Here is a 55402-nt window from a genome sequence, read left to right as displayed (position 1 = left end):
CGGCGGTGCCGCCGCGGGCCTGGCCGTCTTCTGGCTGCTGCTGCGCAAGGGCGTGCGCGGCTGGTACGTGTACGTCCCGCTCGGCCTCGTCATCTGGGGGCTGATGTACAACAGCGGCGTCCACGCCACCATCGCCGGCGTCGCGATGGGCCTGATGCTGCGCTGCCACCGGCACGAGGGCGAGGCGCACTCCCCCGGCGAGCGCATCGAGCACCTCGTACGGCCCCTGTCGGCCGGGCTGGCCGTTCCGGTGTTCGCCCTGTTCAGCGCGGGCGTGTCCATCTCCGGCGGCGCGCTCGGCTCCGTGTTCACCAGGCCGGAGACCCTCGGCGTGGTCCTCGGACTGGTCGTCGGCAAGGCGCTCGGCATCTTCGGCGGTACCTGGCTGACGGCCCGCTTCACCCGGGCGTCGCTCAGCGAGGAGCTGGAGTGGGCGGACGTGTTCGCGGTGGCGACCCTCGCCGGCATCGGCTTCACCGTCTCCCTGCTGATCGGCGAACTCGCCTTCGAGGGCGACGCCACCATGACCGACGAGGTCAAGGCCGCCGTGCTGCTGGGCTCGCTCATCGCCGCGACCCTGGCGGCCGTCCTGCTGAAGATACGCAACGCCAAGTACCGCAAGCTGTGCGAGGCCGAGGACCGCGACGAGGACCTCGACGGCATCCCGGACATCTACGAGGAGGACGACCCGGCGTACCACGTGCGCATGGCGGAGATCCACGAGCACCGGGCCGCCGAACACCGCAGGATCGCCGAGGAGAAGGCCGCCGAGCGACGCGGGCTTGCCGAAGTGCCGGGCGGGGCAGGCGATGACCGCGACGGTCCGGCATGATCTGACGAGACGGTACAAAAGACGGGACCGTACTCAGTCAGGGCACGGAACGACCGACGACGGAACCGCAGCAGAAGAGGGAGACCGCGATGAGCGCACCCGACGGCAGCCCGGTCGGCGCCGAACGCAGCATCGGCCAGCTGTTCGCCTCGGCGACGGCGGACATGTCGGCGCTGGTGCACGACGAGATCGCGCTGGCGAAGGCGCAGCTCAAGCAGGACGTCAAGCGCGGCGCGGCGAGCGGCGGCGCGTTCACGCTGGCGGGCGCGGTGCTGGTGTTCTCCCTGCCGATGCTGAACTTCGCGCTGGCGTACGGCATCCGGACCTGGAGCGGCTGGAACCTCGCGATCTGCTTCCTGCTGTCCTTCGCGGCGAACGTGCTGGTCGCGCTCGGCCTCGCGCTGATCGGCGTGGTGTTCGCGAAGAAGGCCAAGAAGAGCAAGGGACCGCAGAAGGTCGCCGCCTCCATGAAGGAAAGCGCGGGCGTGCTGCAGAAGGCCAAGCCGCACCCGCGACCGGAGCTGCCGCAGGACCGGGTCCCCGAGGCCATCGAGGCTGTGGCACGCTCGTCCTCATGACGGGCTCCTCCACCCCTTCGGGGTCATCCCCTTCGGCGCAACCTGCCTCGGCGCAACCTGCCTCGGTCGTCCGGGCGGAGGTCCCCGGCGGGGCGAAGGTCGCGCATCGCGACGTCGCCGCCAACGGCGCCCGCTTCCATATGGCGGAGCTCGGCGACGGCCCGCTGGTGCTGCTGCTGCACGGCTTCCCGCAGTTCTGGTGGACCTGGCGGCACCAGCTCGTCGCGCTCGCCGACGCCGGTTTCCGGGCCGTCGCCATGGACCTGCGGGGCGTCGGCGGCAGCGACCGCACGCCGCGCGGTTACGACCCCGCCAACCTCGCACTCGACATCACCGGCGTGATCCGCTCCCTCGGCGAGCCGGACGCCGCGCTCGTCGGGCACGACCTGGGCGGGTACCTCGCGTGGACGGCGGCCGCGATGCGCCCCAAGCTGGTGCGGCGGCTCGCGGTCGCGTCCATGCCGCATCCCCGGCGCTGGCGGGCGGCGATGCTCAGGGACGCCCGGCAGACCCGGGCGGGGTCCCACATCTGGGGCTTCCAGCGGCCCTGGATCCCCGAGCGGCAGCTCACCGCCGACGACGGCGCGCTCGTCGCCGAGCTGATCCGGGACTGGTCCGGGCCGCGCCTGCCGGACGAGGAGGCCCTGGAGACGTACCGTCGCGCCATGTGCATCCCGTCCACGGCGCACTGCTCCATCGAACCGTACCGCTGGATGGTGCGCTCCCTGGCCCGCCCGGACGGCATCCAGTTCAACCGCCGTATGAAGCGGCCCGTGCGCGTGCCGACGCTGCATCTGCACGGCTCCCTGGACCCCGTGATGCGCACCCGCAGCGCGGCCGGCTCCGGCGAGTACGTCGAAGCCCCGTACCGCTGGCGGCTGTTCGACGGACTCGGCCACTTCCCGCACGAGGAGGACCCGGTCGCGTTCTCGTCGGAACTGATCAACTGGCTGAAGGATCCCGAACCGGATCGGTGACCGTCCGAGCACGCCCGGTCTCACGACGCGAACACCTGTCCGACGAACGGCCAATTGCCTGGCGCATAGGCCAATTGGGTGCTACCGGAGCGGTTATCGACCATGGGGCAGGGGCACACGTCGGGGTATGGGCTGGACGCACGACTACAGTGACGCAAGCCGCAATCGCCGCTCGGCGGGCGGCGCGGGCTCCCACCAACGAGGCGGTGCACCGCAGATGGCGGGCACGGACCTGAGGGTGGGGATCCCGCGGATCCTCCGCCGCCGGGCCCGCTGGGTCTCGGTACGTCTACGCCACACGCGCGGCTGACGCGCCACAGCGCGCGGCTGTCGCGGCCGACGCGCTAGAGCGCGCAGCTGTCGCTGCCCACCTGCTGGTTGGCCGTACGCCCCTTGGTGATGTCCTCCTGGATCTCGTCCACGGTAAGCGCGTACCCCGTCTCGGCGTCGTCGAGGGACTTCGCGAAGACCACGCCGTAGACCCTGCCCTCCGGAGTGAGCAGCGGGCCGCCGGAGTTGCCCTGGCGGACGACCGCGTACAGCGAGTAGACGTCGCGGCGCACGGTGCCGCGGTGGTAGATGTCGGGGCCGTTGGCCGTGATGCGCCCGCGTACGCGCGCGGCCCGCACGTCGTACGCCCCGTTCTCCGGGAAACCGGCGACGATGGCGCTGTCGCCGCTGCTCGCGTCCTTCGACGTGAACCGCAGCGCGGGCGCGTCCAGGTCGGGCACGTCGAGCACGGCGATGTCGCGCCGCCAGTCGTACAGCACCACCGTGGCGTCGTACTTGCGGCCCTCGCCGCCTATCTGCACGGTCGGCTCGTCGACACCGCCGACCACGTGCGCGTTGGTCATCACCCGGCGGTCGGCGAACACGAAACCGGTGCCCTCCAGGACCTTGCCGCAGCTCTGCGCGGTGCCCATGACCTTGACGATGGAGCGCTGCGCGCGCGTGGCGACCGCGCTGTTGGCCAGGGCCGGGTCCGGGGGCTGGACGTCGGTGATGGGCTCGTTGGAGAACGGGCTGAAGACCTGCGGGAAGCCGTTCTGCGCGAGGACGGAGGAGAAGTCCGCGAACCAGGTGTCGGCCTGGTCGGGCAGGGCCCGGGAGACACCCTGCAGCACCTTGGAGTTGCGGACCTCCTTGCCGAGCGTCGGCAGCGTCGTACCGGCCAGGGCCGAGCCGATCAGCCAGGCGACCAGCAGCATCGCGACGACGTTGACCAGGGCGCCGCCGGTGGCGTCGAGGGCGCGGGCCGGGGACCACGTGATGTACCGGCGCAGCTTGTTGCCGAGGTGGGTGGTCAGCGCCTGGCCGACGGAGGCGCAGACGATCACGACGACGACCGCGACCACCGCGGCGGTCGTGCTGACCTCCGCGTTGTCGGTGAGGGCGTCCCAGATCACGGGCAGCACATAGACGGCGGCCAGGCCGCCGCCCAGGAAGCCGATCACCGACAGGATGCCGACGACGAAGCCCTGGCGATAGCCCACGACCGCGAACCACACGGCAGCGACCAGCAGCAAGATGTCCAGCACGTTCACGAAGGCCACCCTGTCATGACCGCCAGTCGAGCGGGACCTGCTTCCCGCGGTCCCAGGGCCGCTCCCAGCCCGCGAAGTGCAGCAGCCGGTCGATGATTCCGGCCGTGAAGCCCCAGACCAGGGCCGATTCGACCAGGAATGCCGGACCCCGGTGGCCGCTGGGGTGGACGGTCGTGGCCCTGTTGGCGGGATCCGTGAGATCCGCCACGGGAACCGTGAAGACCCGGGCTGTCTCGTTCGGATCGACGACGCCGACCGGGCTCGGCTCGCGCCACCAGCCCAGCACCGGGGTGACGACGAACCCGCTGACCGGGATGTACAGCTTGGGCAGCACGCCGAAGAGCTGGACGCCGGACGGGTCGAGGCCCGTCTCCTCCTCGGCCTCGCGCAGGGCGGCCCGCAGCGGCCCGTCGGTCCGCGGGTCGCCGTCCTCGGGGTCGAGGGCGCCGCCGGGGAAGGACGGCTGTCCGGCATGCGACCGCAGGGAACTCGCCCGCTCCATGAGCAGCAGCTCCGGCCCGCGCTCGCCCTCCCCGAACAGGATCAGGACGGCGGACTGTCGCCCGGCGCCGTTCTCGGGCGGCAGGAAGCGGCTCAGCTGCCCCGGCCTGACCGTCTCCACGGCGTGCACCACCGGGTCCAGCCAGGCGGGCAGCCCGTCCTTGCTGAGCGCCACCGGCCCGCCCTGGGTATTGCTCGCTCGCGTCATGGGCACCCCCGTCGTCCTGCTGGATCCAACGGCCGACGGCCGCGTGATCGTTCCCGGGTGCGGCCCTGAAGCCCCTCCGGGCAGCGCCCCCGACGTCCTGCCGGGGAGCGTCCCTGAGGGCCTTCGGGAGGGCGGCCCCGTGACCCCTCGAGGGGCCGTCCCGACCGCCCCGTCACGCGGCCCCCAGCGGCGGGGCCGGCCTGCCGCCCGCGTCCAGGTACGCCTGCGGCGGCTTGAGCCGCTGGCCAGGGAGTCCCCCCTTCTCGTACTTCAGCAGCTTCTTCGCCTTCTCCGGGTCCGTCTCGCCCTCTCCGTACGCCGGGCAGAGCGGCGCGATCGGGCAGGCCCCGCAGGCCGGCTTGCGGGCATGGCAGATGCGGCGGCCGTGCCAGATCACGTGGTGCGAGAGATCCGTCCAGTCGCTCTTCGGGAACAGCGCCCCGACGGCTGCCTCGATCTTGTCGGGGTCGGTCTCGTCGGTCCACTGCCAGCGGCGCACCAGGCGCTGGAAGTGCGTGTCCACGGTGATGCCCGGGCGGCCGAAGGCGTTGCCGAGCACCACGAAGGCGGTCTTGCGGCCGACGCCGGGCAGTTTGACGAGGTCCTCGAGCCGGCCGGGGACCTCGCCGCCGAACTCCTCCACGAGGGCCTTGGACAGCCCTATGACCGACTTGGTCTTGGCCCGGAAGAAGCCGCAGGGGCGGAGGATCTCCTCCACCTCCTCCGGGTTGGCGGCGGCCAGGTCCTCGGGCGTGGGGTACTTGGCGAAGAGGGCGGGCGTCGTCTGGTTGACGCGCAGGTCGGTGGTCTGCGCGGACAGGACCGTGGCGACGACCAGCTGGAAGGGGTTCTCGAAGTCCAGTTCGGGGTGGGCGTACGGGTAGACCTCGGCGAGCTCGCGGTTGATCCGGCGGGCCCGGCGGACCAGGGCGGTGCGTGACTCGTCCCTCGACGGCTTGACGACGGTCGTGGCGGGAGCGGCGCCCTTCACCGCGGCGGTGGCCTTCTTCGGGGCGACGACGACCTTCTTGGGAGCCGGGGCCTTCTTCACAGCCGCCTTGGCCGCCGTGACCGCCTTCGTCCCGGCTGCGCTCCCCGCCGTGTCCTTCGCCGCGACGGCCATCGTCGCCGTGGTCTTCTTCGTCGTCTTCGTCGTAGTCGTCTTCGTCGCCGCGGGCTTCTTCGCGGTCGTCCCCTTCGCAGCCGCTTTCTTGGCCGCTGCCTTCTTCTCGGTCGTCCGCTGCGCCGCCACCTTCTCCCGTGCCGCCGCACTTTCCGCGGTCTGCTTCTCGCCTGCAGCCGTTTTCCTCACAGAAGCCGCCTTCTTCTTCACCGGCGCCTTCTTTGTCGCTTTCGCCGTTTTCCTACCGCCATCAGGGCTCTGTTCGCCCATAGCGGAATCGCGACGTACAACCACCCGCGCAGCCCCCTCGGCCTGTGCTCTCACCGGCGATTTGGACACCCGGCCAGCCTACGACCCGGCACCGACATCCGCCCCGGGCCCTGAAGATCGGCCCCCAATTGGACCCCTGCCGCGTACCCCGGGACACCTGTGCGGCATCCTTGTGACAGATCACACTGTTTGGACCGTCCGGCAAAATGGGCACCACGGTCCCCTGGTACACGGGGGAGCAAGATCCCCTGAGCAGGTCGACAAGGAGAGAACTCGTGGACGACGTTCTGCGGCGCAACCCGCTCTTCGCGGCGCTCGACGACGAGCAGGCCGCGGAGCTCCGCGCCTCCATGAGTGAGGTGACCCTCGCGCGCGGCGACTCGCTGTTCCACGAGGGCGACCCCGGAGATCGCCTGTACGTGGTCACGGAAGGCAAGGTCAAGCTCCACCGCACGTCCCCCGACGGCCGCGAGAACATGCTGGCCGTCGTCGGTCCCGGCGAGCTGATCGGCGAACTGTCGCTGTTCGACCCGGGCCCGCGCACCGCGACCGCCACCGCGCTGACCGAGGTCAAGCTCCTCGGCCTCGGCCACGGCGACCTCCAGCCCTGGCTGAACGCCCGTCCCGAGGTGGCCGCGGCGCTGCTGCGCGCCGTCGCCCGGCGCCTGCGCAAGACCAACGACGCCATGTCCGACCTGGTCTTCTCGGACGTCCCGGGCCGCGTGGCCCGCGCCCTGCTGGACCTCTCGCGCCGCTTCGGCGTGCAGTCCGAGGAGGGCATCCACGTCGTCCACGACCTGACGCAGGAGGAGCTGGCCCAGCTGGTCGGCGCGTCCCGCGAGACGGTCAACAAGGCCCTCGCCGACTTCGCCCAGCGCGGCTGGCTGCGCCTGGAGGCGCGCGCCGTGATCCTGCTGGACGTCGAGCGCCTGGCCAAGCGCTCGCGCTGACACCGTCCCACGCCGTACACGGCGGCCCCGTCTCCTCCCGAGACGGGGCCGCCGCCGTAACGGCACCAGCTCCGGCACAGCCACCCGCAGCCGCCCAGCACCCGCATCGGCATCGGCATCGGCATCGGCTGCCCGAACGAGCCCGGTTCCGGCCGAAGGCCAAGCCCGGGCCCGCTAGATGAGCCCGTGCTCCTCCAGATAGTCCAGCTGTGCCCGTACCGACAGCTCAGCCGCCGGCCACAGGGAGCGGTCCACGTCCGCGTACACGTGGGCGACGACCTCGGCCGGCGTCCGGTAGCCGTCCTCGACGGCCGTCTCGACCTGGGCGAGGCGGTGCGCGCGGTGGGCGAGGTAGTACTCGACGGCGCCCTGGGCGTCCTCCAGGACCGGTCCGTGACCCGGCAGGACGGTCTGGACGCCGTCGTCGACCGTGAGCGACCTGAGCCGCCGCAGCGAGTCCAGGTAGTCGCCCAGACGGCCGTCGGGGTGTGCCACGACGCTCGTACCGCGCCCGAGGACCGTGTCTCCGGTCAGCACCGCCCGGTCGGCAGGCAGGTGGAAGGAGAGGGAGTCGGCGGTGTGCCCGGGGGTCGGTACGACCCTCACTTCCAGACCGCCGACCGTGATCACGTCTCCTGCGGCCAGGCCCTCGTCGCCCAGCCGCAGCGCCGGGTCCAGGGCACGCACGCGCGTGCCGGTCAGCTCGGCGAAGCGGGCGGCGCCTTCGGCGTGGTCCGGGTGACCGTGCGTCAGCAGCGTCAGGGCGACGCGCTTGCCGGCCTGCTCGGCCGTGTCGACGACGGCGCGCAGGTGCCCCTCGTCCAGCGGCCCGGGGTCGACGACGACCGCGAGCCCGGAGCCGGGCTCGGACAGGATCCAGGTGTTGGTGCCGTCCAGGGTCATCGCCGAGGGGTTGGGCGCCAGGACGTTGACGGCCCGTGGAGTGGCGGGTCCCGAGAGGACTCCTCCTCGGGGCCGGCCGGGCAGGGCTGCTGCGTCCGTCATGCGGGGGCTCCACCGGTGGGAATGTGTTTGGTGAACTCGTCGTGGCCGGGCCAGGAGAGCACGATCTCGCCGTTCTCCAGGCGGGCTGTGGCCAGGACCGGTGTGAGGTCGCGCTCGGGTGCCGCGGCGAGCGCGTCCGCCGCCGTGGCGTACGGGATCAGCTGGCGCAGCGTCGCGATGGTCGGCGGCATCATCAGCAGCTCGCCCTTGTCGTAGCCGGCCGCTGCCTCGCCCGGCGCGATCCACACGGTGCGGTCGGCCTCCGTGGAGGCGTTGCGGGTGCGCTGCCCCTGCGGCAGGGCGGCCACGAAGAACCAGGTGTCGTAGCGGCGGGGCTCGAACTCGGGGGTGATCCAGCGCGTCCAGGCCCCCAGCAGGTCCGAACGCAGGACCAGGCCCCGGCGATCCAGGAACTCGGCGAAGGACGTCTCCCGGGCGACCAGGGCCGCGCGGTCCGCCTCCCAGTCGTCGCCCGTGGTGTCGCCGACCACCGAGTCGGGCGCGGGGCCGGCCAGCAGGACGCCCGCCTCCTCGTACGTCTCCCGTACGGCCGCGCAGACGATCGCCTGGGCCGCCGTCTCGTCGACGCCGAGCCTGTTCGCCCACCACGCGCGCGTGGGGCCCGCCCAGCGGACGTGGTGGTCGTCGTCGCGGGGGTCGACGCCGCCGCCCGGATACGCGTACGCGCCCCCGGCGAAGGCCATGGAGGCGCGTCTGCGCAGCATGTGGACGGCGGTGCCGGCGTCGGTGTCCTTCAGGAGCATGACGGTGGCCGCGCGCCTCGGGGTGACCGGGGTGAGGGTGCCTGCCGCGAGCGCGCGGATGCGGTCCGGCCACTCCGGGGGATACCACTGACCATTCGCCATGGCCGGAGGCTATCCCGTGGTGCGTGGATGTTCGAGAGGGGCCAGGGGGCTACGCGAGCTCCACCTGGATCTCGACCTCCACCGGCGCGTCCAGCGGCAGCACGGCCACGCCCACGGCGCTGCGCGCGTGCACGCCCTTGTCGCCGAGGACCGCGCCCAGCAGCTCGCTGGCGCCGTTGAGGACGCCCGGCTGGCCCGTGAAGTCGGTGGCGGAGGCCACGAAGCCGACCACCTTCACCACGCGCGCGATGCGGTCCAGATCGCCGGCGACGGACTTGACGGCGGCCAGGGCGTTCAGCGCGCAGGTACGCGCCAGCTCCTTGGCCTCCTCCGGCGTGACCTCCGCGCCGACCTTGCCGGTGACCGGGAGCTTGCCGTCCACCATCGGCAGCTGGCCGGCGGTGTAGACGTACGGCCCGGACTGGACGGCCGGCTGGTAGGCGGCGAGCGGCGGAACGACCTCGGGCAGGGTCAGGCCGAGCTCGGCCAGCTTCGCCTCGACGGCGCTCATCACTGCTTCTCCCGCTTCAGGTAGGCCACGAGCTGCTCGGGGTTGTTCGGCCCGGGCACGACCTGGACGAGCTCCCAGCCGTCCTCGCCCCAGGTGTCCAGGATCTGCTTCGTGGCGTGGACGAGCAGCGGCACGGTTGCGTATTCCCACTTGGTCATGCGGCCGACTCTAGCCGCTGCCGGACCGGGGTCAGGCGGCCACCGGGGCCCCGTTGTCCACAGCCTCCCGCTCGGCCCGCGGCGGGACTGGTTACGCTCGAAGACGTGAGCAGGCTCCAGGTCGTCAGTGGCAAGGGCGGTACCGGCAAGAGCACGGTGGCCGCGGCCCTAGCGCTGGCCCTGGCCACGGAGGGGAAGCGGACGCTTCTCGTCGAGGTCGAGGGCCGCCAGGGCATCGCGCAGCTCTTCGAAACGGAGGCGCTGCCTTATGAGGAGCGGAAGATCGCCGTCGCTCCCGGGGGCGGGGAGGTGTACGCCCTCGCCATCGATCCCGAACTGGCCCTACTGGACTACCTCCAGATGTTCTACAAGCTGGGGGGTGCCGGACGGGCCCTGAAGAAGATCGGCGCGATCGACTTCGCCACCACCATCGCGCCGGGTCTGAGAGACGTCCTGCTGACCGGCAAGGCGTGCGAGGCGGTGCGCCGCAAGGACAGAAGCGGGCGGTTCGCGTACGACTACGTCGTCATGGACGCGCCGCCGACCGGCCGCATCACCCGCTTCCTCAACGTCAACGACGAGGTCGCCGGGCTCGCCAAGATCGGCCCGATACACAATCAGGCGCAGGCCGTGATGCGCGTGCTGAAGTCGGCGGAGACGGCCGTGCACCTGGTGGCGCTGCTGGAGGAGATGCCCGTCCAGGAGACCGTGGACGGCATCGCGGAGCTGCGGGCGGCGCGGCTGCCGGTGGGCCGGATCATCGTGAACATGGTGCGGCCCGAGGTGTTGGACGCCGACGACCTGGAACTCGTACGGACGGTCCCGCGTTCCTCTGTTGCCCGGGCGCTGTCGGTGGCCGGGCTGGGCGGGGCGCGGCGCGGTGGGCACGCCGAGCGGCTGGTGGACCCGCTGCTCACGCAGGCCGAGGAGTACGCCGAGCGGTACGCGCTGGAGCAGGAGCAGCGTGCGGTGCTGGGGGAACTGGGCCTGCCGCGGCACGAACTGCCGTTGCTCGCCGAGGGCATGGACCTGGCGGGGCTGTACGAACTGGCCCGCGAGCTGCGCGAGCAGGGCGTGTCATGAGCCGGACCTGTCAGGGGGCGGGGCCCGTCACGAGTCGTCGAGCAAAACCTGGCACGAGTCGGAAGCAGGGGATGTCATGAGCCGTCCGGACCCGGCGCACACGCACGACCCGGCCCGCCCTCACCTGACCCCCACGCGCGTGCTCGACCTCGATCCGCTCATCGAGGACCCGAAGACCCGGATCGTGGTGTGCTGCGGCGCGGGCGGGGTCGGCAAGACGACCACGGCGGCGGCCCTGGGGCTGCGTGCGGCCGAGCGGGGCCGCAAGGTCGTGGTCCTCACCATCGACCCGGCGCGCCGGCTCGCCCAGTCCATGGGCATCGACTCGCTGGACAACACCCCGCGGCGGGTGAAGGGCATCGACGACTCCGCGGGCGGTGAACTGCACGCGATGATGCTCGACATGAAGCGCACCTTCGACGAGATCGTCGAGGCGCACGCGGACCCCGAGCGGGCGGCCGCGATCCTGGGCAACCCCTTCTACCAGTCGCTCTCGGCGGGCTTCGCGGGCACGCAGGAGTACATGGCGATGGAGAAGCTGGGGCAGCTGCGGTCCCGCGACGAGTGGGACCTGATCGTGGTCGACACGCCGCCGTCCCGCTCGGCGCTGGACTTCCTCGACGCGCCCAAGCGGCTCGGCTCGTTCCTGGACGGGCGGCTGATCCGGCTGCTGACGGCGCCGGCGAAGCTGGGCGGCCGCGCAGGCATGAAGTTCCTGAACGTCGGCATGTCGATGATGACCGGCACCCTCGGCAAGCTGCTGGGCGGTCAGCTGTTGAAGGACGTCCAGACGTTCGTGGCCGCGATGGACACGACCTTCGGCGGGTTCCGTACGCGCGCGGACGCCACGTACAAGCTGCTGCAGGCGCCCGGCACGGCGTTCCTGGTGGTGGCGGCGCCGGAGCGGGACGCGCTGCGCGAGGCCGCCTACTTCGTGGAGCGCCTGGCCGCCGAGAACATGCCGCTCGCCGGTCTGGTGCTCAACCGCGTCCACGGCAGCGGCGCCGGCCGGCTGTCGGCCGAGCGGGCGCTCGCCGCCGCGGAAAATCTTGAGGACTCCCGCATTGTGGATCAGGAGGGCGGGAAAGCTGGACTTCGTAACTCCCCCGACACGTACGACAGTTCAGACTCTCCCGTGTCCGGCACCCCGGATCCTGACGATGGCTCCCCCGCCGCGACGGACCTGGCTGAGGCTGCCGAGGCGAACACCGATGCCGCGGACGGGGAGCGGTCCGTCGACCGCCTCGCCGCAGGCCTGCTGAGGCTGCACGCCGAACGGATGCAGTTGCTCGCCCGCGAGCAGCGCACGCGTGACCGCTTCACGGCCCTGCACCCGGAGGTGGCAGTGGCGGAAGTGGCCGCGCTCCCCGGCGACGTCCACGACCTCGCCGGACTGCGGGACATCGGGCACCGGCTCGCCGAACACCGGTCGGAGCTGCCCCCGACGCACGCCTGAGCGCAGGCACGCCTGCGAAGGGAACCGGTCCGCGTGAGTCTGAAGCGAGCGAGCCTGATGCGGGGAGGGACCCGGCCAGGGCCCCTCAGCTCACCGCGGCGTAGTTCTCGTACACCTCGTCGTCGTTGAGGGGCACGACACCGGCCCCCCGCTCGTACTCCAGGCGCGCGGTCTCCAGCAGTCGGCGCCAGGAGGTCACCGTGGGCCGCCGGCGCAGCAGTGCGCGGCGCTCACGCTCCGTCATGCCTCCCCACACGCCGAACTCGACGCGGTTGTCCAGCGCGTCGGCCAGGCACTCCGTGCGCACCGGGCATCCGGTGCACACCGCCTTGGCCCTGTTCTGCGCTGCTCCCTGAACGAACAGTTCATCCGGATCGGTAGTGCGGCAGGCCGCCTGCGCACTCCAGTCGGTTACCCAGCCCATACCGGCGCCGTCCTCTCCCGAATCGAGGCTCCCCCACGGCGGCAGCGGCATATTCACCGCCGCCAGTTGAGGACGTTACGGAAGGTGGGCACAGCGCAACACCCCCAGCGGGCCCAATCTTGAATGGTCCGAACGGACTATGGGTAAGCGGCAGATCACCCGGGGGAGTGAGCTGGCGACATGCGCGGCATTCCCGACAAATGAGGACAGTTCTCTTGCGTCACAACGGGCGCCGGATGACACACAAGGCGAATTCGGACACGCCCCCATCGAAAAAAGTTGGGGACCACCCGCAACGATTCGGGGTCACCGGACGTATTGATACGTGGCCTCACCGCTGTGACAGTCGAGAGCAGCTTAGGCCAAGGCCTGTCGGCCTGTCCGGCGAACGGGAAGGTCGCCGAGGGACTTTGCCATGCCGTCATCAGGGGTGGCGTTCGTCCCAAGGCCAGCCGCTCCCTCGGAACGTTCACCGTCACGGATTAGGCTGCCCCCATGCCAAAGAAGCGCTCGGGCGGCGGCCTGTCCCCCACGCAGCAGGCCGCGAAGTTCCTCGGTGTCAGTGTCCTCGCGGGAGCCGTGCTGGCCGGCATCGCGCTGCCGGCCGTCGGGGCGCTGGGGCTGGCCGCGAAGGGATCGGTCGAGAGTTTCGACGAGCTCCCGGCCAACATGAAGACCCCGCCGCTGAGTCAGCGGACCACGATCCTCGACGCCGACGGCGGCACGATCGCCACCGTCTACTCGCGCGACCGCACGGTGGTCGCCCTCAAGCACATCTCGCCGTACATGCAGAAGGCGATCGTCGCCATCGAGGACGCCCGCTTCTACCAGCACGGCGCGGTCGACCTGAAGGGCGTCCTGCGCGCCCTCAACCGCAACGCGCAGAGCGGCGGCGTCGCCGAGGGCGCGTCCACGCTGACGCAGCAGTACGTGAAGAACGTCTTCGTCGAGGAGGCCGGCGACGACCCGACGAAGGTCGCGCAGGCCACCCAGCAGACCCTGGGCCGCAAGATCCGCGAGCTGAAGTACGCGATCCAGGTCGAGGAGGAGCTCGGCAAGAAGAAGATCCTCGAGAACTACCTGAACATCACGTTCTTCGGCCAGCAGGCCTACGGTGTCGAGGCCGCCGCCCAGCGCTACTTCTCCAAGTCGGCCAAGGACCTCAACCTCCAGGAGTCGGCCCTGCTGGCCGGCATCGTCCAGTCGCCCAGCCGGTACGACCCGGTCAACGACGAGGCGGAGGCCACCAAGCGGCGCAACGTCGTGCTGCAGCGCATGGCCGACGTGGGCGACATCTCCCAGGCCGAGGCCGACAGGGCGAAGCGCACACCGCTCGGCCTGGAGGTCAGCAAGCCCAAGAACGGCTGCATCACGGCGGTCAAGGGCGCCGGCTTCTTCTGCGACTACGTCCGCGAGGTCTTCCTGAACGACCCGGTCTTCGGCAAGACCAAAGAGGCCCGGGCCAAGGTCTGGAACCAGGGCGGTCTGACCGTCCGCACCACCCTCGATCCACAGGCCCAGAAGTCGGTGCAGGCCTCGATCAAGGAGCACGTCTACAAGAGCGACGACGTGGCCACGGCCGCCACCCTCGTCGAGCCCGGCACCGGCAAGATCCTCGCCATGGGCCAGTCGCGTCCCTACGGCTTCAAGAAGAACGAGACGCAGATCAATCTCTCCGTCGATCAGGGGATGGGCGGCGGCATGGGCTACCAGCCCGGTTCGACGTTCAAGCCGATCGTGGCCGCAGCCGCCCTGGAGGACGGCATGCCGGCGACGAAGGTCTACTCCTCGCCCTACAAGATGGCCTACCCGAGCCCGGTCCAGGCCTGTAACGGCAAAACCTGGCGGAACGACCCGAACAGCCCGGCCGAGCTGGAGAACGAGAACGAGTCGGAGGTCGGCCCGTACGACATGAAGGAGGCGACCGCCAAGTCGGTCAACACCTACTACGTGCAGATGATCAGCGACATCGGCATCTGCCCGGTGACGACGATGGCGAAGAAGATGGGCGTCGAGCGGGCCGACGGCAAGAAGATGCCGCAGGTGCCGTCCATCGCCCTCGGCACGCAGGAGATGTCCCCGCTGACCATGGCGAACGCGTACGCGACCTTCGCCTCGCGCGGCATGTACTGCACCCCGGTCGCCATCGAGTCGGTCAGCCAGCGGGTCGGTGACAAGACGAAGTCACTGGAGGTCCCCAAGTCGACCTGCTCGCGGGCGATGTCCGAGACCACCGCCGACACCATCAACACGCTGCTCCAGGGCGTCGTCGAGGACGGTACGGGTACCAAGGCGGGCCTCGGCTCCAGCCGCCCCAGCGCCGGCAAGACCGGTACGACGGACTTCCGCTACGCGGCCTGGTTCGTGGGCTACACGCCGAACATGGCCGGCGCGGTGTGGGTCGGTGACCCGGCGCACAAGCGGCGGATGGTCGACATCACCATCGGCGGCCGGTCGTACGGCAAGGTCTTCGGTGGGGAGGTTCCCGGCCCGATCTGGCGGGACATGATGTCCGGCGCGCTGGAGGGCAAGCCGGCTCCCGACTTCAATGTCGTCCACATCCCCGACCCGCCGAGCCGCGACCGCGGGGAGGACGAGGGTGACGACGACGGGGACAACGGCGACAGGGGCAACGGCAACGGCGGCGTCATCGGCGGCCTGGTCGGGGGCACCGACGGCGGCGAGAACGGCGGCGCCTTCCCGACGCCCTCCTTCTCTGTCCCGGAGGACTTCTTCCAGGGGCAGGGCAACGGGGGGAACGGGAACGGAGGCGGAGGCGGGGGCGGGGGCGGGCGCGGCTGAGCAGCCGGCCCGCGCCGGGTGATCCCGTCAGCAGATCGGCCCCTTCTCGCGTACGAGTGTGCTGCGTACGGGAGGAGGGGCCGAGTCGTGTGCTGGGGTCTGGGATCGTGTGCCGGCGCCTGTTCGTGTGCCCGGGTGTGGATCGTGTGCTGGGTCTGAATCTGTGGTGGGGCCGGAGTGGTGTGCCGGGGCCTGAATCTGTGGTGGGGCCGGAGTGGTGTGCCGGGGCCTGAATCGAGTGCTGGGGCCGAGTGGTGTGCCGGGCCCCGAGTCGACCGCCGGCCCCGAGTGGTGCCGTCCGGCTGGCCGGCGTGGCGGGGCTGAAGGGAGTCAGCCGGGTGGGGCTCGGCGCTGGTCAGCCGGCCAGCAGCTTCTTCACCGCGGCGGCGACGCGGCCGCCCTCGGCCTGGCCGGCCACCTTCGGGTTCACGATCTTCATGACCGCGCCCATCGCCCGCGGCCCCTCGGCGCCGGCGGCCCTGGCCTCCTCGACGGCCTGGGCGACGATCGCGTTCAGCTCCTCGTCGGACAGCTGCTTGGGCAGGTACTCGGCGAGCACCTCGCCCTCCGCCTTCTCCCGCTCGGCCTGCTCGGCACGACCACCCTGAGCGAACGCCTCGGCCGCCTCACGCCGCTTCTTCGCCTCGCGGGTGATCACCTTCTGGACCTCGTCGTCGGAGAGCTGACGCTTCTCCTTGCCCGCGACCTCCTCCTTGGTGATCGCGGCGAGCGTGAGCCGGAGCGTCGAGGAGCGGAGCTCGTCGCGCTCCTTGATCGCGGCGTTGAGGTCATCCTGCAGCTTCGACTTGAGCGTGGTCATGGGGTTGATTGTCGCAGGTGCGGGCGGAGGGGCGCCTGCCGTTTTGGACGGCCTGCTGTCAAAGGGCGTTGGGGGGGGCGGCCGGACACGGGTGGCGTCCCGGTCTGACACGATGGTCGTATGCGCGCGCGATACGGAGTCCCCCTGGGAATCGCGGCGGCTGGCGCCGCCGGTCTGGTGTACGCGGCGGGTTTCGAGGCCCGCTCCTTCCGGCTGCGACGGGTGACCGTCCCGGTCCTGCCATCCGGAATGCGCCCCCTGCGCGTGCTGCAGGTCTCCGACATCCACATGGTCGGCGGCCAGCGCAAGAAGCAGCGCTGGCTGCGCTCGCTGGCGGGCCTGCGCCCCGACTTCGTGATCAACACGGGCGACAACCTCTCCGACCCGGAGGGCGTACCGGAGGTCCTGGACTCCCTGGGCCCGCTCATGGAGTTCCCGGGCGCCTACGTCTTCGGCTCCAACGACTACTACGGCCCCAAGCTCCGCAACCCCGCCCGCTACCTGATCGAGAAGATCCAGGGCCGCCACGGCCTGAACGGCAACCCGCCGGCCGTCGGCGTGGTCCACAACCCGTGGGAGGACCTGCGCGACGGCTTCGACGCGGCGGGCTGGCTGAACCTGACGAACACCCGGGGCCTGCTGAAGGTCGACGGCGTGTCGATCGAGCTGACGGGCCTGGACGACCCGCACATCAAGCGGGACCGGTACGGGGAGGTCGCGGGTGGCCCCTCGGACACGGCGGACTTCTCGATGGGCGTGGTCCACGCGCCGTACCTGCGGGTCCTGGACGCGTTCACCGCCGACGGCTACCCCCTGGTCCTGGCCGGCCACACGCACGGCGGACAGCTCTGCATCCCCTTCTACGGCGCCCTGGTCACCAACTGCGACCTGGACACGGACCGTGTGAAGGGCCTGTCCACGCACACGGCGGAGGGCCGTACGGCCTACCTCCACGTGTCGGCGGGCTGCGGCACGAACAGGTACACGCCGGTGCGGTTCGCATGCCCGCCGGAGGCGACGTTGCTGACGTTGGTGGGACGGGAGTAGAGCCGGGAGCAGAGCCGGGGGAGAGCTGTGGTGGGGATGAGCCGGGAGCAGAGCTGAGGGCGGTTCCGGGAGTGGAACCGGACGCGGAGGCGGTCGGGGGGGCGGCCGGCGGACCGGGACGCTCACGACCGGCCCGGCTTGCCGCCCGACGGTTCCCCGCGATCGAGGCAACGCCGGCCCGGATCACCCGCCCAGCCCTACCCGCATCGCCCGATTTACACCGTTCTGCCTAACTTGAGGGCATGACCGCCCCGATACCCAGGGACCTGCCGGACCTCCCCGCGATCCCGCGAAGGCTCGCACTCCTGCCGTCACCGGTCCCCGCCACGGCGGTGATGGCCCCCGTCCGCCGCCCCCTCACCGCGGCCTTCCGTCTGCTGATCGCCCTGGCGGCAGCTGCGGGCGTGACGATCGAAGTGCTCCTCGACAGCCCGGCGCGGGCCCTGAGCGACTTCACGGTGCAAAGCGCCGTCCTGCTGGCACCGGTCCTCGCGCTCTCGGCCCGCCGGGCCCGGACGGCCCGCCGACCACTGCCGGGAGTCCTCACGGGCGCGGCGCTGTTGTACGTGGTGACCGCCGCCCTCGTCCACCACCTGCTCCTGACCGACGCGGGAAGCCCCTCCACATCGACGACGAACGCGGTCCTCCCGGACTGGGCGGCCCCACTCGCCGACCACACCCTGCACACGGCCGTCCCGCTCGCGGCCGTGCTGGACTGGCTCCTCCTCACCACCCCCGGCCGCCTGCACCTCCGCCAGGCCGGCACCTGGCTCCTCTACCCCCTGGCCTACCTGGTCTTCTCCCTCGCCCGAGGCGAGCTGCCTTTCCCCGGCACGCCGCCCCGCTACCTCTACCCCTTCCTGGACGTCGCCCAGCACGGCTACAAGAGCGTCCTCGGCAACGCCCTCCTCCTGGGCCTGTCCATCTACGCCCTGGCCATCGTCCTCGTGGCCCTCGACCGCACCCGCCCCGACCCGACCCGGCAGTGCTGGAAAACCGGATTTCGTCTCCAGCCGCCAGTGGGCTAAAGTAAACGACGTCGCCGCGACGAGCGGCGACATCGGGGTGTAGCGCAGCTTGGCAGCGCGCTTCGTTCGGGACGAAGAGGTCGTGGGTTCAAATCCCGCCACCCCGACAGCGAAGTACCAGGTTAGGGCCTGATCCAGTGAGTGGATCAGGCCCTAACGGGTTTCTGGAGATCGTTTCGGAGAAATCTGGAAGACTCCAGAGCTTGCGGATTCCAAGATCAACATGCGGGACCGCCTCAACATCCTTCGGAGCATCGCTCATGGCTGGCCATCGCTCAGCGCTTCCCCACCGCCACGCCCGTGTCCGCCCAGCGGGAGCTCAGCCGCCCCTTGGTGATCTGACCCCAAGATTGGGTGATGGGACCGGCCATTCGACGTGGCTCGCCCCTCTGGCGGGGCTATGGGTGTCGCCGGGCAGACCGTCAGAGAGGATCCTCCCGTGAGTCACCCCTGCCGCAGTTGTCGAAGCCCGAGTTCGTCTTGCTTCCCATCGAGGTCGCATCCGAGGTGCCCACCCAGATCGCTGCCGCTCTCCAGGAGACTGGCGTCCCCGGCGGGTTGATCGGATACGAGTACCGGCCGCTGAGGGAACCGGTGTGTCTCGGGGTGATCGGTGAGCGGAGCTGGTCGCCATCGCGACGAGTGGCCTGTTCGGACGCGTCGCCGTCGACGTGGCCAGTGGTCACGTGGTGCACACCCGAAGATCGAGTCAGTGACGACCCATCACGTGAACAGCGACCTTGACTCCTTCAACCGATGCGTCGCTGCCGTGATCGCACGCTTCCCGTTCTGTGCGGAGGGCGACGAGGAGAGGTGTGGGGAGGTGGCGGAAGAGCTGCGCGATCTCGTCTCCGGCATCGACGAGACAGCTCGCGTGCACAACGGGTTCCGGGAGACCTTCTGCGACGACGTGGCGATCGGGGACCATGCGGACTGGGATGCCTGATCCGGGACCGGTCCCGGTTTCGGTCAGCCGTCCAGGCTCAGGCCAGTGGCCGTGACGCAGCCGTCGACGAGGTCAGGGCCGTACTGGATCCCCTTGAGCCGACATTTCACGGCTCTGGTGATCTCACCGAGGTCCGCGGCGGCGAGGTGGCCCAGGTCGCGCTTTACCAAGGCCCAGATGCCCTCAGTTGGCCTGGGTCAGGGGCCTCGCCGGGAGGTGGAACACTGTCAGCCACGTGGCACTCAGGTCGATGGACTCCTTTCCTCCACGATGGCGCGAACCTGTTGGAGGGTGACGCCGAGCTCCTTGAGGGCGATGACGCGGTTGAGGCGGGTCAACTGGGCGGCCGTGTAGTACCGGTAGCCGGTGGCGGGGTCGACGAGGGCCGGGCGCAGCAGTCCGGTCGCGTCGTAGTGACGCAGCATCCGGACCGAGAAGCGGCCGTGGCGGGCGAAGTCTCCGATGGTGAACATGACGTCTCCGACTTCAGCGCCTGACACGGTGTGAGGGGCAACGGTTGGTCGTCGGCTGTGCGGGCGCGCCCCACCTCATCGTTCCGACTCGGCGCGGTCGTTCCAGTGAACCGTGCGGTCGCACCAGCGGTTCAGGAGGGTGTGGTCGTGGTCTGCGGCCGGCGGGCCCGCGCCCGTGGTGGTGCGGTAGTGGTCGATGACCTGGATCACGGGTTCGCGTCTCGGGTGCCCGGGCGGCGCGCCGGGCCGCTACCCCTGACAGCGGTGGCGGGCCGGACTGCTGCCGCTGTCAGGGCAGGGGCACCCGTCGGAGGAGCGGCGGTCGGTTCCGCCGTACCGCCCCACCGTCGCGGCACCGGTCCCTCCCCTCGTGGGGACCGGTACCGGGCGGTGGGGCGGCGTCGATCCGCGCCGTGCCGTGTGGCCGGTGCGGATCGGGGAAGGGGCGGACAAGGGTGGTCGTGGTGGCGGCCCGGGCGGACGGAGGCGCCGCGGTGCTGCCTGGGGCACGCGACGGGAACTCGTCACGGTCTCGTGGTTCCAGCGGAAGCCGGACCAGAACATGCCGCGTCATGAGTGATGTCTCCGAGCGCTGAGCCGATGGCGCGTCCGGGGCTGAGCGCGGTTGCCGCGCCAGTGCGTCACGATCCTGCCCGCTGCCGTTCACGCCGAGGAGGTTCCGATGTCCGGACCACGACTAATCCGCAGGTCAGCCGTATAAAGTGAGTTTTCCGGTCCGGACGGCCGGGGAGCGAGGGCGGGGAGGTAACGGGTGGAGACCGCGGGTTCCGGCTCAGGGGCACGCACGGCCTTCGCGGAACGCCTCGCGCTGCTGTACAGGGAGGCCGGCAACCCTCCTCTCAAACGCGTGTCCGAGGCGGTCGTCCGGCTCCAGCGGGTCGACGAACGCGGGCGGCCGGTACGGGTGTCCGCCCAGCGGATCAGCGACTGGCGGCGGGCCAAGAACGTGCCCGCTCAGTTCGCCGCCCTCGCGGCGGTGCTGTACGTCCTGATCCCCCAGGCGCGCCGCGCCCGGCCCACGCCCGTCTCCCCGGGCCTGTACGACCTGGGCCAGTGGCAGCGGCTGTGGGAGCGGGCGCTGGCCGACCCGGTCGGCGACCGGCCCGCGGCGGGCGCGGACGACGAGGAGCGGCCGACGGCGGACACGGCGGCCGTCCCCGGGGGCGTGTGCCCGTACCGGGGGCTGGCCTCCTACCGCCAGGAGGACGCCCGGTGGTTCTTCGGGCGGGAGCGGAGCACGGACGCCCTCGTCGCCCAGCTGCGCGCCGTGGAGGCGACGGGCGGGCTGGTCATGCTGGTGGGCGCCTCGGGAGCCGGGAAGTCCTCCCTGCTGAACGCCGGGCTGGTGCCCGCGCTGCGCGACGGCGCGCTGAGCGGCGGGGGCGACGGGGTCAGCGGACACGGCGGTGGCAAGGGAAGCGACGGGGGCAGCGGACACGGCGGTAGCGGCGGGGGCAGCGGACGCGACGGAGTCGGCGAGGGCGGCGGGCCGAGCGAGGTCGTGCAGCTGGTGCCGGGCGGTGATCCGCTCGCCGAACTGACCCGTCGGATACCCGAGCTGGCGGCCGTCGTCTCGGGCGCGGCCGAGCCGGAGGGGGCACCCGGAACACCGGGGTTCGCCCGGGCCGTGCGGGAGGCCTTCGCCGACTGGGCGGGGCGCTCGGCGTCGTCCGCCGGGCGCCCCGTCCTCATCGTGGACCAGTTCGAGGAGACGTTCACCCTCTGCCCCGACGAGGCGGACCGGCGTACGTTCATCCAGGTCCTGCACGCCGCCTGCACCCCGGGCGGGCCCGGCGAGGCCGGCCCCGTGCTCGCCGTCATCGGCATACGCGCCGACTTCTACGAGCAGTGCCTCGCCCATCCGGAACTGGCCGACGCGCTGCAGCACCGGCACATGGTGCTGGGCCCGCTGACCACCGCGGAACTGCGCGAGGCGGTGACCGGCCCCGCCAAGGCCGTGGGGCTGGAACTGGAGCCGGGGCTGGCGGAGCTGATCGTGCGGGAGGTGGGCGCCGACAGTCCGCGCGGGGCGCACGACGCGGGCGTGCTGCCGCTGCTGTCGCACGCCCTGCTCGCCACCTGGCAGCGCCGCAAGGCGGGGAAACTGACGCTGGCCGGCTACCGCGCGGCAGGCGGCATCCAGGGAGCGGTGGCCGCGACCGCCGAACGGGCCTGGTCCCGCCTCGATCCCGCGGCCCGCACCGCCGCGCGGCTGCTCCTGCTGCGGCTGGTCCGGCTCGGCGAGGACACCCAGGCCACCCGCAGGCGCGGCACACGACGCCAGTTGGCGGAGGAGTCGGCGGACCCGGGCAAGACGGAGGAGTCGCTGGAGGCGCTCGTCCGCGCCCGGCTGGTGACGCTCGACGCGGAGACCGTGGAGATCACCCACGAGGCGCTGCTGCACGCCTGGCCCCGGCTGCGCGACTGGATCGACGAGGACCGGCACGGCAACCTGCTGCGCCAGCGGCTGGAGGAGGACGGCCGGGCCTGGGAGGACTCGGGCCGTGACTCCGCGCTGCTGTACCGGGGTTCACGGCTGGAACAGGCTCACACCTGGGCGCGGTCGGCGGGGGACACGTTCCTCACCCGGAGCGCGGCGGAGTTCCTGGCCGCCTCGGTCCGGCTGCGCCGGCGCACGGTGTGGATCAGCCGGAGCGCGGTGGCGGCCCTGGTGGTGCTGGCGCTCCTGGCCGTCGGTTCGGCGGTGCTGGCCTGGCAGCAGCGCAACGACGCGGTGTTCGAGCAGGTGGTGGCCGAAGCCGACCGTTTCCAGTACACCGATCCCTCGCTGTCCGCCCAGATCGACCTGGTCGCCCACCGTCTGCGGCCGGACGACGAAGCCACCCGGAACCGGATCGTCTCCATCGTCAACGCGCCCCTGGCCACCCCGCTGCGCGGCCACACCGGCGCCGTCTACCTCACCTCGTTCAGCCCGGACGGGCGGCTTCTGGCCACGGCCAGTTACGACCGGACCGTACGGCTGTGGGACGTGTCGGACCGGACGCGGCCCAAGCCGCTCGGCGCGCCGCTGACGGGCCCCACGAGTTGGGTGAGCAGCGCGGTGTTCAGTCCGGACGGCCGCACCCTCGCCGCCGCCGGGGACGACGGCACGATCCGCCTGTGGGACGTCCGCGACCCCGGCCGCCCGTCCCCGATCGGCACGCCCCTGGCCGGGCACCAGGGCACCATCTACCTGGTCGCCTTCAGCCCGGACGGGCACACCCTGGCCGCCGCCGGCGAGGACGGCACCGTACGCCTGTGGGACGTGACCGGGCCGGGGCGGCCCGAGGAGCTCGGCGCGCTCACCGGGCACACCGCCGCCGTACGGACCGTCGCCTTCAGCCCCGACGGCCGCCTGCTGGCGGCGGGCGGCGACGACAACACGGTCCGGCTGTGGGACACGGCCGACCCGCGCCGTCCCGAACCGGTCGGCCCGGCGCTGAGCGGCCACACCGACCTCGTGCACTCGGTGGCCTTCGGCCCCGACGGCCGGACGCTGGCCAGCGGCAGCGCGGACGACACCGTCCGGCTGTGGAACGTGGCCGAGCCGGAGCGGGCCGCGCCGATCGGTTCGCCGCTCACCGGCCACACCGGCCCCATCTGGTCCGTGGCCTTCAGCCCCGACGGGCGCACCCTCGCCGCGGCCAGCGCGGACAGCACGGCGAGCCTGTGGAACGTCAGCGATCCGGCCTACCCCTCGCAGGTCGGCGAGCCGCTCGCGGGCGGCAGCGGCGAGATGTACGCCCTCGGCTTCAGCCCCGACGGCCGGACCCTCGCCACCGGCAGCGGCGACAGCAAGGTCCGCCTGTGGTCGATCCCGGCGTCGGACATGATCGGCAGCACCGGGGCGTTCCGCCCGGACGGGCGGGTGCTCGCCACGGCCGCGCGCGACGGCCGCATCCGGCTGTGGAACGTGGCGAACCCCGGCCGGCCCGTGCGGCTGAGCACACCGTTCATGGCCGCGGACGGCGACCAGCGCACCCTGGTGTTCTCCCCCGACGGCCGCACCCTCGCGGTGCTGACGGGGAACCGGTCGGTCCACCTGTGGAACGTCTCGGACCCGGCCCGGCCCCGTTCCCACGGGCAGCCCGTCCCGCTGCGGACCCGGTTCATGGGCCCGGACGCGCTGGCCTTCAGCCCGGACGGGCACACCCTGGCCACCGCCTACGACGACCGCACCGTCCAGCTGTGGGACGTCCGCGACCCGTCTCGCCCCACCCGGCTCGGCGCGCCCCTGACCGGCCACAAGGGCTTCGTCAACGCCCTCCTCTTCAGCCCCGACGGCCGCGCCCTGGCCAGCGGCAGCGCCGACGGCACCATCCGGCTGTGGAAGGTGACCGACCCCCGCCGGGCCGTTCCGCTCGGCCGGCCGCTGACGGGGCATCAAGGGCCCGTCAACGTCCTGGCCTACAGCCGGGACGGCCGTACGCTGGCCAGCGGCAGCGACGACGACACGGTCCGACTGTGGACCCTCCCCGGCCCGACCGGCTCGACCGGTTCGACCGGCTCCGCTCGCCTCGGCGCCACCCTCACCGGCCACACCGAGGCGGTCACGTCCCTGACCTTCAGCCGGGACGGCCGCACCCTGGCGAGCGGCGGCAACGACAACACGATCCGGCTGTGGAACGTCACCGTCCCCTCCGACGCCTCCGCCATCGGCCAGTCGATGAGCCCCAACGCCCGGACGGGCACGTTCCTCTCCTTCAGCCCCCGCAGCGAGATGCTCGGCGTCTCCAGCGGCGTCGGCACCGTGCGGCTGTGGAACCTGGACGTCGACGCGGCCATCCGGCGCATCTGCTCGGCGACACGGGGCGTGCTGACACCGGAGCGGTGGAACGAGTACCTGCCGCGGCTCTCGTACGACCCTCCGTGCGACGAGTGACGGGCAGCCGCCTCGCCGCTGTGCGTGATCCCGGTCACAGCCCCTCGCCGCGCCTGAGCGGTCGGCTCCCTCCGTACCAGCCGCCTTGTTAGTCTTGGCCACAGCCCGATCGCTGGTGCTTCCCCCGTCGCCAGCGGTCGGGCCCTTCCATGTCCGTGGCCCGGCCGCGTCGAGCAGCGCGTCGCGACGCGCCCGCCGACCCCTGGAGAGGTGGTGAGTGCCGCCGTGAGCCGGCGCATCACCGTCGTCACCGCCGTCCACGCCCCGTCGGCCGGGTTCCTGCCCGAGGCGTACAAGTCGCTGCGGGCGCAGGAACTGCCCGCGGGCTGGGAGTGGCGGTGGCTGATCCAGGAGGACGGCCGGACCGACGAGGTCCGCCCCCACGTCCCCGACGACGAGCGGGTGACCTTCCGTCAGGGGCGCCCCGGGGGCCCGGGCACCGCCCGCACGATCGCCTTGGCGCACGCCGACGGCGCCTACGTGAAGGTCCTGGACGCCGACGACCAGCTCACCCCGGGGGCCCTCGCCCGCGACCTGGCGGCCCTCGAAGCCGACCCCTCCGTCGGCTGGGCGACCTCCCGGGTCCTGGACCTGCTGCCCGACGGTTCGACGGCCGGTTTCCCCGGCGACCCGGACGACGGCCCGATCGAGCCCGGCGCGGTCCTCGACTTCTGGGCGGCGAACGGCCACCGCGCCCAGGTCCATCCGGCGACGCTCTTCGTCCGCCGCGATCTGCTGTTGGCGCTCGGCGGCTGGATGGCCCTGCCCGCGTCCGAGGACACCGGCCTGCTGCTGGCGCTGAACTCCGTGAGCCGTGGCTGGTTCTCGGCGGAGGTGGGGCTCCTGTACCGGAAGTGGGAGGGGCAGGCGACGGGGCAGCCCTCGCACGTCGATCCGGCGGAGCGTGCGGCCCGGATGGCCGTCGTCGAGGCGCGCGCGAGGGCTCTGGCGGGCCTGCGGTGGCACGGTCCGGCCGCCGGCGCGTAGCGCCTGTCCCCCGGCCCGGCCGCTACTCGCCGAGGGCGATCGCCTGGGCCGGGCACTTCTCGGCCGCCTCCACCACCCGCGGGTCGTCCCCGGCGTCCTCGTGTCCGGGCAGGACCGCCCCGAACCCGTCCACCACGGTGAAGACGGAGGGAACCCGGAACGCGCAGTCGCCGGAGCCGTAGCACGCCTCGCGGTCCACGGAGATCTTCATGTGCACTCCCGTCGCGGAGAGAACCTCACGACGTCACTGCCCTGACGGCCCGCCGCCCAACCGGCCCGGGCCGACGGGTTCTAGCGGCCACCGCCGGCCAGGGCGAGCCAGTGCGCCACCCTGCGCACGGTGGTCTCGTCGAGCCGGTCGACGAGGGTCTGGACGGCCGCCACGTCCTCGGGCGCGAGGTCGTAGCGGCCCGCCTTGCTCAGCCCCGCCATGAGCACCTGGTGCCGGCGGTCGTGCATGCGCTCCGCGAGCCTGCTCGGCTCGGCGGCGCGACGGGACGGCGGCGGCTCGGGGGCGGTCGGTTCCGGCGCGGGAGGCGGCGCGGCGTCGGTGTCGAACCGCTGCCACGCGCCGTCCTTCGGGCCCCACAGGGCCACCGTCAGTTCGTCCCCGCGGGCCCGCACGGTCTGGGCCATCTCGCCGAGCGCGTACAGCACGGGAGCGCGGTGCGGCGACTCGGCGGCCACGTGCCAGGCGGCCGACGACGACCGGTAGGACAGCGCGACCCAGCGCGGTTCCCCGGGCGGCTGCGGACTCCGCGGTCGTGTCTGCACTGCACTCACCCCTCCGGACGACGGCACGACGGCCCATGACTGACGGCCCATGACTGACGGCGACCATAACTGACGGACCATCAGATCTCCAGAGGCCGGGACGCCGGCGTCGCGCGTCAGCTGTTCCAGGTCTCGTACGGGTCGCGCGGCGCCGGGACCGGTCTGGCCCCGGTGACGTGGAGGTAGGGGATCGGGCCGTCGTTCACCGGGTCCTTCATCCGCCGGGAGGTGTAGCTGCCGGTGACCTCCAGCCAGGTGTCCGGCTGCAGGACCGGCGGGACCCGGCCGGTCAGGGCGATCTTGACCGGCTGGGCGTCGGCGGCACAGCAGTTGAGGCCCATGCGGACCAGATACGGCTCGCCCGCCCGGTCCAGGGCGACGAAGCCGGTGACCCTGACCGTGCGGCCGCGCAGGGAGCGGCCCCGGTCGTAGACGGCGCGGCCCGCGTAGTCGGCCACCCCGAGGCGGAGCGTGCCGGTGGCGGGCAGGTCGGGGAAGCCGAAGGGCTTCTGCAGGGCCGTGCCCGCGTGGTTGGCGCTGTAGGAGCCGAGCGCGGGCGGGGCGACCAGGATGAGCGCGAAGAGGGGGAGGGTGAGGAGCCAGGAGATCCGCGGCTCGTGGTGGTGGCCGTCCCCGGGCGCGCGGCGGCGTTCGTACCACACCGTGGCCAGCGCCGTCGCGATCAGCACCGCGCCCGACAGCAGGAGCAGCGGGCGCAGGCCCGCCTTGACGTACCGCAGGTACAGGTCGGTCAGGCCCGCGTGCAGCACGGTCGCGCCGAGCAGGAACAGCAGCGCCGCCTGCGCCTGCCGGTTCACAGCAGCACCGCCCCGGTCAGCGCCGACACCACGACGGCCAGCGCGAAGGTCGCCGGGGCGAAGCGCACCGCGAAGGCCCGGCCGAAGGTGCCCGCCTGCATCGCGAACAGCTTCAGGTCGATCATGGGCCCGACGACCAGGAAGGTCAGACGGGCCGTCAGGGAGAACTGGGTCAGCGACGCCGCGACGAACGCGTCCGCCTCCGAGCAGATCGACAGCAGCACGGCCAGCACGGCCAGGGCCAGCACCGACACCACCGGGTCATCGGCCGCCGCGCGCAGCCAACCGGCCGGCACCACCGCCTTGAGCGTCGCCGCGGCCATCGCGCCGACCACCAGGAACCCGCCCGCGTGCGTCACGTCGTGCCGGACCGAGCCCCAGAAGGCCGCTCCCCTGCCCTGCCCGTCGTACGACGCCCGGGTCGGCGGCCGCAGCCAGTCGGTGCGGCCCAGGCGGTGCCACAGCCAGCCCATCGCGCACGCCACCAGCAGACTCGCGACGAACCGGGCGAGCACCATCTCCGGGTCGCGGGGGAACGCGACGGCCGTCGCCGTCAGCACGACCGGGTTGATCGCGGGCGCGGACAGCAGGAACGCCAGCGCCGCCGCCGGGGTCACGCCCCGGCGCACCAGCGCCCCGGCCACCGGCACGGACGCGCACTCGCAGCCCGGCAGCACCGCGCCCGCCGCCCCCGCCACCGGAACCGCCAGCACCGGCCGCTTCGGCAACGCGCGGGCGAAGAAGGACGGCGGCACGAACACCGCGATCGCCGCCGACAGCAGCACCCCGAGCACCAGGAACGGCAGGGCCTGCACCATCACCGCGACGAACACCGTCATCCAGCTCTGCATCACCGGCGCGGACAGCGCCCGGCGCACCGGGTCCTGGAGCATCACCGCCGTGAGCAGCAGCAGGGTCAGCAGGAGCGGCGAGTCGAGGCGCCGCCCCTCGTCCGCCCGCCGGGGATCCGCGCGCTCGCCGGTGCCCTGGGGGGCTTGCTTCGTCATGGCCACGAGCGGGGTACCTCCGGTGGTGCGGTCCGGGATGCGCGGGACTCCCTCCCCTTCCCTACGGCAGGAGGGCCGCGGCCGTTCAATGCCGCGTCACTGTTCGGGTCTGTTCGTATCCCTTCTGGAACCACCGGTCCTGGTGGGGCAGTCTCCTTCCTCGTGGGGAGCGTTCCGAATCAGGGTCTGCCGGGTGATCCGTCGGCGCACATGGTGGTGTGCGGCGACGACGGACTCGCGCACCGGCTCGCGGCCGAACTGCGCGGGGTGTACGGCGAACAGGTCGTGCTCGTCGTGCCCTCGTCCGGCCGTGACGTACGGCAGCCGGTGGTGGGGCGGGCCCGGGCCGCGTCGGCGGCGCTGCTCGACCGGGTGCGGGGCGTGGGCGCGGCCGTCAACCGGGCCAACGGCACCGGGGGTGAGCCGGCCGGCGCCACGCAGCGGGTGCTGGAGGCCGCCGAGCTCACCGAGGCCGTGCTGGCCGAGGCGGGCGTGGAGCGGGCGGCCGCGCTGGCGCTCGTGTACGACGACGACGAGACCAACATCCGCGCCGCGCTCACCGCCCGACGCCTCAACCCCCGGTTGCGGCTCGTCCTGCGCCTGTACAACCGGCGGTTGGGGCAGCACATCGAGGAACTCCTCGACCAGGCCGCCGCGTTGGCCTCCGGCGGCGCACCGGCCGCGGGCTTCGACGCCTCGACGACCGTCCTGTCCGACGCCGACACGGCCGCGCCCGCGCTGGCCGCCACCGCCCTCGCCGGCACCAGCAAGGTCGTCCAGACGGACGGGCTGCTGCTGCGCGCGGTGGAGCGGCAGCCGCCCCGTGCCGGGGAGGTGGCCGACCCGGGGCTGTGCACGCTGGCGCTGCTCTCCGCGACCAGCAACGACCCGGCCGGCGCGGACGGTTCGGAGAGCAGCGGTGAGCAGGGGCCGCAGCTGCTGCCCGACGCGGCGGCGGTGGCGGCGGCGACCGGGCGCGGCACCGTCGTCCTGGAGCAGGTGTCGTACTCGGGCCCCTCGCTGCCGGCCGGACGCGGCGGCGTACCGCCCATCGCCTCCCTCTTCTCCCGGCGGCTGCGCTGGTCGCTGGCCGGTCTGGTGGGCTGTGTGGTCGCCCTCGCCGTCGCGCTGACGGTGGTGACCGGGGAGCACTTCCTGTACGCCACGTACGTCACCCTCCTCGACCTGTTCGCCATCAACGAGCCCGCGCTGCACCAGTCCACCGCGCGCCAGGTACTCCAACTCCTGTCCGGGCTTCTCGGGTTACTGCTGCTGGCGGCGGTGCTGGAGGCGCTGGGCACCTTCCGGACCGCGTCCGCGCTGCGCAAGCCGCCGCGCGGCCTCGGCGGGCACGTCGTCCTGCTCGGGCTCGGCAAGATCGGCACGCGGGTGCTGACCCGGCTGCGGGAACTGCACATCCCCGTCGTGTGCGTCGAGGCCGACCCCGAGGCGCGCGGACTCGCCACGGCGCGGCGGCTGCGGGTGCCGGTGGTGCTCGGGGACGTCACGCAGGAAGGCGTCCTGGAATCCGCCAAGATCCACCGGGCGCACGCCCTGCTCGCCCTGACCAGCGCGGACACCACGAACCTGGAGGCCGTGCTGTACGCCCGGTCCCTGCGCCCCGACCTGCGGGTCGTCCTGCGCCTGTACGACGACGACTTCGCGACGGCCGTGTACCGCACCCTGCGGGCCGCCCATCCTCGTGCGCTCACCCGGAGCCGCAGTGTGTCCCATCTGGCGGCTCCGGCGTTCGCCGGGGCGATGATGGGGCGGCAGATCCTCGGGGCGATCCCGGTCGAGCGGCGGGTGCTGCTGTTCGCGGCCGTGGAGGTGGGAGGCCTTCCGCAGCTGGAGGGCAGGACGGTCGGGGAGGCGTTCCGGGCCGGGGCGTGGCGGGTGCTGGCGCTGGACACCGCCGCTCCCGGTGAACGACGGCAGGACCTGGCGTCGGACGTGCCGGGGGAGGACGGCGGGGCGTCGTCCGGACTGGTGTGGGACCTGCCCGAGACGTATGTCCTGCGCAGCGGTGACCGGGTGGTGCTGGCGGCCACGCGCAGGGGGCTGGCGGAGCTGCTGGGCAGGCGGCGGCGGGAGCGGGCCGGGGCGTGAACCGGTGGGTCCCCCGCTCCCCCGCCGCCGGCGCCCTCACCCGGTGCCCTTGAGGTGCCTCTCCGCGAAGTCCAGCTCCAGTCTCACCTGCTTGATCCGCTCGTCCACCACCAGCGAGCCGTGCCCCGCGTCATAGCGGTACACCTCGTGGACCGCGCCCCTCGCCTCCAGGCGCTTGACGTAGTTCTCGATCTGGCGGATCGGGCAGCGCGGGTCGTTGACGCCGGCCGAGATGTAGACCGGGGCCTTGACCTGGTCGACGTAGGTGATCGGGGACGACGCCTCGAAGCGCTCCGGCACCTCCTCCGGCGTGCCGCCGAGCAGCGTGCGGTCCATCGCCTTCAGCGCCTCCATCTCGTCGTGGTACGCCGTGACGTAGTCGGCGACCGGCACCGCCGCGATGCCCAGGGTCCACGCGTCCGGCTGGACGCCCAGGCCGAGCAGCGTGAGGTAGCCGCCCCAGGAGCCGCCGGTGAGGATCAGGCGGTCGGGGTCCGCCAGACCCGAGGCGATGGCCCACTCCCTGACCGCCGCGATGTCCTCCAGCTCGATGAGGCCGACGCGGTGCTTGAGGGCGTCGGTCCAGGCGCGGCCGTAGCCCGTCGAGCCGCGGTAGTTGACCCGTACGACCGCGTAGCCGTGGTCCACCCAGGCCGCCGGGCCCGCCGCGAAGGAGTCGCTGTCGTGCCAGGTGGGGCCGCCGTGGATGTCGAAGACCGTCGGCAGCGGGCCGGCCGCGCCCTCCGGCTTCTGCACGAGCGCGTGGATCCGGCCGCCGGGGCCCTCCACCCACACGTCCCGCACCGGCACCGAACCGGGCGACTTCATCCCGGGCGGGTCCAGGACGACGCCGCCCGCCGTGGAGCGGACCGCGGACGGCTCGGCGGCCGACGACCACAGGTACTCCACGCTGCCGTCGGGCCGGGCCGTCGCCCCGGACACCGTTCCCGGCGGGGTCGGGATCCTCACCAGCTCACGGCTGGCGAGGTCGTAGCGGAACAGCTCGCTGCGCGCCTCGAAGCTGTGCGCGATCAGCAGGCCCGAGCCGTCCGGGTACCACTCGGCGCTCACGTCGCCGGGCAGCTCCAGGTCCAGGTCGGTCTCCTCCCCGGACGCCACGTCCCACACCAGCGGCTCCCACCGGCCGCGGCGCTGGTGCCCGATCAGCAGACGCGTGTCACCGCCGACGGGGGCGAAGCCCAGCACCTCCAGGCCCAGCTCCCGCCTGCCGCCCTTGGTGTCGTCGAGCTCGGCGACCGGCGTGCCGTCGGGGCGCAGCACGCGCAGCGCGGAGTGCATGGCGTCGCCGTGCTCGGTGTGCTCGACGGCGATCAGCGAGCCGTCGTGGGACAGGTCGCCGACGCCCGCCGACTCGCGGTGGCGGTAGATCTCCACCGGCGCCTCGCCGGTGCGCACGAGGTGGATCGTCGTGCCGTCCTCGTCCGTGGAGCGGCCCACCACCGCCGTGCGGCCGTCCCGGCCGAGGGCGAGGCCCGCCGGGTACGACGGGTCCAGGCCGGGAGCCGCGAGCTCGTCCTCGCCGCCCGTGAACGGCTGGCGGCGCCACACCCCGAACTCGTCGCCGTCCTTGTCGTCGAACCACCAGATCCAGTGGCCGTCGGGCGACAGCACGCCGTCCGTGGTGCCGTTCGGCCGGTTCGTCACCTGGCGCTGCTCGCCCGTCGACCGGTCCCAGGCGTACAGCTCGTACGTCCCGGTCGCGTTCGACACGAACAGCGAGCGGTCGGGGGCGTCCTCCGCCCAGTCCGGCAGGGAGACTCTCGGCGCCCGAAAGCGCTTTTCCCAGTCCGGCATCGCCCCGCTGTGATCGGTGTGTCCCACAAGCCCGCCTTGCTCGTTCCGGTCCGGCCGGTCCCGCTGATCCCGTGCGTCGGACCCGTTGCGCTCAGTCATGGCCCCATACTGCCTGGCCCGCCCGGCAATGCGCTGGCGAGCTCCCCAGCCTGTGGACAACCTCCACCGCTCCCACCCCTCCGCCGCCGAGGCCATGGCGATCACGTACGCCCGCCCGCCGGCCCACCGGCGTGAGGCCGCCCCGCGCCCACCCGCACCCGCGTGTGCCCGTGCCCACCGCAAGCGCCTGCTACGGCCCCGGCGGCCGCTCCCCGCCGCGCCCCGTGCCGCCCCGGCGCTTCCGGGCCCCGGCCGGCCCCAGCCGGTACGCACCCCACGGCACGGCTCTTCGCGAGACCCCCGTACCGTGGAGGGCGTGTACCGGTTTCTGCTGACGCCCCGATGGTGGGGGATCAACGTCTTCGTGCTGCTCGCCATCCCGTTCTGCGTCTTCATGGGGTCGTGGCAGCTGGGCCGGTTCGAGGACCGGGTGCAGGAGGACCGCACCGCGAGCGAGCAGGCCGCGTCGGCCAGGCACGAGGCGCCCCGCCCGCTGGCGGAGCTGCTGCCCGTGAACAAGGCGACCTCCGGCGAGCAGGTCACCGCGACCGGCCGGTACGGCAGGCAGCTGCTCGTGCCGGACCGGGAACTGGACGGCAGGCAGGGCTACTACGTCCTGACGCTGCTGCGCACCGGCTCCGGCAAGGCGCTGCCCGTCGTCCGGGGCTGGCTGCCCGGCGCGCCCGACCCGGCGAGGACGCCCGCGCCGCCGACCGGGCAGGTCACGGTCACCGGCGCCCTCCAGGCGTCCGAGACGCCGGGGGACAACGGCGTCAGCGCGCGCGGCGGGCTGCCGTCCGGGCAGACCGCGGCGATCAGCGCCGCCTCGCTGGTGAACCTCGTGCCCTACGACGTGTACGACGCGTGGGTCACCCTCAACGAGGGCGACTCGGGCATGAAGGCGGTGCCGGCGACCGCGCCGCAGAACACCGGGCTGGACCTGAAGGCGTTCCAGAACCTGGGGTACACCGCCGAGTGGTTCGCCTTCGTCGGGTTCGTGGTCTTCATGTGGTTCCGGTTGCTGCGCCGCGAGATCGAGTTCGCGCGGGACGCGGAGCTGGGGCTGGCCGCGGCCGAGGAGCGGCAGCAGCCCAGCCCGTCCGGCGTCTGAGCCCCCGATCCGGGCGCCGGGCGTCAGGAACCGGCCAGCAGGCCCGTCCAGTACACCGTCCCGGCGCACGCGTTGGTCACCGTGACGGCCGCCGAGCCCGAGCCCGTCGCCGGGGTGTACGTCACCGCGACGCTCCCCTCGGCCGTGCCGTCCTCGCGGACCAGCTGGGGGGACGTGCCCGTGTCACCCGTGGTGCCGGTCCCGCCGGTCGTGGTGGTCTGGTTCTCGCTGGGCGTCGGGGCGGGCGAGGGGTCGGGGCCGCCCGTGCCGCCGTCCGTGCTGCCGCCCGGGGTGCCGCCGGTGGTGGGGCAGGTCTCGGAGGGCACCCAGGCGAACTTCACCTCGTACGCCGCGCCCGGCGCCAGCACCAGCTGCGCGGACTCCAGCGACGGGTCGGGCAGCTGGGCGGCCGCGTCCCCGGCCACGTGCCGGGCCGAGCCGACCTTGGCGGGGTCGGCCGCGCCCTGCGGGAACGCGCTCACCCCGCCGGGGCTGCTGACGGTGCAGTCGGCGCCCGAGACGTTGGTGACCCGGAAGGAGCCGTAGACCGCGCCCGTGGAGTCGGGGGCGGCGCTGCTGCCGGCGGCGGGGCCGAGCTGGGCGGCCGTGCAGGCGGGCACGCCGGCCGTGGTGCCGGCGGAGGGGCTGGTGCCCTGGGACCCGCCGGCACCGGACCCGCTGCCCTTGCCCGCGCCGTCCTCCTTCTTCTCGCCCTCGTCCTTGCCCTCGGGCCTGCCGGCGGTGCCGCCGGAGGTGGTCTGCCCGCCGTCCGTGGCCTTGCCCTCGCCCGTGCCGCCCTGGGCCTGCGAGGCGTGCCCGGCGACGGAGGGGTTGGCGTCGGAGCCGGTGGCGTTGGAGACGTGCACGAGGGCCGGGACGGCGGTGCAGACGAACAGGGCGGCGGCGGCCATGCCGACGGCGGCCTGCCGCTTGCGGGCCCGCCGGGCGGGCACCGCCCGGCGCAGGTACTCCAGCGTCCCGTCGCGCGGCTCCACCTCCTGCACCACCTGGTGCAGCATGCTGCGCAGATCCAGCTCGTCCGAGTCGAACCCCTCGGGGCCCTGGTATTCGGGGCCGTGGTTCACAGTTCCGTTCCCAGCGTGCGATTGCTTCGGCTTCTGTCCGTCCGCCCTCGGCGGCTCCGGCCCCCGCCCGGGCAGCTCCGTCGGCTCGTGCCACTCGAAGGGCTCGTGGCGGTCGCGTCCGTCGCGCCGCGCCTCGTTGCCGTCGCTCATGCCGGCGCCCCCATGGCCAGCCGGAGCGCCGCGATGCCGCGCGAGCCGTACGCCTTGACCGAGCCGAGCGAGATGCCGAGCGTCTCGGCGACCTGCGCCTCGGTCATGTCCGCGAAGTAGCGCAGCACCAGCACCTCGCGCTGGCGGCGCTGCAGGCCCTTCATCGCCTTGATGAGGGAGTCGCGCTCCAGCTGGTCGTAGGCGCCTTCCTCGGCGCTGGCCATGTCGGGCATGGGCTTCGACAGCAGCTTCAGGCCGAGGATGCGGCGGCGCAGCGCCGAACGCGAGAGGTTGACGACCGTCTGGCGCAGGTACGCCAGGGTCTTCTCGGGGTCGCGGACGCGTTTGCGTGCCGAGTGGACGCGGATGAAGGCCTCCTGGACGACGTCCTCGCAGGAGGCCGTGTCGTCGAGGAGGAGGGCGGCGAGACCCAGCAGCGAGCGGTAGTGCGCGCGGTAGGTCTCGGTGAGGTGGTCGACGGTGGTGCCGGCCGCCACGGTGTCGTCGGCGCCGTCGCGCTGACTCGGTATGCGGGCCGGCCGCGCTGCGGGCATGGGCGCGATCACCGGCATGCCGCCGGGCGCACCGGGCATGCGGGGTCGAAGAGCCGCCGGGCGGGGCGGCCGTAGGGCCGTGCCGCGCGCTGATGGGGGTCCCCCCGCTCGAGCGAAGTCGAGAGTGGGGGAGAAGTCCAGAACCTCTGCCACGCCAGTTGGACACGCTCACCCCCGTCAGGGTTGTACGTGCCGGGCGTCACTTTCGCGTCGGCGGTCGCCGGCCGTCTGCTCGCGTCAGGCAGCACATCCGACAGCGCGTTAAATGCCCTCATGCGTCCCGCTCTTCCCCTATGTCCCATATGAACAGACGTCCCCACGCCCGGTTCCAGGCGTCCCCACGCCTGAACGACCGCGCCCCCCACGCCCACGAAGGGGTGACCGCAAAGACGCTCCCCGCCCTCCGCGCGGTTGCGGAGGGCGGGGAGGCACATCTCAGCCGCCGGTTGGCCCGGAACAAGTGGTCCGGACCGTCTTCCGGCTCACGTGTCTTACGCAGATCCTACAAACTGATCCCGTTCCGCCCAGGGGTTTTGCGGGTCCGCGGGAGCAAACTCACGTTCCCGGGGAGGTCGCAGGAGGTCCCACGCGGTCCTCAGGCCAGGTCCGCCGCCACCAGTTCGGCGATCTGCGCGGTGTTGAGCGCGGAGCCTTTGCGCAGGTTGTCCCCGCACACGAACAGTTCGAGCGCCGTGGGGTCGTCCAGCGCACGCCGCACCCGCCCGACCCAGGTCGGGTCGGTGCCGACCACGTCGGCGGGCGTGGGGAACTCCCCGGCCTCGGGGTTGTCGAAGAGCACGACACCGGGCGCGGTGGCGAGGATCTCACGCGCCTTGTCGACGGTGACCTCGCCCTCGAAGCGGGCGTGCACGGTCAGCGCGTGCGCGGTGACCACGGGCACCCGTACGCAGGTCACCGCCACGGGCAGCTCGGGCAGGCCGAGGATCTTGCGGGTCTCGCCCCGCACCTTCATCTCCTCCGAGGACCAGCCGTCCTCGCGCGGCGTCCCCGCCCACGGCACGACGTTCAGCACGACCGGCTCCGGGAACGGCCCGGTGCGGTCCCCGACGGCCCGCCGCACGTCACCGGGGCTGGTGCCCAGCTCCGTGCCGGCGACCAGGGACAGCTGCTGCCGCAGCGTGGTCACGCCCGCCCGCCCGGCACCGCTCGCCGCCAGGTACGCGGAGACGACCAGCTCGCGCAGCCCGAACTCGGCGTGCAGCGACCCCAGCGCCACGATCATGGACAGCGTCGTGCAGCTGGGGTTGGCGACGATGCCGCGCCGCCGCATCCGTACGGCGTGCGGGTTGACCTCGGGCACGACGAGCGGCACGTCCGGGTCCATCCGGAACGCGCCGGAGTTGTCGACCACCACCACGCCCTTGGCGGCGGCGACCGGCGCCCACCGCTCGGCGACCTCGTCGGGCACGTCGAACAGCGCGACGTCGATCCCGTCGAAGGCCTCCTCGGTGAGCGCGACCACCTCGACCTCCTCGCCGCGCACGGCCAGCCTGCGGCCGGCCGAGCGCGGCGAGGCGATCAGACGGATCTCGCCCCAGATGTCCGCCCGCTGGGACAGGATCTGGAGCATGACCGCGCCGACGGCCCCGGTCGCTCCCACGACCGCGAGCGCCGGCCTGCCGGTGCGCCCGGCATCCCCGGCCATCAGCGTCCGGTGCCTCCGTAGACGACGGCCTCGTCGCTGTCGGAGTCCAGCCCGAACGCGGTGTGGACGGCGCGGACGGCCTCGTTGACGTCGTCGGCGCGGGTGACCACCGAGATGCGGATCTCGGAGGTCGAGATCAGCTCGATGTTCACGCCGGCGTCGGACAGCGCGGTGAAGAAGTCGGCCGTGACACCGGGGTTGGTCTTCATGCCGGCGCCGACGAGGGAGATCTTGCCGATCTGGTCGTCGTAGCGCAGCGACTCGAAGCCGATGCCCGCCTTGTTCTTCTCCAGCGCGTCGATGGCCTTGCGGCCCTCGGTCTTCGGCAGCGTGAAGGAGATGTCCGTCAGGCCCGTGGAGGCCGCGGACACGTTCTGCACGACCATGTCGATGTTGATCTCGGCGTCGGCGATCGTGCGGAAGATCGAGGCCGCCTCGCCCGGCTTGTCCGGCACGCCGACGACCGTGATCTTGGCCTCGGAGGTGTCGTGCGCGACACCGGAGATGATGGCCTGCTCCACCTGGCTGTCCCCTTGCTGAATCGGCTCGCTGCTGACCCACGTCCCCTGCAGTCCGCTGAAGGAGGAGCGGACGTGGATCGGGATGTTGTACCGGCGGGCGTACTCCACACAGCGGTGGAGCAGCACCTTCGACCCGGACGCCGCCAGCTCCAGCATGTCCTCGAAGGAGATCCAGTCGATCTTCCGGGCCTTCTTCACCACACGCGGGTCGGCGGTGAACACACCGTCGACGTCGGTGTAGATCTCGCACACCTCGGCGTCGAGCGCCGCCGCGAGCGCGACCGCCGTGGTGTCGGAGCCGCCGCGCCCCAGGGTGGTGATGTCCTTGGTGTCCTGGCTCACGCCCTGGAAACCGGCGACGATGGCGATGTTGCCCTCGTCCACCGAGGTGCGGATCCGGCCCGGCGTGACGTCGATGATCCGGGCTTTGTTGTGGACCGAGTCGGTGATGACACCTGCCTGGCTGCCGGTGAAGGACTGGGCCGAGTGGCCCAGGTTTTTGATCGCCATCGCCAGCAGGGCCATGGAGATCCGCTCTCCGGCGGTCAGCAGCATGTCGAGCTCGCGCCCGGCAGGCATCGGGGAAACCTGCTCGGCGAGATCGATCAGCTCGTCCGTCGTGTCGCCCATCGCGGAGACCACGGCCACCACCTGGTGGCCGTTCTTCTTGGCTTCCACGATCCGCTTGGCGACGCGCTTGATGCCTTCGGCATCGGCTACGGAGGAGCCTCCGTACTTCTGCACGACAAGGCCCACGTGCGCTCCTCGCTCAGTCCGTCTCTTTCCGCCCGTACGTACATGTACTGCGGTCGGCTCAGTCTAACGAGCGTCCGAAAATCCCTTCTGCGGTATCGCATGGTGAGATTTCCGGGCCCGTCCTCCCGGGCTGCTCCTGCCCACGTGGTCGCGGCGCCACGCGAAAAGTGCCCCGCGTCACAACGGAAACCGAACAGAGGGACGTTCATTAGGTTTCACGCTCTATCGTGCGCGTGTGCGTGTACTTCTGGTGGAAGACGATGAGCCTGTCGCGGAGTCCCTGCGACGCGGCCTGAAGCGCTACGGCTTCGAGGTCGAGTGGGTGACGCGGGCCAGGCGGCGCTGAGCCACGAGGGCCCCTACGAGGTCGTCCTGCTGGACCTCGGCCTGCCCGACACCGACGGACTCGACGTCTGCAAGGCGCTGCGCGAGCGCGGTGACGTGCCGATCATCGTGATCAGCGCGCGCAGCGACGAGACGGACCGCGTGGTCGGCCTGGAGCTCGGCGCCGACGACTACGTCTCCAAGCCGTTCGGCGTCCGGGAGGTCATCGCACGGATACGGGCGGTGATGCGGCGGCTGCACCCCCGTACGCCCGCCGCCGACACCGCCGAGAACGGCCCCGACCGCTACGGCCCCCGCCTGACCCTCGACCGCAAGGCAGCGCGGGTGCGGCTGGACGGCGAGGAGGTGGCCCTCGCGCCCAAGGAGTACGACCTGCTGGCCTTCCTCACCGAGGAGCCGGGGGCGCTGATGTCCCGGGAGCAGATCATGGAGGCGGTCTGGGACGCGAACTGGTTCGGCCCGACGAAGACGCTGGACGTGCACGTGGCCGCGCTGCGGCGCAAGCTGAAGGGCGCGGTCACGATCGAGGCGGTGCGGGGCGTCGGTTTCCGGCTGGAGATCGTCACAGCCGGTGAGGGCGACGTGTCATGATCCGCCAGCTCGTCCGCAGCTACGTCCTGCTCGTCGCAGTCGCCATCGCCCTGTTCACCGTGCCGGTGGCGTTCACGCTCACCAAGCAGCTGCGGGACGACACCAGGTCGGCCGTCCTGCGGGAGGCCGACGCCATGGCGCTGCTGCTGGGCAACGGCCGCACGGCCTCCTGCGAGGCGCTGGAGGAGATGGCTGAGGCGTACGCCGACCAGATCGAGGTGACCCCCACCGGGAACTGCCGTACGACTCTGCGGCCACCCGAACCGGACGCGGCGCTGACGAAGGCGCTCCGGCAGGGCGAGGCCACGGTCGACTGGGGTTCCGACTTCATCTGGGGGGAGCACCTGGTCGTCACGGTCCCCGCCCACCGGCAGGCCGCGGACGACGGCAAGGGTGACGGCGAGCGCAGCACCGAGGGGGCGATCGTCGGTGCCGTGCGCGTGACGTACTCGACCGGCGACATGACCTCCCGTCTGTGGCAGATCTGGGGCTTCCGGGCCGTCCTCGCCGTGCTCGTCCTCGGCGTGGCCGCGCTGCTCGGTGCCGCGGTGGCCCGCCGGCTCACCCGACCGCTGCGCCAACTCAACGCCATGGCGAGCAAGTTCAGCGACGGCGACCTGACGGCTCGCTCCCCCGTGACCGGCCCGCCGGAGACGCAGACGCTGGCACGCACCCTCAACCAGGGCGCGGAACGCCTGGACACCCTGATCGCGGCGCAGCGCATCTTCGTCGCGGACGCCTCCCACCAGCTCAGGACTCCCTTGACGGCGTTGCGCCTGTCCCTGGACAACATCGCCGACGGGGTCGACGACGAGTTCGTCCGTGAGGACGTGGAGCAGGCGACCGCGGAGGTCGTGCGCATGAGCCGCCTGGTCAGCGGTCTGCTCGTGCTGGCCCGGGCCGAGGCGAAGGTGTCGGCCGCGGAGCCGCTCCCGCTGGTGGACATCGTGCGGGAGCGGCTGGCGGTGTGGAGGCCGGCCGCCGACGAGCGCGGAGTCACCATCGCGCTCAGGGGGAGTGCCGACGGCCGGCCGCTTGTGCTGGCCAGCCCCGGTCATCTGGACCAGGTGCTGGACAACGTGCTCTCCAACGCCCTGGAGGTCTCGCCGGACGGCGCGTCGATCACCGTCCGCGTGGAGCCCCGGGGCGACAAGGTGGACATCTCCGTGCTGGACGAGGGACCCGGCATGTCGGATGCCGAGAAGTCCCGCGCCTTCGACCGCTTCTGGCGCGGCCAGGGCCTGACCGGGAAGTCCGGTTCGGGCCTCGGCCTCGCCGTCGTCAAGCAGTTGGTGACCGACGACGGCGGGACCGTGGCCCTCGCGGACGCTCCCAGGGGCGGCCTGTGCGTGACGATCACCCTGCGGGCCGCGTCACGCGGCGGCAACTGAGCCGCCGGCCGGGATCATCCCTCCGGCATCTTCGAGGAGTGGTGGTTGACGATCAGCCACTTGCCGTTCCGCTTCTCGTACTCGTACGTGTAGCGGGCCTTGACGGTGTTCTTCACACCCGTGTCGTGGTCGGTGAGCGCGAACTCGTACACGCCGGTGTCGATGACGGAGTTCTCGTCGAGGACGTTGACGTGCGACTCGAGCTTCGTGCCGTACGGCTTGTTCGCCAGGAAGTGCTCGAAGTAGTCGACGATGCCGGCTCTGTCGGTCCGGACCTTGTTGGAGACGGTGGGCAACAGGACCGCGTCGCTCGCGTAGAGGTCGGCCACCTTCTGCGGGTCGCCGGTCTGCAGCGCCGCGTTCCAGTTGTCGAACAGTCCGAGGACCTGCGCCTCGGTGGCCGTCCTGGCGGAGCTCTTCGCCGGCTTGGCGGCGGGCTCGGCCCCGGCGACCCCGACACCGGCGGCGAAGGTGCCGGCGGCGACGGCGGCAGCGGCGGTCACGAGGGCCACGCGCTTGCCTATGGACGTCCTGGCGGTACGACGAGTCATTCGCTGTCTCCGTTACGAGTGAGGGGAGTTGCTTCCGGGGGAGGAAGTGACTCCAGACTCGCGGGAGAGCGGTTAGGGCCCGTCCAGCGGACGTACAGCCGGGAGGAAGGACTGGTGCAAACCACCGGCCGTGCACGCCTGGGCACGGTGCGTTCACCCACCGAAGACCGGGGGTGATTCGGCCCGGGGGCTCAAGCCCCGGGCTGGACCGCGGAGATGAACTCCTCCCAGGCGGCTGCGCCGACTTCGAGTTGCGGGCCTGCCGGGTTCTTGGAGTCGCGGATGCGGACGGTGGTGGAGAGGGCCACCTCGACGCAGGCGCCGCCCTCGGAGTCGCTGTAGCTCGACTTGCACCACGTCAACTGGTCGCTCATGCCTGATCCACCATCCGCTCGACGAAACGGGCCGACTCGTCAGGACTGAAAGCCTGCGCCCGGATCATGCTAAGCCGCTCAGTCGTGCGACTGACAGCGTCCGGGTCAGCCGAAAGCTCGCTGCCCAACTGGCCCTCGGCATACGCGAAACGCTCGTGGTCACGGGTCTCCAACAGCACCACAGGCCCCATGAGCGCTGCGGGAACGGCCCTGCCGAACGGGAGCACCTGAAGCGTGACGTTACTCAGCCCGGACACCTCGAGCAGGCGGTGCAGTTGCTCAGCATCCACCTGCGGACTGCGCAGCACAGCCTCGTAGACGACAAAGCTCAGAGCCACCGGTGGCTTCCGTCCGGTGAGGATCGACTGCCGTTCCATACGCGCCGCGACGCGGTCCGCCGCCGTCTCCTCGTCGAGGGGCGGGACGTGGTTGTCGATGAGTGCCTTCGCGTAGCCCTTCGTCTGCAACAGCCCAGGGACATGCGTGACCTCGTACCACCAGAGGCTGATCGCCTCCTTCTCCCGCTCCATGAACTCCTGCGCCCGCGCCGGGAACTTCTCCCTGCTCAGGTACTCCTTCGCCGCGCTCAGCAAGCCCTCCGCCCGGCACAACTCGTCGGCCACGTCGAGGACTCGGGGCGTCGGCATGCGCGCACCCTGCTCCATCGCCTTGATGGTGTCCGGCGAGTAGTTCGCGGCGGCGGCCAGTTGCTCACGGCTGACGTTCGCCTTGGTGCGCCAGCGTTTCATCTGGTTGCCGCTGAAGCGCCACATCACGGGCGACTGGGAGTTGCTGTTGTACTGACCCGGCACCGAGCCCACCTCCGACCGACACACACCGGCGTGTGTCCCCCTGGTCGCTACCGAGCGTAGCCCCGCGGGCGTCACCGTGTGACCATGACGAACGCGATTCACCGCCCCGACTGGGTTCCCGCCTCCGGGCACCGACTCCACGTGACCGGCGTGCACTTCGACGCCGTACGGATCGAGGGCCTACGGGGAGAGCTGGTCGCGGACTGGCTCGTCGAGGTGTCCGGCGAGGACGCGGGGCCGATCGTCTGCGAGGCGTCCGGGGTGCGGTGGGTGTACTTCCTGCTGGCGCCCGGGGAGGTGCGCGGACACGACTGGCCGCTCGGTGTGCAGCAGTTCGGCGGGAAGGGGCTGCACACCGTCACGTACGTCGGCGTCCCGGCGCTGGAGGGGAACACATGGCCGCTGCGCTGGTACAGCGCACCGACGCCGACCGCGCCGTACGTCGACGTGGAGGCGCTGCTCGCCGCCGTGACGCGGTGAGGCTGTCACTGGGCCGGTCGCAGCCCCAGCGGCCTCGCGATCTCCTGGGCCATGACCTTGCCCGCCTCGAATTCGAGGGTGTCGTCGCCCATGCCCTGGTCGGTGTCGAGGCCGTCGAGCTCTTCCAGGGGCTGGTTGAGCCTCACATGGGCCACCACGGACTGGAGTGCGCGCAGCGTCGCCGACGCCGTCGAGCCCCAGTTGGAGAAGTACGAGAACTGCCACCACCACAGGGCCTCCGTGGTGCGGCCGGCCCGGTAGTGGGCCATGCCGTGGCGGAGGTCGGTGATGACGTCGGCCAGGTCGTCGGAGATGCGGGCGGGGACGGGCGCCTTGCGGGGCTCGTACGGGTCGAAGACCTCGGAGTAGACGTCCACCGGTTCCAGCAGCCGCGCCAGGTTCTCGCGGAGGCCGTCGACGTCCGGCTCCGGGCCGGAATCCGGCTCGTAGCGCTCGTCGGGGACGATGTCCTCGTGCGCGCCCAGCCGGCCGCCGGCCAGGAGGAGTTGGGAGACCTCCAGGAGGAGGAAGGGGACCGCCGATTCCGGCTCGTCGCCCTTCGCGACCTCCGTGACGGCGACCAGGAAGCTCTCGATCTGGTCCGCGATCTGGACCGCGAAGTCGTCGGGGTTCTGGTGGGTCGCGTGCAGCGTGGCGTCAGACATCTAGGAGTCGTCTCCCCTCGAAGGCGCGGCCGAGGGTGACCTCGTCCGCGTATTCCAGGTCGCCACCCACCGGGAGGCCGCTGGCCAGGCGGGTGACCTTCAGGCCCATGGGCTTGATCATGCGGGCGAGGTACGTCGCCGTCGCCTCGCCCTCCAGATTCGGGTCCGTGGCCAGGATCAGCTCCGTGACCGTACCGTCGGCCAACCTGGCGAGAAGTTCCCGTATACGCAGGTCGTCGGGGCCGACTCCGTCGATGGGGCTGATGGCGCCGCCGAGGACGTGGTAGCGGCCCCGGAACTCCCGGGTGCGCTCGATCGCCACGACGTCCTTCGGTTCCTCGACGACACAGATGACCGCCGGGTCGCGGCGGGTGTCGCGGCAGATGTTGCACAGCTCCTCCTGCGCCACGTTGCCGCAGGTCGCGCAGAAGCGGACCTTCGCCTTGACCTCCATGAGGGCCTGCGCGAGCCGCCGTACGTCCGTCGGTTCCGCCTGAAGGATGTGGAAGGCGATCCGCTGGGCGCTCTTGGGACCGACGCCGGGCAGCCGCCCGAGCTCGTCGATCAGGTCCTGCACCACGCCTTCGTACAACGGACTGCCGTCCTTCCTGGGGTTCCTTCAGTACGTACGGTAGAGGCCCGCCGCCCCTCTTAGAAAGGCAGGCCCGGGAAGCCGCCGCCGCCCAGGCCCTGGGCGAGCGGGCCGAGCTTCTGCTGCTGGAGGTTCTGCGCGTTGTCGTTGGCCGCCTGCACGGCCGCCACGATCAGGTCGGCGAGGGTCTCGGTGTCCTCGGGGTCCACCGCCTTCGGGTCGATCTTCAGGGCCCGCAGCTCGCCGGCTCCGGTGACGGTGGCCTTCACCAGGCCGCCGCCCGCCTGTCCGTCGACCTCCGTCTGCGCCAGTTCCTCCTGCGCCCGCTGCAGGTCCTGCTGCATCTTCTGGGCCTGCTGGAGCAGCTGCTGCATGTTGGGCTGGCCACCACCGGGGATCACGATCAGCTCCTGTTTCGTACGGCTGTCCGGACGGGTTTTTTCCCGCCTGGCACGAGCCTACGTGGTCCGGGCAGCCCCCGCCCCGGCACTCTTTCGGGTGAGTTCCTCCGGCGCCCTATACCTGACCAAGACCTACTTCCGGGCGGAAAAGAGGCGAAACCTTCCCCTTAGCCACCCATTGGGCGGTAGGAAGGGTGGCGGCGCGTCAGCATCAGCATCACAGGGCCATCAGGCGTCACGCAGCGTGATCGTGCGTGGTCGGGCGTGAACTGTCGGAGTCGGTCGGGTCAGTAGGGAGTGCGGGTGGGTCAGCCGGAGATGCAGCCCGAGGGGCCGCCGCAGGACGGGCGGGGCGAGGGGGCGGCCGGGCTCCGGCCGGGCGACCTGACCGGGCGGGCGTTCCCGCTCGGGGACTGGGGCGAGCCGGCGGCCCGCCTGGACGAGCTGTACCGGTGGGTGGAGCGCGGGGCGCTGGACACGGCGGCCTGGTATCTCGCGGACCGCGTGTGGAAGCGGCGGGGGGCGCGGGCGCTGCGGGCCGGGGCCGCGGCGGGGGCCGTCGCCGGGGCCGCGCTGCCGCTGCTGGATCTGACGGGGGTGGTGGGCGGGGCCGCGCCCTGGGGGTACCTCGCGTTGGTGCTGGGCGTGGCGTGCGTGGCCGGGGACCGGTTCTTCGGGGTGACGTCCGGCTGGATAAGGGACGTGGCGACCGCGCAGGCGGTGCAGCGGCGCTTGCAGGCGCTGCAGTTCGACTGGGCGTCGGAGAGTGTGCGGGAGGTGCTCGGGCCGACGGAGGGGACCGCGGCGGAGGCCGCCGAGCGGTGTCTCGGCGTGCTGCGGCGGTTCTCGGAGGACGTGACCGAGCTGGTGCGGGTGGAGACGGCGGACTGGATGGTGGAGTTCCGGACGGGGGGCGCGCCGCTCGGCATTCAGTCGGCGGTGCCGTCGGGGGCGGGACGGCCGGAGGCGGCGAGCGCGAACGGGCGCTTCCCCGCCCCGCCGGGCGCCGCACGCCCGAACATGCCGAGGCAGCGGCCACCGGAGCCCAGGTGATCCGGAGCGCCGGCCGGGAGGCGGGGCGAAGCTCTGGGGTGGGGCGTGGCCGACGGGCGGGGGAACCAGGTGCGGGGGCGGCGGCTTCGGCCTGTGCGGCCAGCTCCGCCGCGCCGGCGCCCGCCGCCGTGACGGTCAGGACCGTTCGCCTGGTGGGGCTGGGGTCATGCGTCCTCCCGCGGCCGATGCGTGGGGACTGCTGCGTACGGACTGCTCATGGTCGTGTGCACATCAGGACGGGGCGGGGGCGCACCAGCCCCTGTCGTCCGGCGGGCACGGCAGGTGGCCGTGGTCCTGGATGACGCGCCGGCTGGTGCTCCGGTCGAGGTGGGCCAGGAAGGCGGCGGCGAGGGAGCCGGCCGGGGCGGGGCCGTAGGTGTAGGCGTACTCGACGCTCCGGTACGGATAGGTGCTGCCGATGGCGGTGGACGCCCGCTTGCCGTCGAGGGCGACCGGGCGCACGTCCCGGTGGGCTCCGGCGAGGGTGAGTTCGCTGTAGCCGATGGCGCCGCGCTGCTCGGCGACCTTCTTCAACACGGCCTGGGTGGAGCCGAGTTCGCAGCGGGTGACGCGTGCACCGGTGGCCGGGTCGCCGGGGGGTGCGCAGTCCAGTGAGGTGGTCGGGGCCAGCTCCCAGCCGCCCAGCACCCGGTTCTGGAAGATCTGCCGGGTGCCCGAGTAGGCGTCCCGGCTGACGAGGACGACGGGGTCCGGGGCGAGGCCGGGGTCGAGCTGGTCCCAGCGCTGGTACCTGCCCGCGTACAGGTCCCGCACCTGCCGGGTGGTCAGGCTGTTGCGCTCCAGTCCGACGGCGGGGTTGACGACGAGGGTGAAGGCCGACAGCGCGACCTTCTCCCCCGTCAGGCGCCGGCTGTCGCCCATGGGCCCGTCCGTGAAGGCGATCACGGGCGGGAACCTCCTCTTCGACGTGGCGCCCAGCGCGGCGAGTTCGGCGACTCCTGCCTCGCTGCCCCGCGCCTGCACCGTGATGGCGGCGCCCTCGCAGTCCTTCTCGTACTCCTTCGCGAGCGTCTCCAGCACGGGCGCGAAGGCGGTCGAGCCGGTCACCGTCAGCTCGCCGCGCTCGCAGCCGAGCGGCGGCCGGACGTCGTCGCGGGCGACGATGATGCCCGCGAGAGCCAGGACCGAGAGGGTGAGCAGGCCGGTGAGCAGCCGGGCCGGGAGGCTGAACACCGGTGGCTGGTCGTCGGGGGTGGCGCTGCGGTTGGGGTGCACCTCGCCGTCCCGCAGACCGCCGGTCAGCCGGATCTCGCGGCCCACGTCACCGCCGGACAGCAGCACCAGCAGCTTGAAGTGGTCGCCGCGGTTGAGCGGGACACGCGGGATGCGCAGCGTGTTGCCCTCGCAGCCGAAGCCCCGGGCCGGTGTGAAGTGGTCCATGAGGTGGTCGGCGTGCGAGGGCTGGGTGACGGAGACACCGCGGATGACACGGTCGGTGAACACCGCGGTCAAGCCGTGCAGTTCGGGTCCGGTGTAGTCGTCGTGGTCGATGCCCTGCGAGCCGTCGTTCTCGATGCGCAGCAGGACGAGGGTCGCGTCGGCCATCACCGGCGCCTCGTCGAAGAGGCCGAGCCGTACGTTGGCGCGGCCCGAGCGCACGTCGTCACCGATCGGGTTGTCCATCTGCACGCGGTAGCCGATCCGTTTGCGGCGCGGTACGCGGCGTTCGTACCAGACCATGACGCCCGAGGCGACGATGCCGAGGAGCGCCGTTCCCACGGCGACGAGGTTCTCCGCGCTCAGCCACTCCACTGTGGTGCCCCCGCGACTGCCCAGAGTTCGACCGGAGGTTCACCGTACGGCCGGAGGAGAGAGTGGCCGGGTTTCGTTCGCGGAAGTTCGCCGGACGTTCAACGAACCCGGCGCCGAGGGGACTTGGTCACTCCCTCGTGTACGTCAGCTGCTCGCCGCTGCTCGTGTTCGCGCGCTGCAGCGTGCCGTCCGGCAGCAGGGTGATGAGCGTGGCCTCGCCCGGGGAGCAGGCGGTGCGGGGCTGTCCGACGGTGACGGTGGACGGGCCGATCCGCAGCGGGCCGTCGCCGCCCGGCGCCTCGGTCAGCTCGGCCTCGAACACGCAGTGGTAGGTGCCGCTCCCGGTGGGCCCGTCGGCGACGAGGGACAGGACCGTGTCGCCCACCTCGCCCTGCTGGAGGGTGAGCCGACGGGTGTGCCGGCCGTCCGCGTTGTCGATGGTCGTGGTCCAGGTGCCCAGGTAGGCCGTCGGGATCGTGCCGTCCGCGGGCGCCGAGGTGGTCGGCCGCGCGGTCGTCGGGGTCGGGCCGGAGGTGGTGGGGCTGGGGGTCGGGGACGCGCTGGTGGTCGGCGTGGAGGTCGGGTCGCCGTCGGCCCGGTGGCCGCCGCGGTCCATCATCGCGTAGACCGAGCCACCCGCGGCCACCGCGACGACCAGTGCGATCAGCACCAGCAGCGCGGTGGAACGGCCGCTGCCGCGCGGCGGCTCCTGCTGGGGACCGTACGGCGGGGTCGGCCCGAAGGGCGGCGGGCCGTACGGCGGGGTGGAGCCGATGCCGCCGTGCCCGTGCCCGGCGTACGGCGCGGGAGCGGCGGGCGGATAGCCGTAGCCGGGCGGCTGGGGGTGCTGCTGCGGGTGCTGCTGGGGGTGGCCGTACGCGGGATGCGCGGCGGGGCCCGGCGGGGGTGCGGTCGGGGGCTGGCCCACGACCAGGGTGGGGAGGTGGTCGAGGGGCGCTCCGCCACCCGGTTGGCCGGGCGGGGGCGGGGGTGCGGCGGGGTCCGGGCTCGGGTTCGGGTTCGAGTTCAGGCTCGGTGAGACTTCGTCGGCGGCGGGGGCGTGCTCGGGGGTGGGGCCGGGGCCCAGCCGGTCGGACCGAGCGGCCTCGTCGGGCCGGGCGGCAGGGCCGGGGTGGCCCGCAGGGCCGGGCTGACCGGGCTGATCGGGCTGACCGACGGGGCCTGGCCGGCCAGGTTGTCCGACAGGACCCGGCTGACCGACCACGCCCGGCTGCCCCGGCTGACCGGGCTGACCGACAACGCCCGGCTGACCGGACCGGCCGCCAGAACCCGGCTGGCCCGGCTGGCCCGCAGGACCCGGCTGCCCCGGCTGACCGGCAGGACCCGGCCCGCCCTCCGGGTCCTCCGTGTCCAGCAGCCGTACCGCGTGCCGCCCGAGTTGGGCCACCAGGGCGCTCGGCAGCCAGGGGTCGCGGGAGCGGCCGTCGGCGACCGTGTCGTCCGCGCCGGTGCGCTGCAGGACGCGGTCGAGCGTCGGACGTGCGGCCGGGTCCTTGCGCAGGCACTCGCGGACCAGGTCGGCGATGCCCTCGGGCACGCCCTCCAGGTCGGGCTCCTCCTGCGCGATGCGGAACATCAGGGCGTGCACACCGCTGTTGGCGGTGCCGAAGGGCAGCTTGCCGGTCGCCGCGTACGCCAGCACCGAGCCCAGGCAGAAGACGTCGCACGCGGGGGTGATGCGGTCGCCCCGCACCTGCTCGGGCGCCATGAAGCCGGGCGAGCCGACGAGCGCACCGGTGCGGGTCAGGCCCCCGTCGGTGACGGTCTCCAGCGCCCGTGCGATACCGAAGTCGATGACCCGCGGGCCGTCGATCGTCACCAGCACGTTGGACGGCTTGAGGTCGCGGTGCACGATCCCGGCCGCGTGGATGTCCTTGAGCGCGTGCGCGAGCCCGGCCGCGAGGATGCGCACCGACCGCTCGGGCAGGGCTCCGTGGTCCTGTCCGACGACCTGCTGGAGGCTGGGCCCGGCGACGTACCCGGTGGCCACCCACGGGACGGCGGCCTCGGTGTCCGCGTCGAGCACCGGCGCGGTCCAGTGCCCGCCGACCCGCCGGGCCGCCTGCACCTCCTGCCGGAACCGCTCCCGGAACTCCTCCTGCCGTGCCAGCTCCTCGCGCACCAGCTTGACGGCGACGGTGCGTCCGCGGTCCGACCGGGCCAGATAGACATGGCCCATGCCGCCGGCGCCGAGCCGCGCCAGCAGCCGGTAGGCACCGATCCGCTGTGGATCCCCCGGTCCCAGCATCTCCATCGTCCGCGCCCCTCCCCCGTTCCGCGCGTGTGCGACAGACCGAGAATAGTGCGGGGTCAGGGGCGTGGGGACGGGCCGGCCCCTACGGTTCCGTAACAGCCGGGGCGGGCGGCCCGACCTCGTCGAGCACCGCCGACAGCCGTTCCAGGACGCGTACCGCCTCGGCGAGCTCCGCCTCGCCGTACGCCCGGGCCAGCCGGTCGGCGAAGGCGGCGTGCCCGGGGTCGATCCGGGCGATCGCCACCCGGCCCTCCTGGGTCGGGGCGAGCAGCTTGGCGCGGCGGTGGGCGGGGTTGGGCCGGTACTCGGCGAGGCCGCGCTCCACCAGCAGGTCGGCGATGCGCTGCACGCTCTGCCGGGTGATGCCCATGACCCGCGCGATGCCGGATACCGGCAGCGGCTCGCCGAGGACCGCGCCGAGCACCTGCCACCAGGCGGCGGTGACCCCGGCCGGCCGGGCCAGTTCCTCGGCCACCGCGAGGAACTGGCCGTTGAGCCGGAAGACCCCGAGGGCGCTGCGGCTGAGCAGCTCCTGACGCTCCCGGCTCATGCCGCCCCGGCCTTCTCCAGCACCGCGTACGCCGACGGGTCCGAGTCGTGGAACAGCCGGTACCAGGCGTCGAGCACCTCACCCTCGTACACCCCGAGGAGCCGGAAGACCTCCCGGGCGAAGGCGACGGGCTCGGTCGGGCCGGCGGTGACCAGGCCCTGGTCGGTGACGGCGTCGGTCTCGACGTACCGCTCGCCGCCCGTGTAACCGGTCGCGGCCAGGTAGAAGGAGACCGCGCTGGTGTGCGCCCGGTCGTCGAGCAGGCCCTCCCGGGCAAGCCCGGCGGTGGCCCCGCAGATCGCGGCGACGGGCACGCCGGCGTCGAGGAACTCCCGTGCCTTGCGGGCGAAGGGCGCGAGGTCGTCGCCCGTGTCCCACAGGTCGGCGCCCGGCAGGATCAGCAGGGAGCTGTCCTCGGGCCGTACGCCGTCCAGGGCCAGGTCGGGCTCGACGCGCAGTCCGCCGATGCTCGTGACGGGGGCGGTGGACGGGCCGACGGTGCGGATCCCGTACCCGGCGCGGGCGAGGAAGGCGGTCGTGTGGCCGGTCTCCCAGTCCGCGAGGGTGTCGTAGACGGCCAGGTGGACGGGCTTGCGGTCGTGCGGGGTGCTGCCGGTGTCGCCCTTCATGGCTCCTCCTCGGACCCGAATGTTTATGACAGCATTCTGCCCGTTCGACAGCGTGCTGTCAATAGTGTGAATTCGACAACCTGTCGCGGAAAGCCCCGGACCGCAGACAGGACGCCCATGTCCCCCGTGCGGTGCGCTTGCCTACCCTCGCCCGCATGACCCCTCATCCCCAGCCGAATCCGCAGGTCGGCGCTGCCGTGAAGGCCGCGGACCGCGCGCACGTGTTCCACTCCTGGTCCGCCCAGGAGCTCATCGACCCGCTCGCCGTCGCCGGCGCCGAGGGGGCGTACTTCTGGGACTACGACGGCCGGCGCTACCTCGACTTCACCAGCGGGCTCGTCTACACCAACATCGGCTACCAGCACCCCAAGGTCGTCGCCGCCATCCAGGAGCAGGCGGCCCGGATGACGACGTTCGCGCCCGCCTTCGCGGTCGAGGCACGGTCGGAGGCGGCGCGGCTCATCGCCGAGCGCACGCCGGGCGACCTGGACAAGATCTTCTTCACCAACGGGGGCGCCGACGCCGTCGAGCACGCCGTGCGCATGGCGCGGCTGCACACGGGCCGACCGAAGGTGCTGTCGGCGTACCGCTCGTACCACGGCGGTACGCAGCAGGCCGTGAACCTCACCGGCGACCCGCGCCGCTGGGCCAGCGACAGCGGTACGGCCGGTGTCGTGCACTTCTGGGCGCCCTTCCTCTACCGCTCCCGCTTCTACGCCGAGACCGAGGAGCAGGAGTGCGCGCGGGCCCTGGAGCACCTGGAGACCACGATCGCCTTCGAGGGGCCGTCGACCGTCGCCGCGATCGTGCTGGAGACGATCCCCGGCACGGCGGGGATCATGGTGCCGCCGGCCGGGTATCTCGCGGGCGTCCGCGAGCTGTGCGACACGTACGGGATCGTCCTGATCCTGGACGAGGTCATGGCGGGCTTCGGGCGGACGGGCGCGTGGTTCGCGGCGGACCTGTTCAGGGTCGTGCCGGACCTGATGACCTTCGCCAAGGGCGTGAACTCGGGCTATGTGCCGCTGGGCGGCGTCGCCATCTCCCAGAAGATCGCGGAGACCTTCGCGCGGCGCCCCTACCCGGGCGGGCTGACGTACTCCGGGCATCCGCTGGCGTGCGCGGCGGCCGTGGCGACGATCGAGGTGATGGCACAGGAAGGGGTCGTCGAGAACGCGGCCCGGCTGGGCGCCGAGCTGATCGGCCCCGGGCTGCGCGAGCTGGCCGAGCGGCACCCGTCGGTGGGCGAGGTGCGCGGCACCGGCATGTTCTGGGCGCTGGAGCTGGTGCGCGACCGGGAGACCCGTGAGCCGCTGGTCCCTTACCACGCGACCGGCGAGGCGAACGCCCCGATGGCCGCGTTCGGCGCCGCCGCGAAGGCGCACGGCCTGTGGCCGTTCATCAACATGAACCGCACCCACGTCGTCCCGCCCTGCAACCTGACGGAGGCCGAGGCCAAGGAGGGCCTGGCGGCGCTGGACGCGGCGCTGTCGGTCGCGGACGAGTACACCCGGTGAGCGCCCGGTAAGCAACGGTTCCAGGGCGGACCCGAACGCGTAAGGTGGCGTGCTCGTAGACATGTACGTGCACGCCACTCGGACGCGACGAGGGAGACGCCCTGACCATGCCCGGCTCCGGCAGCAGCGGCAACGGCGCCGTCACGCGCAGCACCCTGCGGCAGCAGATCGCCGAAGCGCTCCGCGACGAGGTGCTGGCGGGGCGTCTGCAACCCGGGCAGGAGTTCACGGTGAAGGAGATCGCCGAGCAGTACGGCGTCTCCGCGACCCCCGTGCGTGAGGCGCTGGTCGACCTGTCCGCGCAGGGGCTGCTCGACGCCGACCAGCACCGCGGCTTCCGGGTGCACGAGTACTCCGCCGACGACTTCCGGGGCATGATCCAGGCCCGCAGCCTGGTCACCGACGGGATGTTCCACGCCCTGACCGACGGCCACCTCAGGCACGTACGGCCCGACCACCCCCGGATCGCCGCCGCGCTCGCCGGGGTCCGGCGCCGCGGCGAGGAGGCCCGGCGCGCCGCCACCGCCGGTGACCTGACCGTGCTCATCGGGTACGACCTGCGGTACTGGCGCGAACTCGCCGCCCTGTTCGGCAATCCCTACCTGTCCGACTTCCTGCACCGGCTGCGCGTCCAGACCTGGGTGTGCGCCGTGCAGCACCTGCGCCGGCTGACCGACCTGCGCGGTCAGCTGTGGTCCGGGCACACGGATCTGGTCGACGCCCTGGCGCGGCGCGACACCGACTCCGCCCGCTGGATCGTGGAGTCCTACAACGCCCACTCCCTCGCACTCATCGAACGACTGGCGGACGGCTGAACGACGGCACCGCGGGACGAGGTGGAACGGTGGTGCCGGGGTAGGGGACATGCACGGGGGAACCGGACACGTACGGACGGGCGCCGCCGCGCCCGGCACCGATTACCCTGCCTTGACCACCGTGCTGTGTGAGGAGCCCTCTTTGGCCTGTGACCTGTGGCTGGTACCGCTCGTGGACGTGTTGTGCCACACGCCCGACAACCCCTTCGCCGAGGAACTCGCGCAATACAACAAGGTGCTGGCCGAGGCCGGGCTGCCGCCGGTGCCGGTGTACCAGTACATGCCTGGACTGTCCGGCGACGTCGCCCCGGTCGCCGGATTCGACTACGACGCGCTGCACTTCCTGCGCCGCGTGTACCTCCTCCAGCTCTGCGGTCTGCCGGTGACCCCCGTCGACGAACTGGGCGGCGACTACGAGCAGTTGCTGGAGATGTTCGAGGCCACGGCCCAGCAGTCGCACCTGGTCTGGCACTACGACCACGCGGGCGCGTACGTCCCCGTCGACTTCCCGCAGCCCCTGGCCAACGACGAACTGATGGCGGCCGGCGGCCCGTTGGGCTCCTCTCAGGCCCTGCTGCGGGAGCTGGAGTTCGTCGCCCCGTCGATCGGCATCGACCCGGCGAACCCCCCGGCGCCGCCCCAGCCCCCTCTCGCTCCCACGGAGCTGGAGGAACCGGCTGTCCCCGCCCCGTACGACCCCAGCCCCTTCGCCCGGGAACGCCACGTCTGGCTGGGGCTGCACGCGGCGGTGACGCGGAGTCTGGCGCAGGGGTCGATGATCGTCTTCAGCTGACGGGCCGGAGCCCGGCCGACGGTCAGTGCCCGGCGGTCAGCGCCCCGGCTGGGCGAGGCGCTCCTGCGCGTCGTCGAGGTTCACCCGGCGCGGTACGCGCATCGCACGCGAACGGCTGCCTCCCGCGTGGGCGGAAGGCAGCCGTCGATCCGGCGGGCGGATCAGAGGAACGAGTTGATCTGAATCGTCTCGTCGCGGCCGGGGCCCACGCCGATCGCCGAGATCGGGGCGCCCGACATCTCCTCCAGGGCCTTCACGTACGCCTGGGCGTTCTTCGGCAGGTCGGCGAAGGTCTTCGCCTTGCTGATGTCCTCGCTCCAGCCCGGCAGCATCTCGTAGACGGGCTTGGCGTGGTGGAAGTCCGTCTGGGAGTACGGGAGTTCCTCGACGCGCCGGCCGTCGATCTCGTACGCCACGCAGACCGGGATCTGCTCCCAGCCGGTCAGCACGTCCAGCTTGGTGAGGAAGAAGTCGGTCAGGCCGTTGACGCGGGTGGCGTAGCGGGCGATCACCGCGTCGAACCAGCCGCAGCGGCGGTCACGGCCGGTGGTGACACCGCGCTCGCCGCCGATGCGGCGCAGCGCCTCGCCGTCCTCGTCGAACAGCTCGGTCGGGAAGGGGCCGGCGCCGACGCGGGTGGTGTACGCCTTGAGGATGCCGATGACCCGGCTGATCTTCGTCGGGCCCACGCCCGCGCCCGTGCAGGCGCCGCCCGCGGTCGGGTTCGAGGAGGTCACGAAGGGGTAGGTGCCGTGGTCGATGTCCAGGAGGGTGCCCTGGCCGCCCTCGAAGAGCACGACCTTGTCCTGCTCCAGCGCCTCGTTGAGGACCAGCACCGTGTCGGCGACGTACGGCTCGATCTTCTCGGCGTAGCCCAGCAGCTCCTCGACCACCTGCTCCACGGCGATCGCGCGCCGGTTGTACAGCTTGGTCAGGATCTGGTTCTTGACGTCGAGGGCCGCCTCCACCTTCTGGGTCAGGATCGACTCGTCGTACAGGTCCTGCACGCGGATGCCGACGCGGTTGATCTTGTCGGCGTACGTCGGGCCGATGCCGCGCCCGGTCGTGCCGATCTTCCGCTTGCCGAGGAAGCGCTCCGTCACCTTGTCGACGGTGACGTTGTACGGCGTGATGATGTGCGCGTTACCGCTGATGAGGAGCTTGGAGGTGTCGACGCCGCGCTCGTTCAGTCCGCTCAGCTCGGAGAGCAGGACCGACGGGTCGACGACGACGCCGTTTCCGATGACCGGCGTGCAGCCGGGGGACAGGATTCCGGAAGGGAGCAGGTGGAGGGCGTACTTCTGGTCGCCCACGACTACCGTGTGGCCGGCGTTGTTGCCGCCCTGGTAGCGCACCACGTAGTCGACGGAACCACCGAGGAGGTCCGTCGCCTTTCCCTTGCCTTCGTCACCCCACTGAGCACCGAGCAGCACAAGTGCGGGCACGCGCGTACACCCCTTCCGGGCGGGGCATGTCCATGGTCAGGGGCGTACGCGGTGGGATACCGCCGCGTGCACCGCGACCGCCGTTGGCCGCAACCGTCGGACCGGATGCCCCGGAATAGACGAAGCCCCTGGCGCAACAGCGCAGCGCAAGGGGCTCTTGCACCAAGATGCTACCCGAGGAAGCGAGGCATGGCCGAGGTGGCGACTGCTCCGACGTCCGATCAGCTGCTGGTGATCATCGATCCGGTCGCGCGGAGGACGGACGGGGAGTCCGTTCGCATCGCGAAAGACGTGCTCAGCGCGGGTGCCGCCATGAAGGTGTGCCTGCCGGACGGTCCGGAGGAATTCGCCCGGGCGCTGCGCCGGCGCGGGTCACGGCGGCCGGTGGTGGTC

The 55402-nt window shown here is 72.3% G+C and carries 52 protein-coding genes, 1 tRNA gene and 3 pseudogenes (2 of these 56 cut by a window edge); 24 read left to right on the top strand and 32 right to left on the bottom strand.

Annotated elements, in window-relative coordinates; genetic code table 11:
* The 4 genes from nhaA to ACFPZJ_RS10760 all read left to right on the top strand — a co-directional run.
* Positions 1-832, top strand: partial view of a Na+/H+ antiporter NhaA gene (nhaA, locus tag ACFPZJ_RS10775; RefSeq protein ID WP_381019915.1) — the 3' portion only. Its footprint begins 599 nt before the window's first position; 832 of the gene's 1431 nt are visible here — the last part of the coding sequence; its start codon lies off the left edge, out of view; its stop codon occupies positions 830-832.
* Positions 833-921: 89 nt separating this feature from the next.
* Entirely contained in the window at positions 922-1410 is a 489-nt protein-coding gene (locus ACFPZJ_RS10770; protein WP_381019914.1) for a phage holin family protein, read from the top strand.
* Positions 1407-2387, top strand: a complete 981-nt coding sequence (locus ACFPZJ_RS10765; protein WP_381019913.1) for an alpha/beta fold hydrolase — start codon at positions 1407-1409, stop codon at positions 2385-2387. Before ACFPZJ_RS10770 ends, ACFPZJ_RS10765 begins: the two co-directional genes overlap by 4 nt.
* 127 nt (positions 2388-2514) lie before the next feature.
* Positions 2515-2697 (top strand): hypothetical protein, encoded by a 183-nt coding sequence (locus ACFPZJ_RS10760; protein WP_381019912.1) that lies wholly within the window; start codon positions 2515-2517, stop codon positions 2695-2697.
* Positions 2698-2731: 34 nt separating this feature from the next.
* On the opposite strand, the gene ACFPZJ_RS10755 is transcribed toward ACFPZJ_RS10760, so the two are convergent.
* The 3 genes from ACFPZJ_RS10755 to nth form a co-directional block, all read right to left on the bottom strand.
* Positions 2732-3931, bottom strand: a complete 1200-nt coding sequence (locus ACFPZJ_RS10755; RefSeq protein WP_381019911.1) for a MarP family serine protease — start codon at positions 3929-3931, stop codon at positions 2732-2734.
* 13 nt (positions 3932-3944) lie between these two features.
* A complete protein-coding gene (locus ACFPZJ_RS10750) occupies positions 3945-4640 on the bottom strand; it encodes an NUDIX hydrolase (protein ID WP_381019910.1) in 696 nt (231 codons plus the stop codon).
* 172 nt (positions 4641-4812) lie between these two features.
* Positions 4813-5763 carry an endonuclease III gene (gene nth, locus ACFPZJ_RS10745; protein WP_381020178.1) on the bottom strand — a complete coding sequence of 317 codons (951 nt, stop codon included), beginning with the start codon at positions 5761-5763 and terminating at the stop codon, positions 4813-4815.
* Positions 5764-6308: 545 nt separating this feature from the next.
* Between nth and ACFPZJ_RS10740 the strand changes: the two genes are divergently transcribed.
* On the top strand, positions 6309-6983 hold the full coding sequence (locus tag ACFPZJ_RS10740) for a Crp/Fnr family transcriptional regulator (RefSeq protein WP_029382547.1): 675 nt from the start codon (positions 6309-6311) through the stop codon (positions 6981-6983).
* 174 nt (positions 6984-7157) lie between these two features.
* On the opposite strand, the gene ACFPZJ_RS10735 is transcribed toward ACFPZJ_RS10740, so the two are convergent.
* From ACFPZJ_RS10735 to ACFPZJ_RS10720, 4 genes are read right to left on the bottom strand one after another with little or no spacing between them, the layout of a single operon-like run.
* Complete coding sequence (locus tag ACFPZJ_RS10735) at positions 7158-7988, bottom strand: MBL fold metallo-hydrolase (protein ID WP_381019908.1); 831 nt, start codon at positions 7986-7988, stop codon at positions 7158-7160.
* Positions 7985-8854, bottom strand: a complete 870-nt coding sequence (locus ACFPZJ_RS10730) for an NUDIX hydrolase (RefSeq protein ID WP_381019907.1) — start codon at positions 8852-8854, stop codon at positions 7985-7987. Before ACFPZJ_RS10730 ends, ACFPZJ_RS10735 begins: the two co-directional genes overlap by 4 nt.
* Before the next feature lie 49 nt (positions 8855-8903).
* A complete protein-coding gene (locus ACFPZJ_RS10725) occupies positions 8904-9365 on the bottom strand; it encodes a RidA family protein (protein ID WP_381019905.1) in 462 nt (153 codons plus the stop codon).
* Complete coding sequence (locus tag ACFPZJ_RS10720; protein WP_003991873.1) at positions 9365-9523, bottom strand: DUF4177 domain-containing protein; 159 nt, start codon at positions 9521-9523, stop codon at positions 9365-9367. The genes ACFPZJ_RS10725 and ACFPZJ_RS10720 overlap by 1 nt, the downstream gene beginning before the upstream one ends.
* 105 nt (positions 9524-9628) lie before the next feature.
* Here ACFPZJ_RS10720 and bagA point away from each other — a divergent pair, with 105 nt between their 5' ends.
* A complete protein-coding gene (bagA, locus tag ACFPZJ_RS10715; RefSeq protein ID WP_381019903.1) occupies positions 9629-10606 on the top strand; it encodes an ATPase BagA in 978 nt (325 codons plus the stop codon).
* Between the two features lie 76 nt (positions 10607-10682).
* Entirely contained in the window at positions 10683-12062 is a 1380-nt protein-coding gene (gene bagB / locus ACFPZJ_RS10710; RefSeq protein ID WP_381019901.1) for an ATPase BagB, read from the top strand.
* Positions 12063-12147: 85 nt separating this feature from the next.
* On the opposite strand, the gene wblA is transcribed toward bagB, so the two are convergent.
* Positions 12148-12486 carry a transcriptional regulator WblA gene (wblA, locus tag ACFPZJ_RS10705; protein ID WP_381019899.1) on the bottom strand — a complete coding sequence of 113 codons (339 nt, stop codon included), beginning with the start codon at positions 12484-12486 and terminating at the stop codon, positions 12148-12150.
* Positions 12487-12981: 495 nt separating this feature from the next.
* On the opposite strand from wblA, the gene ACFPZJ_RS10700 reads away from it, so the two are divergent.
* Positions 12982-15288: a transglycosylase domain-containing protein gene (locus ACFPZJ_RS10700; RefSeq protein ID WP_381019897.1), complete on the top strand. Its 2307-nt coding sequence runs from the start codon at positions 12982-12984 to the stop codon at positions 15286-15288.
* A gap of 355 nt (positions 15289-15643) precedes the next feature.
* On the opposite strand, the gene ACFPZJ_RS10695 is transcribed toward ACFPZJ_RS10700, so the two are convergent.
* Positions 15644-16108 (bottom strand): GatB/YqeY domain-containing protein, encoded by a 465-nt coding sequence (locus ACFPZJ_RS10695; RefSeq protein ID WP_381019896.1) that lies wholly within the window; start codon positions 16106-16108, stop codon positions 15644-15646.
* A 120-nt stretch (positions 16109-16228) separates the two neighbouring features.
* Here ACFPZJ_RS10695 and ACFPZJ_RS10690 point away from each other — a divergent pair, with 120 nt between their 5' ends.
* From ACFPZJ_RS10690 to ACFPZJ_RS10675, 4 genes are all read left to right on the top strand, one after another.
* Positions 16229-17155: a metallophosphoesterase gene (locus tag ACFPZJ_RS10690; RefSeq protein ID WP_381019895.1), complete on the top strand. Its 927-nt coding sequence runs from the start codon at positions 16229-16231 to the stop codon at positions 17153-17155.
* A gap of 242 nt (positions 17156-17397) precedes the next feature.
* Entirely contained in the window at positions 17398-18183 is a 786-nt protein-coding gene (locus ACFPZJ_RS10685; RefSeq protein WP_381019893.1) for a Pr6Pr family membrane protein, read from the top strand.
* 33 nt (positions 18184-18216) lie between these two features.
* Positions 18217-18290 (top strand) — tRNA-Pro (locus ACFPZJ_RS10680).
* A gap of 605 nt (positions 18291-18895) precedes the next feature.
* Positions 18896-19129, top strand: a complete 234-nt coding sequence (locus tag ACFPZJ_RS10675; RefSeq protein ID WP_381019892.1) for a hypothetical protein — start codon at positions 18896-18898, stop codon at positions 19127-19129.
* A gap of 23 nt (positions 19130-19152) precedes the next feature.
* On the opposite strand, the pseudogene ACFPZJ_RS39890 reads toward ACFPZJ_RS10675, so the two are convergent.
* The 3 genes and pseudogenes from ACFPZJ_RS39890 to ACFPZJ_RS10665 form a co-directional block, all read right to left on the bottom strand.
* A pseudogene (locus ACFPZJ_RS39890) lies at positions 19153-19396 on the bottom strand (IS630 family transposase); the annotation flags it as partial.
* A pseudogene (locus ACFPZJ_RS10670) lies at positions 19387-19602 on the bottom strand (MerR family transcriptional regulator); the annotation flags it as partial. The pseudogenes ACFPZJ_RS39890 and ACFPZJ_RS10670, both read right to left, overlap by 10 nt.
* Positions 19603-19677: 75 nt before the next feature.
* Entirely contained in the window at positions 19678-19812 is a 135-nt protein-coding gene (locus ACFPZJ_RS10665; protein ID WP_381019890.1) for a hypothetical protein, read from the bottom strand.
* Positions 19813-20374: 562 nt separating this feature from the next.
* On the opposite strand from ACFPZJ_RS10665, the gene ACFPZJ_RS10660 reads away from it, so the two are divergent.
* Together ACFPZJ_RS10660 and ACFPZJ_RS10655 are read left to right on the top strand one after the other, a co-directional pair.
* Positions 20375-24505, top strand: coding sequence for an nSTAND1 domain-containing NTPase (locus tag ACFPZJ_RS10660; protein ID WP_381019888.1), 4131 nt, complete (start codon positions 20375-20377; stop codon positions 24503-24505).
* Positions 24506-24718: 213 nt separating this feature from the next.
* A complete protein-coding gene (locus ACFPZJ_RS10655) occupies positions 24719-25492 on the top strand; it encodes a glycosyltransferase family 2 protein (RefSeq protein WP_381019886.1) in 774 nt (257 codons plus the stop codon).
* Between the two features lie 22 nt (positions 25493-25514).
* Here the strand turns inward: ACFPZJ_RS10655 and ACFPZJ_RS10650 are convergent, their stop codons facing one another.
* From ACFPZJ_RS10650 to ACFPZJ_RS10635, 4 genes are all read right to left on the bottom strand, one after another.
* Positions 25515-25703 (bottom strand): ferredoxin, encoded by a 189-nt coding sequence (locus ACFPZJ_RS10650; RefSeq protein WP_381019884.1) that lies wholly within the window; start codon positions 25701-25703, stop codon positions 25515-25517.
* An 80-nt stretch (positions 25704-25783) separates the two neighbouring features.
* Positions 25784-26266, bottom strand: coding sequence for a hypothetical protein (locus ACFPZJ_RS10645; RefSeq protein ID WP_381019882.1), 483 nt, complete (start codon positions 26264-26266; stop codon positions 25784-25786).
* A 116-nt stretch (positions 26267-26382) separates the two neighbouring features.
* On the bottom strand, positions 26383-27084 hold the full coding sequence (locus ACFPZJ_RS10640) for a TIGR03943 family putative permease subunit (protein ID WP_381019880.1): 702 nt from the start codon (positions 27082-27084) through the stop codon (positions 26383-26385).
* Positions 27081-28097 (bottom strand): permease, encoded by a 1017-nt coding sequence (locus tag ACFPZJ_RS10635; protein WP_381019878.1) that lies wholly within the window; start codon positions 28095-28097, stop codon positions 27081-27083. The genes ACFPZJ_RS10640 and ACFPZJ_RS10635 overlap by 4 nt, the downstream gene beginning before the upstream one ends.
* A gap of 204 nt (positions 28098-28301) precedes the next feature.
* Between ACFPZJ_RS10635 and ACFPZJ_RS10630 the strand changes: the two genes are divergently transcribed.
* Positions 28302-30200, top strand: a complete 1899-nt coding sequence (locus tag ACFPZJ_RS10630; RefSeq protein WP_381020176.1) for an NAD-binding protein — start codon at positions 28302-28304, stop codon at positions 30198-30200.
* A 36-nt stretch (positions 30201-30236) separates the two neighbouring features.
* Here the strand turns inward: ACFPZJ_RS10630 and ACFPZJ_RS10625 are convergent, their stop codons facing one another.
* Entirely contained in the window at positions 30237-32114 is a 1878-nt protein-coding gene (locus tag ACFPZJ_RS10625; protein ID WP_381019877.1) for a S9 family peptidase, read from the bottom strand.
* 316 nt (positions 32115-32430) lie between these two features.
* Here ACFPZJ_RS10625 and ACFPZJ_RS10620 point away from each other — a divergent pair, with 316 nt between their 5' ends.
* Complete coding sequence (locus tag ACFPZJ_RS10620) at positions 32431-33225, top strand: SURF1 family protein (RefSeq protein ID WP_461096083.1); 795 nt, start codon at positions 32431-32433, stop codon at positions 33223-33225.
* Between the two features lie 23 nt (positions 33226-33248).
* Here the strand turns inward: ACFPZJ_RS10620 and ACFPZJ_RS10615 are convergent, their stop codons facing one another.
* The 4 genes from ACFPZJ_RS10615 to ACFPZJ_RS10600 form a co-directional block, all read right to left on the bottom strand.
* Complete coding sequence (locus ACFPZJ_RS10615) at positions 33249-34460, bottom strand: hypothetical protein (RefSeq protein ID WP_381019875.1); 1212 nt, start codon at positions 34458-34460, stop codon at positions 33249-33251.
* Positions 34457-35032, bottom strand: a complete 576-nt coding sequence (locus ACFPZJ_RS10610; protein ID WP_381020174.1) for a SigE family RNA polymerase sigma factor — start codon at positions 35030-35032, stop codon at positions 34457-34459. Before ACFPZJ_RS10610 ends, ACFPZJ_RS10615 begins: the two co-directional genes overlap by 4 nt.
* Positions 35033-35609: 577 nt before the next feature.
* Positions 35610-36680 (bottom strand): aspartate-semialdehyde dehydrogenase, encoded by a 1071-nt coding sequence (locus tag ACFPZJ_RS10605; RefSeq protein ID WP_381019873.1) that lies wholly within the window; start codon positions 36678-36680, stop codon positions 35610-35612.
* Positions 36680-37957, bottom strand: coding sequence for an aspartate kinase (locus ACFPZJ_RS10600; protein ID WP_381019871.1), 1278 nt, complete (start codon positions 37955-37957; stop codon positions 36680-36682). Before ACFPZJ_RS10600 ends, ACFPZJ_RS10605 begins: the two co-directional genes overlap by 1 nt.
* A 235-nt stretch (positions 37958-38192) precedes the next feature.
* Here ACFPZJ_RS10600 and ACFPZJ_RS10595 point away from each other — a divergent pair.
* Positions 38193-38893: pseudogene (locus tag ACFPZJ_RS10595) on the top strand (response regulator transcription factor).
* A complete protein-coding gene (locus ACFPZJ_RS10590; protein ID WP_381019869.1) occupies positions 38890-40284 on the top strand; it encodes a HAMP domain-containing sensor histidine kinase in 1395 nt (464 codons plus the stop codon). The pseudogene ACFPZJ_RS10595 and the gene ACFPZJ_RS10590 overlap by 4 nt, the downstream one beginning before the upstream one ends.
* Positions 40285-40298: 14 nt before the next feature.
* Here the strand turns inward: ACFPZJ_RS10590 and ACFPZJ_RS10585 are convergent, their stop codons facing one another.
* From ACFPZJ_RS10585 to ACFPZJ_RS10575, 3 genes are all read right to left on the bottom strand, one after another.
* On the bottom strand, positions 40299-40835 hold the full coding sequence (locus ACFPZJ_RS10585; RefSeq protein WP_381019868.1) for an SgcJ/EcaC family oxidoreductase: 537 nt from the start codon (positions 40833-40835) through the stop codon (positions 40299-40301).
* A gap of 191 nt (positions 40836-41026) precedes the next feature.
* On the bottom strand, positions 41027-41209 hold the full coding sequence (locus tag ACFPZJ_RS10580) for a DUF397 domain-containing protein (protein WP_381019866.1): 183 nt from the start codon (positions 41207-41209) through the stop codon (positions 41027-41029).
* Complete coding sequence (locus tag ACFPZJ_RS10575) at positions 41206-41982, bottom strand: helix-turn-helix domain-containing protein (protein ID WP_381020172.1); 777 nt, start codon at positions 41980-41982, stop codon at positions 41206-41208. Before ACFPZJ_RS10575 ends, ACFPZJ_RS10580 begins: the two co-directional genes overlap by 4 nt.
* 123 nt (positions 41983-42105) lie before the next feature.
* On the opposite strand from ACFPZJ_RS10575, the gene ACFPZJ_RS10570 reads away from it, so the two are divergent.
* The gene (locus tag ACFPZJ_RS10570; protein ID WP_381019864.1) at positions 42106-42501 is read left to right on the top strand and encodes a hypothetical protein; all 396 of its coding nucleotides are present in this window, start codon (positions 42106-42108) and stop codon (positions 42499-42501) included.
* A gap of 5 nt (positions 42502-42506) precedes the next feature.
* On the opposite strand, the gene ACFPZJ_RS10565 is transcribed toward ACFPZJ_RS10570, so the two are convergent.
* From ACFPZJ_RS10565 to ACFPZJ_RS10555, 3 genes are read right to left on the bottom strand one after another with little or no spacing between them, the layout of a single operon-like run.
* Positions 42507-43166, bottom strand: coding sequence for a DUF5063 domain-containing protein (locus ACFPZJ_RS10565; RefSeq protein WP_381019862.1), 660 nt, complete (start codon positions 43164-43166; stop codon positions 42507-42509).
* A complete protein-coding gene (recR, locus tag ACFPZJ_RS10560) occupies positions 43159-43758 on the bottom strand; it encodes a recombination mediator RecR (RefSeq protein ID WP_003991835.1) in 600 nt (199 codons plus the stop codon). The genes ACFPZJ_RS10565 and recR overlap by 8 nt, the downstream gene beginning before the upstream one ends.
* A gap of 59 nt (positions 43759-43817) precedes the next feature.
* The gene (locus ACFPZJ_RS10555) at positions 43818-44159 is read right to left on the bottom strand and encodes a YbaB/EbfC family nucleoid-associated protein (RefSeq protein WP_381019861.1); all 342 of its coding nucleotides are present in this window, start codon (positions 44157-44159) and stop codon (positions 43818-43820) included.
* A gap of 303 nt (positions 44160-44462) precedes the next feature.
* Between ACFPZJ_RS10555 and ACFPZJ_RS10550 the strand changes: the two genes are divergently transcribed.
* Positions 44463-45212: an SLATT domain-containing protein gene (locus ACFPZJ_RS10550; RefSeq protein ID WP_381019859.1), complete on the top strand. Its 750-nt coding sequence runs from the start codon at positions 44463-44465 to the stop codon at positions 45210-45212.
* A gap of 231 nt (positions 45213-45443) precedes the next feature.
* Here the strand turns inward: ACFPZJ_RS10550 and ACFPZJ_RS10545 are convergent, their stop codons facing one another.
* The 4 genes from ACFPZJ_RS10545 to ACFPZJ_RS10530 form a co-directional block, all read right to left on the bottom strand.
* Positions 45444-46985, bottom strand: coding sequence for a PstS family phosphate ABC transporter substrate-binding protein (locus ACFPZJ_RS10545; RefSeq protein WP_381019858.1), 1542 nt, complete (start codon positions 46983-46985; stop codon positions 45444-45446).
* Positions 46986-47112: 127 nt separating this feature from the next.
* A complete protein-coding gene (locus ACFPZJ_RS10540) occupies positions 47113-49260 on the bottom strand; it encodes a serine/threonine-protein kinase (RefSeq protein WP_381019856.1) in 2148 nt (715 codons plus the stop codon).
* Between the two features lie 82 nt (positions 49261-49342).
* A complete protein-coding gene (locus tag ACFPZJ_RS10535) occupies positions 49343-49810 on the bottom strand; it encodes a MarR family winged helix-turn-helix transcriptional regulator (RefSeq protein WP_381019854.1) in 468 nt (155 codons plus the stop codon).
* Complete coding sequence (locus tag ACFPZJ_RS10530) at positions 49807-50439, bottom strand: type 1 glutamine amidotransferase family protein (protein WP_381019852.1); 633 nt, start codon at positions 50437-50439, stop codon at positions 49807-49809. The genes ACFPZJ_RS10535 and ACFPZJ_RS10530 overlap by 4 nt, the downstream gene beginning before the upstream one ends.
* A gap of 155 nt (positions 50440-50594) precedes the next feature.
* On the opposite strand from ACFPZJ_RS10530, the gene ACFPZJ_RS10525 reads away from it, so the two are divergent.
* From ACFPZJ_RS10525 to ACFPZJ_RS10515, 3 genes are all read left to right on the top strand, one after another.
* The gene (locus ACFPZJ_RS10525) at positions 50595-51956 is read left to right on the top strand and encodes an aspartate aminotransferase family protein (RefSeq protein ID WP_381019850.1); all 1362 of its coding nucleotides are present in this window, start codon (positions 50595-50597) and stop codon (positions 51954-51956) included.
* Between the two features lie 107 nt (positions 51957-52063).
* Positions 52064-52771 carry a GntR family transcriptional regulator gene (locus ACFPZJ_RS10520; protein ID WP_381019848.1) on the top strand — a complete coding sequence of 236 codons (708 nt, stop codon included), beginning with the start codon at positions 52064-52066 and terminating at the stop codon, positions 52769-52771.
* A gap of 142 nt (positions 52772-52913) precedes the next feature.
* Positions 52914-53564: a phospholipase D-like domain-containing protein gene (locus ACFPZJ_RS10515; RefSeq protein ID WP_381019846.1), complete on the top strand. Its 651-nt coding sequence runs from the start codon at positions 52914-52916 to the stop codon at positions 53562-53564.
* 161 nt (positions 53565-53725) lie between these two features.
* Here ACFPZJ_RS10515 and ACFPZJ_RS10510 read toward each other — a convergent pair whose 3' ends face one another.
* A complete protein-coding gene (locus ACFPZJ_RS10510) occupies positions 53726-55009 on the bottom strand; it encodes an adenylosuccinate synthase (RefSeq protein WP_381019844.1) in 1284 nt (427 codons plus the stop codon).
* Positions 55010-55198: 189 nt separating this feature from the next.
* On the opposite strand from ACFPZJ_RS10510, the gene ACFPZJ_RS10505 reads away from it, so the two are divergent.
* Positions 55199-55402, top strand: the beginning of a protein-coding gene (locus tag ACFPZJ_RS10505; RefSeq protein WP_381019843.1) for a diacylglycerol kinase family protein. 660 nt of this gene lie beyond the right edge of the window; the window shows 204 of its 864 coding nt (coding positions 1-204); the start codon lies at positions 55199-55201; its stop codon lies off the right edge, out of view.

It is taken from the genome of Streptomyces bullii (assembly GCF_042657145.1).
Taxonomy (GTDB): Bacteria; Actinomycetota; Actinomycetes; order Streptomycetales; family Streptomycetaceae; genus Streptomyces; species Streptomyces bullii.
The sequence above is the reverse complement of the archived record's forward strand: the minus strand, read 5'-3'. Positions and strand labels throughout refer to the sequence as shown.

Excerpts from the sequence above, each read along its gene's own strand:
- ACFPZJ_RS10770 (WP_381019914.1), top strand. The coding sequence starts at position 922 with ATGAGCGCACCCGACGGCAGCCCGGTCGGCGCCGAACGCAGCATCGGC.
- ACFPZJ_RS10765 (WP_381019913.1), top strand. The coding sequence starts at position 1,407 with ATGACGGGCTCCTCCACCCCTTCGGGGTCATCCCCTTCGGCGCAACCT.
- ACFPZJ_RS10760 (WP_381019912.1), top strand. The coding sequence starts at position 2,515 with ATGGGCTGGACGCACGACTACAGTGACGCAAGCCGCAATCGCCGCTCG.
- ACFPZJ_RS10750 (WP_381019910.1), bottom strand. The coding sequence starts at position 4,640 with ATGACGCGAGCGAGCAATACCCAGGGCGGGCCGGTGGCGCTCAGCAAG.
- nth (WP_381020178.1), bottom strand. The coding sequence starts at position 5,763 with ATGGCCGTCGCGGCGAAGGACACGGCGGGGAGCGCAGCCGGGACGAAG.
- ACFPZJ_RS10735 (WP_381019908.1), bottom strand. The coding sequence starts at position 7,988 with ATGACGGACGCAGCAGCCCTGCCCGGCCGGCCCCGAGGAGGAGTCCTC.
- ACFPZJ_RS10730 (WP_381019907.1), bottom strand. The coding sequence starts at position 8,854 with ATGGCGAATGGTCAGTGGTATCCCCCGGAGTGGCCGGACCGCATCCGC.
- ACFPZJ_RS10725 (WP_381019905.1), bottom strand. The coding sequence starts at position 9,365 with ATGAGCGCCGTCGAGGCGAAGCTGGCCGAGCTCGGCCTGACCCTGCCC.
- ACFPZJ_RS10720 (WP_003991873.1), bottom strand. The coding sequence starts at position 9,523 with ATGACCAAGTGGGAATACGCAACCGTGCCGCTGCTCGTCCACGCCACG.
- bagB (WP_381019901.1), top strand. The coding sequence starts at position 10,683 with ATGAGCCGTCCGGACCCGGCGCACACGCACGACCCGGCCCGCCCTCAC.
- wblA (WP_381019899.1), bottom strand. The coding sequence starts at position 12,486 with ATGGGCTGGGTAACCGACTGGAGTGCGCAGGCGGCCTGCCGCACTACC.
- ACFPZJ_RS10700 (WP_381019897.1), top strand. The coding sequence starts at position 12,982 with ATGCCAAAGAAGCGCTCGGGCGGCGGCCTGTCCCCCACGCAGCAGGCC.
- ACFPZJ_RS10695 (WP_381019896.1), bottom strand. The coding sequence starts at position 16,108 with ATGACCACGCTCAAGTCGAAGCTGCAGGATGACCTCAACGCCGCGATC.
- ACFPZJ_RS10690 (WP_381019895.1), top strand. The coding sequence starts at position 16,229 with ATGCGCGCGCGATACGGAGTCCCCCTGGGAATCGCGGCGGCTGGCGCC.
- ACFPZJ_RS10685 (WP_381019893.1), top strand. The coding sequence starts at position 17,398 with ATGACCGCCCCGATACCCAGGGACCTGCCGGACCTCCCCGCGATCCCG.
- ACFPZJ_RS10650 (WP_381019884.1), bottom strand. The coding sequence starts at position 25,703 with ATGAAGATCTCCGTGGACCGCGAGGCGTGCTACGGCTCCGGCGACTGC.
- ACFPZJ_RS10630 (WP_381020176.1), top strand. The coding sequence starts at position 28,302 with ATGGTGGTGTGCGGCGACGACGGACTCGCGCACCGGCTCGCGGCCGAA.
- ACFPZJ_RS10625 (WP_381019877.1), bottom strand. The coding sequence starts at position 32,114 with ATGACTGAGCGCAACGGGTCCGACGCACGGGATCAGCGGGACCGGCCG.
- ACFPZJ_RS10615 (WP_381019875.1), bottom strand. The coding sequence starts at position 34,460 with ATGAGCGACGGCAACGAGGCGCGGCGCGACGGACGCGACCGCCACGAG.
- ACFPZJ_RS10610 (WP_381020174.1), bottom strand. The coding sequence starts at position 35,032 with ATGCCGGTGATCGCGCCCATGCCCGCAGCGCGGCCGGCCCGCATACCG.
- ACFPZJ_RS10605 (WP_381019873.1), bottom strand. The coding sequence starts at position 36,680 with ATGGCCGGGGATGCCGGGCGCACCGGCAGGCCGGCGCTCGCGGTCGTG.
- ACFPZJ_RS10590 (WP_381019869.1), top strand. The coding sequence starts at position 38,890 with ATGATCCGCCAGCTCGTCCGCAGCTACGTCCTGCTCGTCGCAGTCGCC.
- ACFPZJ_RS10585 (WP_381019868.1), bottom strand. The coding sequence starts at position 40,835 with ATGACTCGTCGTACCGCCAGGACGTCCATAGGCAAGCGCGTGGCCCTC.
- ACFPZJ_RS10580 (WP_381019866.1), bottom strand. The coding sequence starts at position 41,209 with ATGAGCGACCAGTTGACGTGGTGCAAGTCGAGCTACAGCGACTCCGAG.
- ACFPZJ_RS10575 (WP_381020172.1), bottom strand. The coding sequence starts at position 41,982 with ATGTGGCGCTTCAGCGGCAACCAGATGAAACGCTGGCGCACCAAGGCG.
- ACFPZJ_RS10570 (WP_381019864.1), top strand. The coding sequence starts at position 42,106 with ATGACGAACGCGATTCACCGCCCCGACTGGGTTCCCGCCTCCGGGCAC.
- ACFPZJ_RS10565 (WP_381019862.1), bottom strand. The coding sequence starts at position 43,166 with ATGTCTGACGCCACGCTGCACGCGACCCACCAGAACCCCGACGACTTC.
- ACFPZJ_RS10540 (WP_381019856.1), bottom strand. The coding sequence starts at position 49,260 with ATGGAGATGCTGGGACCGGGGGATCCACAGCGGATCGGTGCCTACCGG.
- ACFPZJ_RS10535 (WP_381019854.1), bottom strand. The coding sequence starts at position 49,810 with ATGAGCCGGGAGCGTCAGGAGCTGCTCAGCCGCAGCGCCCTCGGGGTC.
- ACFPZJ_RS10530 (WP_381019852.1), bottom strand. The coding sequence starts at position 50,439 with ATGAAGGGCGACACCGGCAGCACCCCGCACGACCGCAAGCCCGTCCAC.
- ACFPZJ_RS10525 (WP_381019850.1), top strand. The coding sequence starts at position 50,595 with ATGACCCCTCATCCCCAGCCGAATCCGCAGGTCGGCGCTGCCGTGAAG.
- ACFPZJ_RS10520 (WP_381019848.1), top strand. The coding sequence starts at position 52,064 with ATGCCCGGCTCCGGCAGCAGCGGCAACGGCGCCGTCACGCGCAGCACC.